The organism is uncultured Streptomyces sp. (genome assembly GCF_947488945.1).
Lineage (GTDB): Bacteria > Actinomycetota > Actinomycetes > Streptomycetales > Streptomycetaceae > Streptomyces.
In genome coordinates, this window is the sequence record NZ_CANLBS010000020.1 from 57,672 (window position 1) to 115,342 (window position 57,671).

Annotated in this window: 44 protein-coding genes, 1 pseudogene and 1 riboswitch (1 of these 46 only partly in view); of the genes and pseudogenes, 13 read left to right on the plus strand and 32 right to left on the minus strand. The window is 73.7% G+C overall.

The genetic code is table 11. From position 1 onward, the window contains the following. From Q0994_RS26650 to Q0994_RS26670, 5 genes and pseudogenes are all read right to left on the minus strand, one after another. Positions 1-670: the 5' portion of an NAD(P)-dependent alcohol dehydrogenase gene (locus tag Q0994_RS26650; RefSeq protein WP_299539208.1), read on the minus strand. It extends 371 nt beyond the left edge of the window; the window shows 670 of its 1,041 coding nt (coding positions 1-670); its start codon is at positions 668-670; the stop codon falls past the left edge of the window. Positions 671-738: 68 nt separating this feature from the next. Then, the gene (locus Q0994_RS26655) at positions 739-1,515 is read right to left on the minus strand and encodes an SDR family NAD(P)-dependent oxidoreductase (RefSeq protein WP_299539210.1); all 777 of its coding nucleotides are present in this window, start codon (positions 1,513-1,515) and stop codon (positions 739-741) included. A gap of 20 nt (positions 1,516-1,535) precedes the next feature. Continuing rightward, positions 1,536-2,189, minus strand: coding sequence for a TetR family transcriptional regulator (locus Q0994_RS26660; RefSeq protein ID WP_299539212.1), 654 nt, complete (start codon positions 2,187-2,189; stop codon positions 1,536-1,538). A gap of 103 nt (positions 2,190-2,292) precedes the next feature. Beyond that, a pseudogene (locus Q0994_RS26665) lies at positions 2,293-3,524 on the minus strand (PP2C family protein-serine/threonine phosphatase); the annotation flags it as partial. Positions 3,525-3,884: 360 nt separating this feature from the next. After that, positions 3,885-4,631: a GNAT family N-acetyltransferase gene (locus tag Q0994_RS26670; protein ID WP_299539214.1), complete on the minus strand. Its 747-nt coding sequence runs from the start codon at positions 4,629-4,631 to the stop codon at positions 3,885-3,887. 443 nt (positions 4,632-5,074) lie between these two features. On the opposite strand from Q0994_RS26670, the gene Q0994_RS26675 reads away from it, so the two are divergent. The 5 genes from Q0994_RS26675 to Q0994_RS26690 all read left to right on the plus strand — a co-directional run bounded on the left by Q0994_RS26675 (position 5,075) and on the right by Q0994_RS26690 (position 11,619). Next, a complete protein-coding gene (locus tag Q0994_RS26675) occupies positions 5,075-5,947 on the plus strand; it encodes an RNA polymerase sigma factor SigF (RefSeq protein WP_299539216.1) in 873 nt (290 codons plus the stop codon). A gap of 436 nt (positions 5,948-6,383) precedes the next feature. Further along, positions 6,384-8,576 (plus strand): MMPL family transporter, encoded by a 2,193-nt coding sequence (locus Q0994_RS26680; RefSeq protein ID WP_299539218.1) that lies wholly within the window; start codon positions 6,384-6,386, stop codon positions 8,574-8,576. Between the two features lie 367 nt (positions 8,577-8,943). Continuing rightward, positions 8,944-9,033, plus strand: a complete 90-nt coding sequence (locus Q0994_RS34195; protein ID WP_363325581.1) for a putative leader peptide — start codon at positions 8,944-8,946, stop codon at positions 9,031-9,033. Between the two features lie 239 nt (positions 9,034-9,272). Next, a complete protein-coding gene (locus Q0994_RS26685; protein WP_299539220.1) occupies positions 9,273-10,217 on the plus strand; it encodes a TauD/TfdA family dioxygenase in 945 nt (314 codons plus the stop codon). Positions 10,218-10,350: 133 nt separating this feature from the next. Then, positions 10,351-11,619, plus strand: coding sequence for a sulfite oxidase (locus Q0994_RS26690; protein WP_299539222.1), 1,269 nt, complete (start codon positions 10,351-10,353; stop codon positions 11,617-11,619). A 44-nt stretch (positions 11,620-11,663) separates the two neighbouring features. Here the strand turns inward: Q0994_RS26690 and Q0994_RS26695 are convergent, their stop codons facing one another. From Q0994_RS26695 to Q0994_RS26710, 4 genes are all read right to left on the minus strand, one after another. Beyond that, the gene (locus tag Q0994_RS26695; RefSeq protein ID WP_299539224.1) at positions 11,664-12,974 is read right to left on the minus strand and encodes an alpha/beta fold hydrolase; all 1,311 of its coding nucleotides are present in this window, start codon (positions 12,972-12,974) and stop codon (positions 11,664-11,666) included. A gap of 97 nt (positions 12,975-13,071) precedes the next feature. Then, positions 13,072-14,130, minus strand: a complete 1,059-nt coding sequence (locus tag Q0994_RS26700; protein ID WP_299539377.1) for a hypothetical protein — start codon at positions 14,128-14,130, stop codon at positions 13,072-13,074. Positions 14,131-14,194: 64 nt separating this feature from the next. Further along, on the minus strand, positions 14,195-15,778 hold the full coding sequence (locus tag Q0994_RS26705; RefSeq protein ID WP_299539379.1) for an OPT/YSL family transporter: 1,584 nt from the start codon (positions 15,776-15,778) through the stop codon (positions 14,195-14,197). A 228-nt stretch (positions 15,779-16,006) separates the two neighbouring features. Then, positions 16,007-16,789 carry an IclR family transcriptional regulator gene (locus Q0994_RS26710; protein WP_299539227.1) on the minus strand — a complete coding sequence of 261 codons (783 nt, stop codon included), beginning with the start codon at positions 16,787-16,789 and terminating at the stop codon, positions 16,007-16,009. Positions 16,790-17,281: 492 nt separating this feature from the next. On the opposite strand from Q0994_RS26710, the gene Q0994_RS26715 reads away from it, so the two are divergent. Continuing rightward, positions 17,282-18,274: a PRC and DUF2382 domain-containing protein gene (locus Q0994_RS26715; protein WP_299539229.1), complete on the plus strand. Its 993-nt coding sequence runs from the start codon at positions 17,282-17,284 to the stop codon at positions 18,272-18,274. Positions 18,275-18,416: 142 nt separating this feature from the next. On the opposite strand, the gene Q0994_RS26720 is transcribed toward Q0994_RS26715, so the two are convergent. The 7 genes from Q0994_RS26720 to Q0994_RS26750 all read right to left on the minus strand — a co-directional run bounded on the left by Q0994_RS26720 (position 18,417) and on the right by Q0994_RS26750 (position 26,622). Further along, a complete protein-coding gene (locus tag Q0994_RS26720) occupies positions 18,417-19,247 on the minus strand; it encodes an ABC transporter ATP-binding protein (protein ID WP_299539231.1) in 831 nt (276 codons plus the stop codon). After that, positions 19,244-20,254, minus strand: coding sequence for an iron ABC transporter permease (locus tag Q0994_RS26725; protein WP_299539382.1), 1,011 nt, complete (start codon positions 20,252-20,254; stop codon positions 19,244-19,246). The genes Q0994_RS26720 and Q0994_RS26725 overlap by 4 nt, the downstream gene beginning before the upstream one ends. 83 nt (positions 20,255-20,337) lie before the next feature. After that, positions 20,338-21,384: an ABC transporter substrate-binding protein gene (locus tag Q0994_RS26730; RefSeq protein ID WP_299539384.1), complete on the minus strand. Its 1,047-nt coding sequence runs from the start codon at positions 21,382-21,384 to the stop codon at positions 20,338-20,340. Positions 21,385-21,455: 71 nt separating this feature from the next. Continuing rightward, positions 21,456-21,638: riboswitch (cobalamin riboswitch) on the minus strand. A 91-nt stretch (positions 21,639-21,729) separates the two neighbouring features. Next, positions 21,730-22,953, minus strand: a complete 1,224-nt coding sequence (locus tag Q0994_RS26735; protein WP_299539232.1) for a beta-ketoacyl synthase — start codon at positions 22,951-22,953, stop codon at positions 21,730-21,732. Further along, the gene (locus Q0994_RS26740) at positions 22,950-23,207 is read right to left on the minus strand and encodes an acyl carrier protein (RefSeq protein WP_299539234.1); all 258 of its coding nucleotides are present in this window, start codon (positions 23,205-23,207) and stop codon (positions 22,950-22,952) included. The genes Q0994_RS26735 and Q0994_RS26740 overlap by 4 nt, the downstream gene beginning before the upstream one ends. A gap of 249 nt (positions 23,208-23,456) precedes the next feature. Then, positions 23,457-25,313, minus strand: a complete 1,857-nt coding sequence (locus Q0994_RS26745; protein ID WP_299539236.1) for an acyl-CoA dehydrogenase — start codon at positions 25,311-25,313, stop codon at positions 23,457-23,459. A 58-nt stretch (positions 25,314-25,371) separates the two neighbouring features. Further along, positions 25,372-26,622 carry a beta-ketoacyl synthase gene (locus Q0994_RS26750; protein ID WP_299539239.1) on the minus strand — a complete coding sequence of 417 codons (1,251 nt, stop codon included), beginning with the start codon at positions 26,620-26,622 and terminating at the stop codon, positions 25,372-25,374. Positions 26,623-26,822: 200 nt separating this feature from the next. On the opposite strand from Q0994_RS26750, the gene Q0994_RS26755 reads away from it, so the two are divergent. Next, a complete protein-coding gene (locus Q0994_RS26755; RefSeq protein ID WP_299539242.1) occupies positions 26,823-27,473 on the plus strand; it encodes an MOSC domain-containing protein in 651 nt (216 codons plus the stop codon). A gap of 185 nt (positions 27,474-27,658) precedes the next feature. Here the strand turns inward: Q0994_RS26755 and Q0994_RS26760 are convergent, their stop codons facing one another. Continuing rightward, positions 27,659-27,922, minus strand: coding sequence for a type B 50S ribosomal protein L31 (locus Q0994_RS26760; RefSeq protein ID WP_299539244.1), 264 nt, complete (start codon positions 27,920-27,922; stop codon positions 27,659-27,661). Between the two features lie 292 nt (positions 27,923-28,214). Beyond that, positions 28,215-29,105, minus strand: coding sequence for an ABC transporter substrate-binding protein (locus tag Q0994_RS26765; protein ID WP_299539246.1), 891 nt, complete (start codon positions 29,103-29,105; stop codon positions 28,215-28,217). 566 nt (positions 29,106-29,671) lie between these two features. On the opposite strand from Q0994_RS26765, the gene Q0994_RS26770 reads away from it, so the two are divergent. Then, the gene (locus tag Q0994_RS26770; RefSeq protein ID WP_299539249.1) at positions 29,672-30,544 is read left to right on the plus strand and encodes a M12 family metallo-peptidase; all 873 of its coding nucleotides are present in this window, start codon (positions 29,672-29,674) and stop codon (positions 30,542-30,544) included. A 4-nt stretch (positions 30,545-30,548) separates the two neighbouring features. Here Q0994_RS26770 and Q0994_RS26775 read toward each other — a convergent pair whose 3' ends face one another. Both Q0994_RS26775 and Q0994_RS26780 read right to left on the minus strand, forming a co-directional pair. After that, on the minus strand, positions 30,549-31,178 hold the full coding sequence (locus Q0994_RS26775) for a GNAT family N-acetyltransferase (RefSeq protein WP_299539251.1): 630 nt from the start codon (positions 31,176-31,178) through the stop codon (positions 30,549-30,551). Positions 31,179-31,273: 95 nt separating this feature from the next. Continuing rightward, entirely contained in the window at positions 31,274-32,221 is a 948-nt protein-coding gene (locus tag Q0994_RS26780; RefSeq protein WP_299539386.1) for a YihY/virulence factor BrkB family protein, read from the minus strand. 346 nt (positions 32,222-32,567) lie between these two features. Between Q0994_RS26780 and Q0994_RS26785 the strand changes: the two genes are divergently transcribed. Then, the gene (locus Q0994_RS26785; RefSeq protein WP_299539253.1) at positions 32,568-33,551 is read left to right on the plus strand and encodes an aldo/keto reductase; all 984 of its coding nucleotides are present in this window, start codon (positions 32,568-32,570) and stop codon (positions 33,549-33,551) included. 34 nt (positions 33,552-33,585) lie between these two features. Here Q0994_RS26785 and Q0994_RS26790 read toward each other — a convergent pair whose 3' ends face one another. Beyond that, the gene (locus tag Q0994_RS26790) at positions 33,586-35,013 is read right to left on the minus strand and encodes a PLP-dependent aminotransferase family protein (RefSeq protein WP_299539256.1); all 1,428 of its coding nucleotides are present in this window, start codon (positions 35,011-35,013) and stop codon (positions 33,586-33,588) included. A 61-nt stretch (positions 35,014-35,074) separates the two neighbouring features. Beyond that, positions 35,075-35,392: a cupin gene (locus Q0994_RS26795; RefSeq protein ID WP_299539259.1), complete on the minus strand. Its 318-nt coding sequence runs from the start codon at positions 35,390-35,392 to the stop codon at positions 35,075-35,077. A gap of 195 nt (positions 35,393-35,587) precedes the next feature. On the opposite strand from Q0994_RS26795, the gene Q0994_RS26800 reads away from it, so the two are divergent. Beyond that, the gene (locus tag Q0994_RS26800; protein WP_299539262.1) at positions 35,588-36,208 is read left to right on the plus strand and encodes an L-threonylcarbamoyladenylate synthase; all 621 of its coding nucleotides are present in this window, start codon (positions 35,588-35,590) and stop codon (positions 36,206-36,208) included. Between the two features lie 69 nt (positions 36,209-36,277). Here Q0994_RS26800 and Q0994_RS26805 read toward each other — a convergent pair whose 3' ends face one another. Both Q0994_RS26805 and Q0994_RS26810 read right to left on the minus strand, forming a co-directional pair. Further along, positions 36,278-37,393: a type III polyketide synthase gene (locus Q0994_RS26805; RefSeq protein ID WP_299539265.1), complete on the minus strand. Its 1,116-nt coding sequence runs from the start codon at positions 37,391-37,393 to the stop codon at positions 36,278-36,280. 34 nt (positions 37,394-37,427) lie between these two features. Next, positions 37,428-38,633, minus strand: coding sequence for a cytochrome P450 (locus tag Q0994_RS26810; RefSeq protein ID WP_299539268.1), 1,206 nt, complete (start codon positions 38,631-38,633; stop codon positions 37,428-37,430). A 421-nt stretch (positions 38,634-39,054) separates the two neighbouring features. Between Q0994_RS26810 and Q0994_RS26815 the strand changes: the two genes are divergently transcribed. Continuing rightward, positions 39,055-42,081 carry a carbohydrate binding domain-containing protein gene (locus Q0994_RS26815; RefSeq protein WP_299539271.1) on the plus strand — a complete coding sequence of 1,009 codons (3,027 nt, stop codon included), beginning with the start codon at positions 39,055-39,057 and terminating at the stop codon, positions 42,079-42,081. A gap of 152 nt (positions 42,082-42,233) precedes the next feature. On the opposite strand, the gene Q0994_RS26820 is transcribed toward Q0994_RS26815, so the two are convergent. From Q0994_RS26820 to Q0994_RS26855, 8 genes are all read right to left on the minus strand, one after another. Next, entirely contained in the window at positions 42,234-43,319 is a 1,086-nt protein-coding gene (locus tag Q0994_RS26820) for an aldose epimerase family protein (RefSeq protein ID WP_299539273.1), read from the minus strand. Further along, positions 43,319-44,350: a LacI family DNA-binding transcriptional regulator gene (locus tag Q0994_RS26825; protein WP_299539275.1), complete on the minus strand. Its 1,032-nt coding sequence runs from the start codon at positions 44,348-44,350 to the stop codon at positions 43,319-43,321. The genes Q0994_RS26820 and Q0994_RS26825 overlap by 1 nt, the downstream gene beginning before the upstream one ends. Before the next feature lie 51 nt (positions 44,351-44,401). Continuing rightward, positions 44,402-45,445, minus strand: a complete 1,044-nt coding sequence (locus tag Q0994_RS26830; protein WP_299539277.1) for an ABC transporter permease — start codon at positions 45,443-45,445, stop codon at positions 44,402-44,404. Beyond that, on the minus strand, positions 45,442-46,458 hold the full coding sequence (locus Q0994_RS26835; RefSeq protein ID WP_299539279.1) for an ABC transporter permease: 1,017 nt from the start codon (positions 46,456-46,458) through the stop codon (positions 45,442-45,444). Before Q0994_RS26835 ends, Q0994_RS26830 begins: the two co-directional genes overlap by 4 nt. Then, complete coding sequence (locus tag Q0994_RS26840) at positions 46,455-48,062, minus strand: sugar ABC transporter ATP-binding protein (RefSeq protein WP_299539282.1); 1,608 nt, start codon at positions 48,060-48,062, stop codon at positions 46,455-46,457. Before Q0994_RS26840 ends, Q0994_RS26835 begins: the two co-directional genes overlap by 4 nt. Positions 48,063-48,213: 151 nt before the next feature. Further along, on the minus strand, positions 48,214-49,299 hold the full coding sequence (locus Q0994_RS26845) for an ABC transporter substrate-binding protein (RefSeq protein WP_299539284.1): 1,086 nt from the start codon (positions 49,297-49,299) through the stop codon (positions 48,214-48,216). A 457-nt stretch (positions 49,300-49,756) separates the two neighbouring features. Next, a complete protein-coding gene (locus Q0994_RS26850) occupies positions 49,757-53,044 on the minus strand; it encodes a LamG-like jellyroll fold domain-containing protein (RefSeq protein WP_299539287.1) in 3,288 nt (1,095 codons plus the stop codon). 327 nt (positions 53,045-53,371) lie between these two features. After that, complete coding sequence (locus tag Q0994_RS26855) at positions 53,372-55,843, minus strand: GH92 family glycosyl hydrolase (RefSeq protein ID WP_299539289.1); 2,472 nt, start codon at positions 55,841-55,843, stop codon at positions 53,372-53,374. A gap of 383 nt (positions 55,844-56,226) precedes the next feature. Here Q0994_RS26855 and Q0994_RS26860 point away from each other — a divergent pair, with 383 nt between their 5' ends. Together Q0994_RS26860 and Q0994_RS26865 are read left to right on the plus strand one after the other, a co-directional pair. After that, entirely contained in the window at positions 56,227-56,664 is a 438-nt protein-coding gene (locus Q0994_RS26860; RefSeq protein WP_299539291.1) for a DUF6221 family protein, read from the plus strand. Positions 56,665-56,750: 86 nt separating this feature from the next. Next, positions 56,751-57,518 (plus strand): VOC family protein, encoded by a 768-nt coding sequence (locus tag Q0994_RS26865; protein WP_299539293.1) that lies wholly within the window; start codon positions 56,751-56,753, stop codon positions 57,516-57,518. Positions 57,519-57,671 lie beyond the last annotated feature (153 nt).

Below are 57,671 nucleotides of genomic sequence, written 5' to 3' on the forward strand. Positions count from 1 at the left end.
CGGAGATCACCGTCTCGTGGGCGCCGACGGCGCGGGCGAGGGCGAGCTTGTCTTCGCTGACGTCGAGGGCGATGACGCGGACGGCGGTCATGGCGCGCAGCAGCTGGATGGCGACGTGGCCGAGGCCGCCGGTGCCGATGACGACGGCCGTGGCGCCGGGCAGCAGCTTGGGCAGCGAGCGCTTGATCGCGTGGTACGGGGTCAGGCCCGCGTCGGTCAGCGACACCGTCTTGACCGGGTCGAGGTCACCGATCGGCACCAGGTGGCGGGTGTTGTCGACGATCATGTACTCGGCCATGGCGCCGGGGTTGCCGAGGCCGGGCGGGTTGATGCCCAGGTCGGCGGCGCGCAGGCAGTAGTTCTCGCGGCCTTCGGCGCAGTTGACGCAGGTGCCGCAGCCCCAGGGGCCGTAGACGGCGACGGCGTCACCGATCTCGAAGCCCTCGGCGCCGTCGCCGAGCTCGGCGACGATGCCGACGCCCTCGTGGCCGAGGGTGAGCGGCAGGTCGTAGGTGAGCTCGTCGGCGGACCAGCTCATCACGGCGATGTCCGAGTGGCAGACGCCGGCGGCGGTCACCTTGAGCAGGACCTGTCCCGGTCCGGGTACGGGCTTGGGTATGTCGACGACCTCGGGTGCGGCGCCGACGGCGCGGTACTGGACGGCCTTCATGGGTGTCTCCTCTTTTCTCCGGTCTCTACCTTTCTGGGCCCCGTGGCGGTGGTGCGCCACTCGGGGGCTCAGGAGGCGGAGTAGCCGCCGTCCACCAGGTGGTAGCTGCCGTGGACGAAGGAGGCGCGGTCGGAGAGCAGGAAGGCGACGAGTTCGGCGACCTCCTCGGACGTGCCGAGGCGGCCGGCCGGGTGCAGCGAGATCAGGTGGTCGCGGGCCGGTCCGTCGGTGTCGCGCAGCAGCGGGGTGTCGATGAAGCCGGGGCCGACGGCGTTGACGCGGATGTTCTTGTCCGCGTACTCGAGCGCGGCGGTCTTGGTGAGTCCGACGACGCCGTGCTTGGCCGCGACGTAGGCCGGGGACTGGGCGAAGCCGTTGGTGCCGAGGATCGACGAGACGTTGACGATGGAGCCGCCGCCGGCCGCCAGCATGGCCGGGATCTCGTGGCGCAGGGAGTGGAAGACGCCGCTCAGGTTGGTGGCGACGACGCGGTTCCAGACGTCGATGTCGTACTCGCCGGTGGGCGCGGCGGCTCCGCCGATGCCCGCGTTGTTCGCGGCGAGGTGCAGGGCCCCGAAGGTGTCCACGGCGAACCGCACGCCGGCCTCGACGGAGGCCGGGTCGGTGACGTCGAGGGCGACGGCCGCGGCGCGGGCGCCGGTGGACTCCAGCTCGGCGGCGGCCTTGCGGGCGCTCTCCTCGTTGTAGTCGGCGACGACGACGGTCGCGCCGCCGGCGGCGAGGCGCTTGGAGAGGGCCAGGCCGATGCCGGAGGCGCCGCCGGTGACGAGGGCGACCTTGCCGGCGAACTCCGACTCGTACGAGGTGGGGAGGTTGGTGCTCATGTGGTGCTTCCTTTGGTGTTTCAGGTGGTGCTGTGGGGCGCCGCCCCGTGTCGCCGGGGTTCCGGCAGTTCCGCGGAGAGGGCGTCGAAGGCGAGGACGACCAGTTCGGGCAAAGCGGCCGGGCGATCACCCCGCACCCACGCCGTCTGGGCGGCGAGGAGCGCGCCGGCTCCCGCGGCGACGACCACGGCCGGACGGAGGTCCTGGCGCGGGTCGACGCCGAGCCGGGCCGCCAGGACGGCGACCGACTCCTCCTGCGCGTCCACCCGGATGTGGTGGAACGCGGCGAAGAGAGTGGGCTCGTCCTCGGCCAGGCGCAGCAGGTCGAAGACGCGGGGCCGCAGATGCCAGGGCTCGGCCTCCGGGTCGCCGAGCCAGTCGAGGACGGCACGGCGGTAGGCGGTGAGCGGGGGCTCGGCGGCGGGCCGGGCGCGGAGTGCTTCGTTGATCCGGTCACCGTCGCCCCGGACCACGTCCAGGACTGCGGCTTCCTTGCTCGGGAAGTAACGGCTGAACGTGCGCCGGTCGACGTCGGCCGCTTGCGCGATCTCCTCGACCGTCACCTTGCGCAGCCCCCGGTCGAGCACCAGCTCGAGAGCGGCCTGCGCGAGGGTGTCCCGGGTCTTGCGCGCCTTGCGGCCGCGCCGTTCCGGGGCCTTGCTCGTCCGTTGCATAAGTGCACCGTACACCTGAAAATGTCCCAGTGGGACTTCTGTCGCGGCGGGACTTTTCCGGAGCTGGGAAGTCCCGGCTCCCGCGGGGGCCACGCCGGCTCCCTCATGGCCGGGGGAGCCCGGTGCGGGGGTGGACGAGAGGGGTGCCCAGCCGTACGGGCACGGGGTGCGCGGCCCCCGCCGGGCGCTGCCGCGACGGGAGGGGAATCCGTTCGGGGTGGGCCGGCGGACCGGAACCGGCGGCGGGCGTGAACGTGGGAGTGCGGTCGCCGTTCCGGTCGGCCGCCGGCGCAGGGCGCAGGGCGAGAGCGGCGACGTCGTCCCGGCGGACCCCGCCGGTGAAGGACCGCAGGTCCGCCCGGAGCGCCTCCAGGACCTCGTCCGGTTCGAGGCCGGCCCACCGCTCCAGCCTCGCGTCGAAGGGGTAGAAGGCGCCGTTTTCGTCGCGGGCCTCGGTCACCCCGTCCGTGCAGAGCAGCAGCGTGGCGCCGGGCGGCAGGTCGAACCGTTCGGCGGCGCGGGGCTCGGCGACCAGTTCGCCCAGGCCCAGCGGGACCGAGGCGTCACCGAGCGGCGCCCGCCGGGCGGTGCCGCCGTCCAGGATCCGCGGGTACAGGTGCCCGCAGTTCAGCACCTCGACGCGGTCGCCCCCGTCCAGGCTCAGCACCAGCGCGGTCACGAACCGCTCGGCGTCCCCCGTCTGCGCGGCGAAGCCGTTGTGGCGGACCACCGCGGCCTCCATCGCCTCCACCACCCCGGTGAGCGTCGGTTCCCGGTAGGCGGCCTCCCGGAACGCTCCGAGGGCCGCGAAACCGGTGCCGATGGCGGCGATGCCCTTGCCCTGCACGTCACCGATGACGACCCGGGTCCCGTACGGCGACTCCACCATCTCGTAGACGTCCCCGCCGACGAACCGGTCCTCCTCGATGGGCTCGTACAGGCCGTGGGCGAGCACGTGGTCGGTGAGGACGGGGAGCGGGCGCAGGATCTGGCACTGCAACGCCACCGCGGCGGACCTCAGACGGGCCATCTTCGCGGCGTGCCCGAGGCGCGCGGCGCAGGCGGCGACACCGAGCGAGCAGGCCAGCAGGGTGAATCCGACCCCCAGGACCATGGACGAGTACGAGCTGTCCGACGCGATCTTGGTGGCGCACACCACGGCGGCCGTCCAGGCCGCGACGCCGACCGTCTGCCCGATGCGGCAGAAGACGGACGCCAGCGCGGGCACCACCACGAGCAGGGGGTGAGCCGCAGGTCGTCTCCGGTGCGGTGGTCGAGGACCACGACGACGAGGGTGAGCGCCACGAGACCGATCCCCAGGGGCCAGTTCCCGACCACGGGCGCACCGGTCACGGTGGTCCCGCCGTCCTCCCCCTCCGGTAGCGTCGGCTGCCCCGTCCGCCCGGCGGACCGGTGGAACCAGGTGGTCACGGTCGGCGCCTCCCTCTGCTCGGCCGTCCCGCGGCCCGGTGTGAGCCGCTTCCTCCCAGTTGATCTCCTTCCGCTCCGCTCCGCGGCGGGGCCAACGGCCCCGGCACGGGGGCAAAGGTCCCTGCCCCGGGGGCCGGAGGCCTGAGGTCCTGGTGCGAGCGGGCCGGAGGTCCCGGAGGCGTGGACCGGCAGAGGGCACCCGCGGGTCAGGCAGCGGCGGACGGGAACGAGGCGGAGGGCTCGGGGCGGCGGGCACGGGGCCGGTCAGGGGGCGACGGCCTCGCGGAAGGAGACCCGGGCGCGGAGCCGGAAACCGAGGGCCTCGTAGAGGCGGACGGCGCCGGTGTTGGAGTCGACGGCGTGCAGGAAGGAGGTCTCGCCGCGCTGCTCGATGCCGTGGGCGACGGCCCGGATCAGCCGGCCCGCCAGCCCTTGTCCGCGCGCGGCGGGGTCGGTGCAGACCGCACTGATCTCCGTCCAGCCGGCCGGGTGCAGCCGCTCCCCCGCCATGGCGACGAGGGCGCCGCCCCGGCGGATGCCGAGGTAGGACCCCATGTCGACGGTGCGCGGCAGGAAGGGACCGGGCTCGGTACGGGCGACCAGGTCCAGCATCTCCGGCACGTCCGCGGGCCCCAGTCGCACCGCCTCCGGGTCCGGGGCCGCGTCGACCCGCTCACCGGCGAGCTGGACGCCCTCGGCGTGGAAGCCGGTCGTCCACGTCGCCGGCGGCTCGCCGCGGAAGTTCAGCAGCAGCACGCTTCCGCCCGGCCCGGCGAGAGCCGCGGCGTCGGCCCAGTCGTCCGCGTCCGGGGCGTCGGGCAGCGCGAACCACGGGGTGACGTCCCCGGGGTAGCGCAGGACGCGGCCGCGGCGCTCGGCGAAGCGGGCGTGCGGGCCGGTGAGGGCCGCGCGCACGGGGTTGTCGAGCGGATGGGAGGCCGAGGCCCCGGGACCGGAGCGGACCACCCGCGTCCGGTCGTCCTGCGCCTGCGCCGTACCGACTTCGGTCATGCGGTCCCTCGCTCCGTCCTGTGACTGGCCGCCCGTCGGCGGCTCCACCCGTCAGCACCGGACAGCGCGCGGGGAACCCCGGACTATTCCCGGCGCTGCCGCACCGCGTGAGGACGGACGCCCCCGCACGCGGCGACGACGGACCGTCCCGTGCGGGGCGCCGGCCCGGCGGAACGGTCCCGGGCGGTCGGGCCCCCATTCGGTGTCCACCTGTGGCACTCTGGATGCGGCCGCCCCACCGGGCTCCCCCGTACCGGTGGGGCGGTCTTGTGCCCCCATGCCCCGCCGGGCCGCTCCCGGGGCGGCTTGTTTCCCGCCCGCTGCGGCGGGTACGGGCCGTTCCCGGGCCTCCGTCGGAATCAACTCCCTTGTCCACGCATAGGACTGACGACCCGGGGAAGGTGCCAGTACCTGATGGCACACCACCAGGGGAGCGTGACCGGATGACGGCACAGACCGAGCGCACGACGCGGACGGGCCCGACCGGGGTCACCGAGGAACTGCCGTGGATCGAGGACGCCGGGAAGGTCGCGCCGAAGGACGCGCGGCGCATGTCCCGGCTCTTCTTCGACCGCCTCCAGGTACTGGAGGAGGGCACGCACGAGTACCAGTACGCCCGCAACACCCTGATCGAGATGAACCTGTCGCTGGTGCGCTTCGCGGCGGGCCGGTTCCGCAACCGCGGCAGCGGCGACATGGAGGACATCGTCCAGGTCGGCACGATCGGGCTGATCAAGGCGATCGACCGCTTCGACCTGTCCCGCGAGGTGGAGTTCACCTCCTTCGCCGTCCCGTACATCGTCGGGGAGATCAAGCGGTTCTTCCGCGACACCAGTTGGGCGGTGCACGTCCCGCGCCGGCTGCAGGAACTGCGCGTCGACCTGGCGAAGGCCAAGGAGGCGCTCGCCGGCGAGCTGGACCGGGACCCGACCGTGGGCGAACTGGCCGAGCGGCTGGGGCTCTCGGAGGAAGAGGTCGCGGAGGGCATCGTGGCCTCCAACGGATACACCGCCGGCTCCCTCGACATGCCGACCGAGACCTCGGAGACGGGCCGCCCGCACGTCTCCGGCCGTTCCTTCGGCGATGTGCTGGGCGAGCCGGACGCCGGGATGGAGACGGTGGAGAACCTCCAGTGCCTGGCGCCGCTCCTCGGTGAACTCGACGCCCGCGAGCGCCGGATCATCGACATGCGGTTCGGGCAGGAGATGACCCAGGCGCAGATCGGCGTCGAACTGGGCATCTCCCAGATGCACGTGTCCCGCCTGCTCAACCGCATGCTCGGCAAGCTGCGCGACGGGATGCTCACGGAGGACTGACCCCCGCGCCGGTCCGGCACCGGCCCGCACACAGGTCCTGCCGGGTGGCGCCCGCGGGAGAACGTGTACGCCGCGCCGCCTGACGGCGTGCCGGGTGTCGGGTCAACGGGTCCCGTACCGCCTGGAGTCGTGCCGCGCCTCCGGGGCGGGTCAAACGGTGCGCCGAGCGTGCCGGACTCGACCGCGCACGCCTTCCCGCCCGCCCGTTCCGCCCGGGGTGGGCCTTTCGGCGTGTCCCCTGCCCGGCCCGTGCCCGCCGGTCCCCCCTGCACCCGGAGGGGTGTACCCGGTGTACCCACCCGGTGTACCTACGCCCACCCGCGCCGTCGCCCTGGGTCGCGTCCGGCCGGGTGTTCCGGCGGCTGGGACGACGAGCGGGGAGTTCCTAGGTTCGTGGTGTCCGTCCAGACACCCACTCCGGGGAGCGAACCACTCCATGAGACCCAACCTCGCGGCACGTATCGGTGTGTGGAGCGCACACCATCGCAAGACGGCCGTCCTCGGCTGGCTGCTCTTCGTCGTCCTCGCCGCGGTCGTCGGCGGTTCGTCGGGGATGGTCGAGATGACCGACGCGGAGAACGGCGCGGGCGACTCGGCGCGCGCCGAGCAGATCCTCTCCGACGCGGGCCTCGGCCACCGCGCGGGCGAGCTGGTCATGGTGTCGTCACCGCGGCCCGACGGCTGGCGCACGGCCGCCGCGGAGCTCTCCGCCGCCCTCGGCCGGACCGGCGAAGTGACGGAACTCGCGGCTCCCGTCCCCTCCGAGGACGGCAGGGAGGCGCTGATCACCTTCGGGATGAAGGGGGACGCGGCCACCGCCGCCGACCGGGTGCAGCCGGTCCTGGACGCGGTGGACGGGGTGCGCGGGGACCGGGGGGACGTCACGATCCATCAGTTCGGCGACGCCAGCGCCGGGAAGTGGCTCGACGACCTGCTCTCCGACGACCTCAAGAGGGCCGAGTTCACCGCCGTCCCGCTGGCCCTCGGCATCCTGCTGGTCGCCTTCGGAGCCGTGGTCGCCGCCCTGTTGCCGGTGGGGCTCGCGCTGACCGCGTGCCTGGCCGCCTTCGGCCTGCTCTCGCTCGCCAGCCATCAACTGCACCTCGCCCAGACCACGTACTCCGTGATGTTCCTGATGGGCTTCGCCGTCGGCGTCGACTACTGCCTCTTCTACCTGCGGCGCGAACGCGACGAGCGGGCGGCGGGGCGCGACGCCGGGACGGCGCTGCGGATCGCCGCGGCGACCAGCGGCCGGTCCGTGCTGGTGTCCGGGCTGACCGTCATGGTCGCGATGGCCGGCATGTTCCTGTCCGGACTGCTGCTGTTCAAGGGCTTCGCCGTCGCCACGATCCTGGTGGTCTTCATCGCCATGATGGGCTCCGTGACGGTCCTGCCCGCGCTGCTCTCCTGGCTGGGCGACCGGATCGACGCCGGTCGGGTGCCGCTGCTGAACCGGCGCGGCGGGCGCGGCGGGAGGGAGAGCGGCAGGATCGCCGGCCGGCTGCTGCGGCCGGTGCTGGCCAGGCCGAAGCTCTTCGCGTCCGCCTCGGTCCTGGTCCTGCTGGTGCTCGCCGCACCGGCCGCCGGCATGAGGACCGAGTCGCTGGGCCTGGAGAAGCAGTTCGGCTCGGACTCCGCGCTCTCCGTCGCCCACCGGCACATCGAGGAGGCGTTCCCCGGCGGCCCCGCCCCGGCCCGGGTGGTCGTCGAGGCGGACGACATCGGCGCCCCGGCCGTGCGGACCGCGCTCGCCGGTTTCGACCGGGTGACCGTCCACCGCGCGCGGAACATCGCGGAGTTCGAGGTGCCGCTGCCGGACGGCGAGGCCGGGCTGGCCGACCTGCGGGAGAAGCGGCTGCCGGCCGCGTTCGACGGCACCGGCGCCCGCGCCCTGGTCACGGGTGAGGTGGCCGGGTCCGTGGACTTCAACGACCGGCTCACCCGCGGCATCGTGCCCGTCTTCCTGTTCATCACCGCGGTGACGTTCCTGCTCATGCTGTTCTGCTTCCGCAGTCACGTCGTCGCCGTCACCTCGATCCTGCTCAACCTGCTGTCGGTGGCCGCCGCCTACGGCGTGATGACGGCGGTGTTCCAACACGGCTGGGGCGCCTCGCTGATCGGTTCGGAGGGGGTCGGCGCGGTCGAGTCCTGGATGCCGCTGTTCGTCCTCGTCGTCCTGTTCGGACTCTCGATGGACTACCACGTCTTCGTGGTCTCCCGGATCCGTGAGGCCCGCGTGTCCGGGCTCTCCACCCCTGCCGCGATCGACGAGGGCATCCGCCGCACGGCGGGGGCCGTCACCGGCGCGGCCGTGATCATGGTGGCGGTGTTCTCGGTCTTCGCGACGCTGTCGATGCAGGACATGCAGCAGATGGGCGTCGGCCTGGCGGTGGCGGTGCTGCTGGACGCCACGGTCGTACGGATGGTCCTGCTGCCCTCCGTGATGGCGCTGCTGGGCGAGCGGAACTGGCGCACGCCACGCCTCCTGTCCCGCCTGCCCGACCTGCACCACGGCGAGCCGGCACCGGCGTCCGGGACGGGGTCCGCGCCGGTGTCGGGGACGGGGGCGCCGGGGGCGGAGTCCGCACCGGAATCGGCTCCCGCGGCGGGCCCGGCGACGCGCGGCTGACCCGGATTGCGGCGGGCGCCGCGAGGACCGCTCGCCGCGTCCGCCCGCCTCCCGGCCGGGGCCGAGGTGCCGTGGTGTCGGCGCACCGATCCGCACGGCGGCACCTTGCTCCGCCACCACGGAGTCCGCCCCTCCCCCGCCCCGACCGTCACGCCGGTATTGCGGTCCCGTGAACTCCGCGCCGGCCGGGAGCAGGCCGCACACCGTCCGCCGCCGCACACCACGCCCTCCCCGCCGGGCGGTGGAACCGCAGGTGGGGACGCGTGTCGTCGGGGCGGCACGGGGTCCGGTGCGCGGTGTCGTGGGCCGAGCCGGCGGGTCCTGCGCGGGTGTTGACGTCCCGGTCCCCCGCTGCGACGCTCCCGGCATGTCCGTCACGCCGCGTCTCCACTCCCGGCGCCACGTCGACCTGGGACGCCTCGCGTCCGCGGCGTGTCGCCCCTTCCGCCGCCGGTAGTCCCGCAGCCGCTCGCCGCGCCGTCGCCTCCCGCCCCGGCCCTCGTGCCGCGTACTGCGCGCGTGGCCGGGCCGGGACCGGGACCGGCCGCGGCCACCCGGTGGGCGCCGGGTCGGCCACCGCACCGGCCCCACAGGCCGCGCCGGCTCCGCGCGCCCTCGGCCCAGTCCGGCAGCCCCCACCCGGCAGCCCCGTCCGGGCCCCCGGAGAGCACCCACCCGTACGGAAAGGGCACCCCCATGACCTCCGCACCCGCCACCGCCCGCTCCGCCGTCGTCGTGGAGAAGACCGGCGGCCGGATCGGCGCCGTCGTGCACGGCGTCCGTCTCGGCGGCGATCTGGACGCCGCCACGGTGGCCGCCCTGCGCGCCGCGGTGCTGGAACACAAGGTGATCTTCTTCCGCGAGCAGGACCATCTGGACGAGGAGGGCCACGAGGCGTTCGGCTCCCTGCTCGGCACACCGGTCGCGCACCCCACCGTGCCGTCGTCGGACGGCCGTTACTCCCTCGGCATCGACTCCGACCACGGCGCCCGCGCCAACGAGTGGCACACGGACGTGACGTTCGTGCCGGCGTACCCGGCCTTCTCCGTCCTGCGCGCGGTGACGCTGCCGCCGTACGGCGGGAACACCCTCTGGGCGAACACCGCCGCCGCCTACGCCGGACTGCCCCAGCCGTTGCGGACCTTGGCCGACTCGCTGCGCGCCCTGCACTCGAACGACTACGACTACGCCGCCGTCCGTCCCGGTCCACTGCCCGAGGCGCTGGAGCGGTACCGGCAGGTGTTCACCTCCACCACGTTCCTCACCGAGCACCCGGTGGTGCGGGTCCACCCCGAGACGGGCGAACGAGCCTTGCTGCTGGGGCAGTTCGTTCAGCGGATCACGGGCCTGCGCTCATCGGACTCGCGGGCGCTGTTCGACCTGTTCCAGTCGCACGTCGAGCGTCCGGAGAACACCGTGCGCTGGCAGTGGCGGGCCGGTGACGTCGCCCTCTGGGACAACCGGGCGACCCAGCACTACGGGGTGGACGACTCCGACGACCACGAGCGCACGCTGCGCCGCGTGACGATCGACGGCGACGTGCCGGTCGGCCCCGACGGCCGGCCCTCGACGCCGATCACCCCGGAAGCCGTGCCGGAGCCGTTGTCCGGCGTGCCCGCGGGCGCCTCCACGGCGGCCTGACGACACCGGATCGCCCACGACACGGGGACGGGACCGGGGCTGCCGCCCCCGCGCCGCACCGGGCCGGCCGGGTTGCGCCGGGCCCCGTACGGCACGGGCCCGACCCCTTCACACCGACTCCCAGGGAGTGACCATGAGTTCCGTACCACCGGCCGAGACCGCCTACGACGCGATGCGCCTGAGACAGTGGGCGCGGGGCCGGGCGCGGTCCGCGGGGCTGGAGCGCCGCGACCTGCTGAGGCTGGTCGCGGCGGCGTCGGTCGCCGGGCCGCTGACCGCCGTCGCGGCGTCGCCCGCACGGGCGGCGGAGCCCGCCCAGTCGCTGCCGGGGGTGGTGAAGCCGCTGCCCGCCGAGTACTTCACACTGCGCGGCACCAACGCGGAGACGAAGTTCGCGGCACTGCGGTCGACGGGGATGCTGACGCCCGCCGACCGCTTCTTCGTGCGCAACCACACCGCGACGCCGGTCCTGGACGCGGCGGCCTGGAAACTGACGGTGTGGGGCGACGGGCTGACCGGCGGCCCGGTCGACTTCTCGTACGACGCGCTGCGCGCGCTGCCGTCGGTGAGCCGTACCGCGTTCGTCGAGTGCGCGGGCAACGGCCGCAGCTTCTACGCGTCGCAGCAGGGACAGGCGGTGACCGGCACGGCGTGGACGCTGGGCGCGATCGGCACGGCCCGCTGGCGCGGGGTGCGGCTCGGCGAGGTGCTGCGGCGGGCCGGGATCGGCCGGCACGCGGTGGACGTGCTGCCGCGGGGACTGGACGCGGAGGTGGTGACCGACGGGGTGAACCTGGGCCGGGTGCGCAGGCCGCTGCCGGTGGCGAAGGCGCTCGACGACGTGCTGCTGGCGTACGAGATGAACGGCGAGCCGCTGCCCCCGGACCACGGGTTCCCGGTGCGGCTGATCGTGCCGTCGTGGGTGGGGATAGCCAACATCAAGTGGGTGGGTGACATCGAGGTCGCCGCCGGGCCGCTGCTGACCCCCTGGAACACCGGGCTGTACCGGCTGTTCGGTCCGCAGTTCCCGGAAGGGGGCAGCGATCCGCTGACCCGGCAGACCCTGAAGAGCGCGTTCGAGCTGGCGCCGGGGGCGACGTTCGCGGTGAACGGCCCGGTGCGGCTGACCGGCCGGTCGTGGTCGGGCGGCGCGCCGGTGCGGTCGGTGGAGGTCAGCACCGACGGCGGGGCGCGCTGGCGGCGGGCCCGGCTGCACGACGTCCCTCGTGCGGGCGGCTGGGTGCGGTGGTCGGTGGACTGGGTGCCGGGGACGGCAGGTCCCGCTGTGCTGCTGGCGCGCGCCACGGACCGCTCGGGCCGCACCCAGCCGGACGTCGCGGTCCACAACACCCAGGGGTACCTCTTCGACGCGGTGGTGCGGCATCCGGTGACCGTCGTCTGAGCGGCGGCCGTGCGGGGGCGGCGGACCGCCCCCCGCGTCCGGCGTCAGGCTTCGCCGCGGGCCATGGCGAACAGCCGGTCCAGGACGGCGGCGTCGGCGCGGACCCCGTCGTGGGCGTACGCGTCGGTGACCCAGGTGCGCAGCCCCCGGACGGCGGCGGCCGTGGCGAGCGACTGTTCGCGGTCCACGTACATGTCGTCGTGGTAGACGGCGGCGACGACCGGCACCTCGTTGGCGGCCAGCCGGTCGAGGTCGTAGAGGGCGGGCCAGTCCTCCCGCGCCGCGAGGGCGTCCGCGGCGGCGCGCAGCGGGACGAGGGAGGGGTCCTCCTCGAACTGCCAGGGGTAGACCATCTCGCCGGTGAAGCGCAGCGGTCCGGGCCGGCCGGCGTCGAAGGCGGGGAACTCCTCGCGCACACGGTGCGCCGACCAGCCGGTGGCACGCCCGCCCTGCGCGTAGATCGGCTCGTGCAGGACGGCGTACAGCGGGCGTTCGGCGAACGACACGGCGGCTTCCACCCCCCGCAGGAAGGTGTCGCCGAGCTCCGGGCCTGCGGCGCCGTCGGTGAAGGCGGTCTCCAGCAGGTAGTGCAGCGCGTCGAATTTGGCCGAGGTGCCGAAGGTGATGCCGAGCGTCTGGAAGCGGCGCACCGTCAGGCGCTCCCCGGTCGGCAGCCGCACGTCGTGCGCGGCGAGGTGGGCGGCGACCGCGTCGGCCGTCGGCTGGTCCGCCGGATAGCGGTCGAAGAACCGTTCGTTCTGGGTGAGGGTGCGTGCGTAGGCGGCGCGGTACACGTCGTCGGCGTGGCCGGTGAGGGTGGGCAGACCGCCGGTGATGTAGGCCTGTTCCAGTCCCCCGGGGGCGAGGCTGAGGTAGGTGAGGGTGGCGAAGCCGCCGAAGCTCTGGCCCAGCACGCTCCAGGGGCGGTCGCCCTGGAGGCTGAGGCGGAGCAGTTCGGCGTCGCGCACGATCGAGTCGGCCCGGAAGTGGGCGAGGTAGCCGGCCGCCGCCGTCGCGTCGGAGCCGAACCGGGCGAGGGTGCGCCGGTCGGCGGGGGTGGAGCGGCCGGTGCCGCGCTGGTCCATGAGGACGACCCGGTGGTCCCGCAGGGCCCGGCGCAGCCAGGCGCCGGCGGCGTTGGGCCGCTCGGCCCGTCCGCCCGGTCCGCCCTGGAGCCACAGCAGGCGGGGGAGGTCGTCTCCCTCGCGTCCCTCGGCCACGACCTCGCGGGCGTAGAGGGAGAGTGAGGGGCCGTCGGGGCGGGCGTGGTCGAGGGGCACGTCGAGGGCGACGTCGGTGCAGAGCAGCCCGTCGTGCCGGTAGGTGACGGGCGCGGGCGCGGTGGGGGCGGACATGGGGCTCCTCGGTCAGGGCGGGTCGGGCGCGGGCAGCGGTGTGCGGTGCCGGGGCCGCCGCCGGAGTGTCCCGGCGGCGGCCCCGGCCGCGGTGCGGTCAGTAGCCGGCGACGCCGAGTTCGCGGCAGATCCCGACGAGTTCCGGGTGCACGTAGCGCCCGTTCTCCTCGATGGCGACGCCGTCCAGGTAGATGGACGGGCCGAGCACGCTGCCGTCGGTGTGCGCGGCGGCCACCCACGGCTCGCCGCCGATCCAGGCGCCCTTGGTGCCGATGCCCAGTTCGACGCAGCCGAAGACGCGCTCGTCCTCCACGATGCGCCCGGTCGGGGCGAGGACGCCGGGGTTGAACCCGAGCGACCAGTGGGCGACGCGGAACATGTGGGGGTCGTCGAACGACTCCATCCAGCGCCGGAAGACGTCGGCGTCGGCGCCGCCCTCGATCTTGGTGACCACGCCCTTCTCGACGGTGCAGCGGACCGGCGAGCGCAGGAGTCCGATCTCGTCCGGCGGCCAGAGGGCGCCGTCGAACACCAGGACGCCGTCCTGGGTCTCCTCCAGCGGGTTCCAGGAGATCTGGCCGGAGAGCATGACGGTCTCACCGGGGTTCTCGGCCGGCTTGCCGCGGAGGTTGATCGGCCGGTCGCCGTTGCGGCCGACCAGGTCGGTGCCGTTGGCGGAGGTGATGCGGACCTCGTCGGCGGCCTCCAGGAGCGCGACCAGGGCCTTGCCGAGCCGGATGACGCCCTGGAAGTCGGGGCGCCCGACGGTGGCGACCAGCATCTGGACGTCCATCGCCGTGAGGTTGGTGTACCGGCACCCGCGCGCCATCGCGGCCCGGAAGGCGTCGGAGTGCATGAGGTACGAGACGGCGAACTCGATCCACACGTCGGCGTCCGCGATGGCGCCGGCGACGGGGCGGGGCGGCTCCATGGACGCGCCCGGCAGCGTCTCGTACCAGACGATGACGGGGTGGGCGCCGGCCGCGGCGACCGCCTGGGCGGTCGCTTCGACGACCCGGCGGTCGCTGCTGGTGTCCCCGGTGAGGACGACGTCCTCGCCGGGCTTCACGAGCATGACCTCCTCGACCAGCTTGCGGGCGGCCAGGGCCAGCTCGAACGTCAGGTATTCGGGGCGCGGTTCGAGCCTGCTGTACATGTCCACGGGTGGAGCTCCTTGCCTTGCGGGTGGTACGGGTGACGGTGCGGGGTGCCCCGCCGCGTCACGTCTTGAGGATCTGGGCGGAGTCGCCGAGCGAGCTGCCCGCGATCAGTCCGGCGCCGACGAGGTTCAGTTCCTCGTCCGCGGCCGGGCCGCGGAACCTGCGGTAGCCGACGCGGACGACGAGCGCGCCGAGAACCAGCCAGCACGCCTGGGGGGTGAGGATCAGCAGGCCGGTGGCGAGCATGACGCCCATCTGCCGCCGGGTGCCGCCGAGCAGTTGGATCAGTGCTCCGGGCAGGGCCCACAGCAGCATGGTGCGCACCGCGTCGGCGTCGCCGAGTCCGTTGCGGATGGTGTCGGCGTAGACCTTGGCGACGGGCGGGATCAGTCCCTGCCCGAAGTACGAGCGCCAGGCGAGCGCGACGACGGCGAGGGCCACGGCGAAGCCGATGAGCGCGGCCAGGAACTGCTGGCGCCGCCCCTCGCGCTCGTACGGGTCCCAGGGCCGGTGCTCGCGGCGCAGCAGCCAGCCGGCCTTGAGGTCGTACCCCATGTCGGCGAAGGCCGGGCCGGTGGCCGAGACGTAGCCGATGAACAGGGCCAGCGGCACGGACGGGATGCCCATCGCGAGGCCGAGGACGAGGAAGATCAGGGTGACGGCGAAGGACGGGAACCAGCCGGACTGCATCGCGGCGAGCCCGACGATGAGTTCGTGGACGAGGGCGGCGAACGCGGCGAACAGCACCCAGCCGACGAGTCCGAGCGGGCTCATGTCCCCCACCAGGCCGCCGAGCACCGCCAGGAGGGCGGCGCCGGCGGTGAACAGCGCGTAGCCGCGGACCAGTGAGCGCCGCAGGGCGCTCTCGTCGACGGTGTACGCGGTGGTGGGGTCGGGGGCGGCGGGCTCCGGCGCGGGGGCGGCCTCGCGGCCGGCCCGCCGCGACCCGCGGCGTCCCAGCAGCATGTGCACGGCCTGGCCCAGGGCGACGATCCCGGCGCCCACCATGACGCCGTGCGGGATGTACCCGGCGCCGAGGTCGGTGGAGAAGAGGTCGGGGCTGTACTGGCGCAGCAGCAGTCCGACGCCGAACATCGCCAGGGCCCAGACGTTGCCGAGGAAGGCGACGCCGGCGGCCGACAGCGGCAGCGAGAACAGGGTTCCGGCGAGACCGACGGCGGTGCCGCCGGCCAGGATCAGGGCCCGGCGTCCTCCCCGGTCGCCGGCCTTGATGGTCTCGGCGGCGGCGGTGCCGGGCGGCCACGCGGCGTCCGCGGGCAGCAGCCGTGAGCCGAAGGAGCGGTAGAGCACCCAGGCGTCGATGAGGAGTCCGGCGAACGCCCCGGCGAGCATCGGCCACACCAGGTCCGTGCGGCCGAACACGTACGGTACGGCCACCGAGGTCAGCAGCGCGTTGGCGGAGGCGAAGGTGGCGGCGGAGATGGCGCTCTGGGCCAGGTTCTGCCGGTGGACCGAGCGCATCCTGCGCAGGAAGTTCAGCGGGATGCGGCCGATCAGCATGGCGACGAGCGCGCCGACCACCGAGGTGTTGGCGGAGATGCCGAGCTTGGAGACGAGGTCGATGCCGATGACCGCGCCGACTGCGGCGAGCACCACCAGGACGACCAGGGTGACCGGTTCCAGGACGCGCGGGTGGGCGGGGCCTTCGGACGTGTCCGGCCTGGGCGGTGGCGGTGGTGGTGGGGCGTGGTGCGGGGCGGTGTGGTGCGCCACGGTGCACCCCCTTCGATGGGTGGGACGGGGACGCGCGGCTCCTGGGGCCGGGTGCGCGCGGGCAGGACGGGGTGTGCCGACGGCGTCGGAGGGCGCGGTCGCACGGGTGGGGCGGGTGTCGCGGGTGCGGGCGCCGGTTCAGCCGCCGAGCGCGGAGGTGATCTCCGCCGCTCCGGCACGTACCAGCGTCACGAGGGTGTCGGTGGCCCGGCCCACGCGGTGGGACGGGCCGATGACGGTCAGGGAGGCGGCGACGCCGTCGCCCTGGAAGACGGGTGCGGAGACCGCGGTCACGGCCTCGTCGTACTCGCCGTGGCTGACGCAGTGGCCGTCGGCCCGGACGCGCGCGTAACAGGCGAGCAGCGTGTCGACGTCGGTCAGCGTGCGGTCGTTGAAGCGGGTCAGGGTGGCGGGGCCGAACATCTGCCGGATCTCGCGCTCGGGGCGGTGGGCGAAGAGGGTGTGTCCGGAGGCGCCCGCGTGTCCGGGCATCACCGCGCCGATGATGGCGGTGTACCGGACGGGTCCGGTGCCGTCCACGGCGGCTTTGCAGCGGTAGCTGCCGCCGTGCGGGACGTTGAGGACGACGCTCTCGCCGGTCTCCCGCAGGAGCCGGGCGAGCACGGGCCGTGCCAGCGAGGCGAGCACGCCGCTGTGCTCGCCGACCCGGGCCAGCCGGGACAGGGCCGGTCCCGGCCGGTAGCGGCGGGTGGTGTCGTCGCAGAGCAGGAAGCCGCGGGCGGCCAGGGTGTGCAGCAGTCGTTGGACGACGGCCTTGTCCCAGCCGTGGTGGCGGGCCAGTTCGCTGACTCCCCACTCGGGGCGCTGCTCGGTGAAGGTGAGCATGACCTGGAGGGCCCGGTCGACGGTCTGCAGCACGGCGGGGGCGCCCGTGCTCGCGGGGGTTTCCGTGGCCGCCATGGTTCGCCTCCTGGTCGTGCGGTTCCGGTGTGCGGGACGCGGGATCACGGCCTGCCGGCCGGAACCGGTCGGTGCGGAAATCGCAACGGCGTTGCGATTTCTGGCGAAAGAATGCGTGCAAGCGCCACGGGTGTCAAGGGTTTCCCGGTGATTCGGTCCGAGTGACATCCGCCCTGGTCGGACGGGGGGTGCCGGTTCCGCGCCGTCGGCGGGCCGTCCCGGCCGGCCGGCGCGCGCGTCGGGAGCGGGACGGTGCCGGGGCTCTCCGGACCGCCCGGCGGGACGGCCCGGCGGTCACCCGTCTGGGCTAATCACCGAGGGGCCCCGAGGCCCGCGCGGCGGGGCCGGAAGCCTCTTGCGCCCGTCCGCGCTCCGCCGGGGCCGCCGCTCCCCCGGTTGCGGAGTCCAACCGGGTGAGGCGCGATGGAAACCGGGCGCGCCTCCCCTGGTGGACCGATCCACAGGACGTGCCCGCGCGAGGAGGGATCGCACATGGGAGCCGCTGACGGTTTCACGGATTCCGGAGAGCTCGACGGTCTGACCGTCTACGACAACGGGGGCGAGAAGGTCGGCACGGTCGGCCGGGTGTACGTCGACGACGCCACCGGCAAGCCCGACTGGGTCACGGTCAAGACGGGCATGTTCGGTATGAAGGAGAGCTTCGTGCCGCTCGCCGGAGCGCGTCGAGTCGGCTCCGACCTGCATGTCTCGCATCCCAAGGAGAGCGTCAAGGACGCCCCGAGGGTGGATGCCGACGCGCATCTGTCCGTGGCGGAGGAGGAGGAGCTCTACCGCCACTACGGCCTGACCCGGAAGACGGGCGGCAACCTCGGTGACACCGGACGCGCGGGCGGCGACGCCCGTACGGCGGCCGGCACGGGCGCGATGGGCGCCGCCGGGGCCGCCGGAGCGGCCGGCACCGGCCGGGCGGCCGGGACGGCCAAGTCGGGCACCGCGCCGGGCGCGGTCGGCACGGGCGCGGCGGCGGGAGCCGGCGCGGGCACCTCGGCGACCTCCCGCCCGCTGGCGGGCGCGGGCGCGGGCGCCGAGCGGTCGGCCGGCGTCGCGGGACGCGAGGAGATGATCCGTTCCGAGGAGCAGCTGCACGTCGGGACGGAGGAGTACGAAGCGGGCAAGGCACGCCTGCACAAGTACGTCGTCACCGAGCACGTGACCCGTACGGTGCCGGTCTCGCACGAGGAGGTGCGGGTGGTCCGTGAGCCGCTGCAGCCGGGCGAGAAGGTGACCGGGCGCACCGATCTCGGTGAGCAGGACGTCGAGGTGACGCTGCACGCCGAGCGGGCGAGGGTCAGCAAGGAGTCGGTGCCGGTCGAGCGGGTGCGGCTGGAGACCAACCGGGTCACCGAGCAGAAGGAGGTCTCCGCCGACGTCCGCAAGGAGAAGATCGATTACGCGGACGGCCTCAAGGAGACCGGCGAGGGCCGGGACATGGGCGGCGAGCCCGGACGGGGACGCCGTCGCTGACGGTCCCTCCCCCACGCTCCCCACCCCGCGGGTGGTCCCCGCAGCACGACGGGAGGGGCGGGCCCCGGCCACCGGCCGCGGGTCCGCCCCTCCCGTCCGTCGTCCCCGAGGCGCGTCCGGGCCCCCGGTCCGCGGCGGCGCCTCAGCCCGGCCGGTGCGCGCCGCGCGGCAGGAACCGTACGGAGGGACGCCCCTGCGGGCCGTCCGGGGTGACCACCGCCCGCACGTGGTAGACGGCCTCGATCAGTTCCTCTGTGATCACCTCGCGCGGGGTGCCGGCCGCGACGACCCGGCCGCCGTCCATCACCGTGACGGTGTCGCAGAACATCGCGGCCAGGTTGAGGTCGTGCAGGGCGACGACGCTGGTGACGGGCAGCGTGCTGACGAGGTGCAGCAGTTCGAGCTGGTGCTGGATGTCGAGGTGGTTGGTGGGTTCGTCGAGCAGCAGTTCGCGCGGTTGCTGGGCGAGGGCGCGGGCGATCTGGACGCGCTGGCGTTCGCCGCCGGACAGGGTGTGCCAGGACTGCCCGGTCAGGCCGGTGAGTCCGGTCAGTTCCAGTGCCTCGCGCACGGCGTCGTCGTCGGCCGGTCCGGGTGCGGACCAGGCGCGGCGGTGCGGGATGCGGCCGAGCCGGACGACGTCCAGGACGCTGAGTTCGACCTGGGTGACGGCGTGCTGGTCGACGACGGCGACCCGTTGGGCGACGGCGCGGCGCCCGGTCGCGGCGAGGTCGCGTCCGTCGAGGGTGACAAAGCCGCCGCCGGGCGGCAGGACCCCGGCCAGCACCCGCAGCAGGGTGGACTTCCCGGAGCCGTTGGGGCCGAGGAGTCCGAGGGTGGAGCCGGGGGCGGGGGCGAGGGTGACCCCGTCGAGGATGAGCCGCCCGCCGGCCCGCCGGCTGACGCGGTCGGCCCGCAGGCCGTCGTCGCGCGTGGCCCCGGACCGTACGGGGGCGGTGGCGGGTCCGGTCACGGGTTCCTCCGGGTCCGGTGCAGGATGACGACGAAGGCCGGTACGCCGATCAGCGCGGTGACGACGCCGACCGGCACTTCCTGGGGGTCCAGCACGGTCCTGGCGAGGGTGTCGACCCAGACGAGGAACACCGCCCCGGTGAGCGCGGTGACCGGCAGCAGCCTGCGGTGCGGGGAACCGGTGAGGGCGCGGGCGGCGTGCGGCAGGACGAGGCCGACGAATCCGATGGCGCCCGCCGAACTGACCAGCGCGGCGGTCAGCAGGGCGGTGGTGCACAGGAGCACGATGCGGGTCCGCCCGACGTTCACGCCGAGGGCGGCCGCCGCGTCCTGGCCGAAGGCGAACGCGTCGAGGGTCCGGGCGTGGCCGAGGCAGACCGTCAGTGTCACGGCGAGGACGGCGGCACAGAGCCACACGTCGGTCCAGCCGACGCCGCCGAGCGAGCCGAGCAGCCAGAACAGCACGCCGCGGGTCTGTTCGGCGTCCGCGGCGGTCATCACGATGAACGAGGTCAGCGCGGAGAACAGTTGCATCGAGGCGACGCCGGCGAGGACGACGCGGTCGGTGGTGCCGCCGAGGGTGTGGCTGAGCAGCATGACGACGGCGAACGACACCAGGGCGCCGAGGAACGCGCCGGTGGAGATCGACAGCGCCCCGCCGCCGACGCCGAGGACGACGACCACGACGGCGCCGGTGGAGGCGCCGGAGGAGACGCCGAGGACGAAGGGGTCGGCGAGCGGGTTGCGCAGCAGCGACTGCATCACCGTGCCGCAGACCGCGAGGCCAGCGCCGCAGACGGCCGCCAGCAGGGTGCGGGGCATCCGGAGGTTCCAGATGATGCCGTCGCGGATGGGGGTCAGCCCGGAGTCGCCGAGGCCGAGGTGGGAGCCGACGGCCGCCCAGACGTCGCCGACCGATATCCGGGCCGGCCCGATCGTGACGGCGACGGCCACGGAGAGGGCGAGCAGCGCGAGTCCGGCGCCCCAGACGACCGGACCGCGCAGCAGCCGCGCCCCGAGCCGGTCGCGGCCGCCGGGCCGCCGGGGGGCCGGGGCGGCCGGCTGCTGGTGGGGGGCTCGCTGCTGGACCGTCACCCGGCGAGCCCGAACGCGCGCAGCCCGGCCGCGACGCGCTCGACGCCCTCCACGGTCCGGATGGACGGGTTCATGGCCTGGCCGCTGAGCAGGATGTAGCGGTGGTGGCGGACGGCGTCCATGTTCTTGGTCGCCGGGTTGGCCTCCAGGAACTCGATCTTCTTCTCGGCGCTCTCGGCGGTCTGGGACTCGCGGGTGAGGTCGCCGAGGACGAGCACGTCCGGGTCGCGGTCGGCGACGGTCTCCCAGTTGATCTGGGGCCATTCGTCGTGGGTGTCGTCGAAGACGTTCTCCGCGCCCACCTCGCGGGTGATGACTCCGGGGGCGCCGCAGCAGCCCGCCAGGTAGGGGGACTCGGAGTTGGCGAACCAGTACAGGAGGGTGGCGCCGGAGGCGGTTCGCCCTTCGGTCGCCTTCGTCACGCGGGCCCGCAGTCCGGCGACGAGCTTCTCGCCGCGCCCGGGTACGCCGAAGATCTCGGCCAGGTCGCGTATCTCGCCGTAGACGCTGTCCAGGGTGAGGGCCGTCGTGCGGGCGCCGTCGCCGTCGCCGCTGTTGTCCTTGCCCGCGCAGTCGGAGGGCGAGACGTAGGTGGGGACGCCCAGCTCCTCGAACTGCTCGCGGGGGGCGACGCCGCCCTTGCCGAGCGTCGAGGTGAAGGAGGCGCTGACGAAGTCGGGTTCGAGGTCGAGGACCTTCTCGGACGAGGGGGCGTTGTCGGAGATCCGCGGGACCTTCGCGTCGGCCTTCTCCAGGCCCTTCATGACCGGGTCGGTCCAGGTGGCGGAGCCGGCGATGCGGTCCTGGAGGCCGAGGGAGAGCAGGATCTCGGTGGAGCCCTGGTTGAGCGACACCGCCTGCCGGGGCGGCGCGTCGACGGTGACGGTGCGTCCGCAGTTCTCCAGCGTCACCGGGTAGCCGTCGGCGGCTTGGCCCCCCTTCGCCGCGGAATCGTTTCCTCCGCCGCAGCCGGCGGCGGTGAGGACGAGGAGCCCGACCACACCGAACACGGCGGCGCGGACGGATCGGGCGGGACGGAGCACGGGGGGCACGGGGGACCTCGGCGTCTCTGGGCCCATACGCGGAGCCCGTGGTACGGAAGACCGCGCTCCGGTGCGGAACGCGGGGCGCCAGCAGGTCTTCGGACTCGGGTTCGTACGGACGGAGCGCCTTCCCGGGACCGTGACGTCCCAGTGGCCGTGCCCCGGCCGTCCCCCTCACCGCTGCGCGTCAGTTCCGGAGTCGCACCGGATTCCCTGACTCCTGGTGGAGTACGACTGGCCCCGGCAAGTTATCACGCGGCTCCCCGGCCCCGGCCCGGCGGTCTCGGGGCCGGAGCCGGGGAGCCCGCGGCGTGCGGGACACGGTCGCCCGTCCCTGTGACGGCGTCAGGGGCGCTGGAAGGCGATGACCGCGTTGTGGCCGCCGAAACCGAAGGAGTGGCTGACGGCCCGTCGGGCGGACACCGGCCGGGGCACCTTGGTGACGCAGTCGATGCCGAGGCCCGCCGCCGGTTCGTCCAGGTTGGCGATCGGCGGGACCAGGCCGTGCTGGAGCGTCAGCACGGTCAGCCCCGCCTCGATCGCCCCGGCGGCGCCCATGCAGTGGCCGAGCACACCCTTGGGCGCGGTCACCGGGGGGCGATGGGGGTAGGCCCGTGCGATCAGCTTCGCCTCGGTCGCGTCGCCCAGCGGGGTGGAGGTGCCGTGCGCGTTGACGTGGTCGACGTCCTCCGCGCGCCAGCCGGCGTCCCGCAGCGCCGCGTCGGCCGCCGCCCGTGCGAGCGCGCCGGAGGGGTGCGGACTGGTCGGGTGGTAGGCGTCGGTGGTCGCTCCGGCGCCGGCCAGCAGGGCGCGGGGCTCCGCCCCTCTCCTCCGGGCGTCGTCGGCGCGCTCCAGCACCATGACGGCTGCGCCCTCGCCCACCACCAGCCCGTCCCGGTCCTCGGCGAAGGGCCGGCACCGCAGGGCAGGATCGCCGCCCGGCAGCGCCGCCGCGCCCGACCGGGCGAATCCGGTCATCGCCAGCGGGTAGAGCGTCGACTCCGTGGCGCCGGCCACCGCGATGTCGCACTGCCCGGCCCGCAGCATGTCGCGGGCGACGGACAGGGCGGTCACCCCGGACGAACAGGCGGTGCAGGGCGCCAGGCTGGGGCCGGTGGCCCGCAGCCGGACCGCGACCTCCGCGGCGGGCATGTTCGGGATGGTCAGCAGGACGCCGGTCGGCGAGGTGGCGCCGGCGCCGCGCCGGTCGAGCAGGACCGCCTGTTCGGCGATACCGCCCGAGCCGCCGCTGCTGGTGCCGATGACCACCGCGACGCGGGTCCCGTCCCAGCCGGCCGGGTCCAGGCCGGCGTCCTCGACCGCCTGGAGGGCGGCCAGCACGGCGAGCTTGGTGTACCGGCCCATCCGGTAACCGGTCCGCCCGCCCACCGCCGCGTCCAGATCGACGCCGGTCACCCGGCAGGCGAAGTCGATGGCGCACCCGGCCAGCTCGGGCACCGCGTGCGCCGTCGAGCGGCCGGCCAGCACGCCGTCCCACGTGGTGTCGGTGTCGTGACCGGCCGGGGTGATCATCCCCAGGCCGGTGACCACGACGGCGGCCCCGCTCATCGGTCGTGGCCCACCGGGGCAGCGGCGTCCGGCGCCCCGACGATCTCGGTGATCTCCGCGAGGGTGGCGTCGCGGCAGCGGGCCCCGGCCTCCAGGTCGAGGCCGAGCGCGTCCTTGACGATGAGCGCGAACTCGGCGACCGCGAGGGAGTCCATCTCCAGGCTCTCCATCGTGGAGTCGGGGCGGATCTCGGCGGCCGGCACCCTGAACGTTCCGGTCAGCACATCGACGATCTTGGGATGGATGGCGTTCATCCGCTTCCTCTTCTCCTTCTCTCGTGCACGGCTCGTACGACGGCGGGTGTCCGCGGCACGACGGACCCCACCGACCGGGCTTAACGGGTCGCACGGGGTCCGGTTACGCTTCCCGGCGAACCGATTCCTCTACGCTCACCTGCGGCCTTTCACACCAACGGGAGAGCAGAGAGGTGGTTCCCCAGTAGGCGAGGAGAACCGCGCGCACCCCGGCCGCTCCCACCGCCTCACGCATCCGGGCCGCCGCGGTCACCGCCCGCCCTCCTCTGCGCCCCCGGACGCGCGGTGCCACGGCCCGTCCGGGTCGTCGTACACGTCCATGTATCCGGGTCCCGCGATCGGCCGGTCGGCGAACACCTCCTCGGGGAACGCGAACGCGTCCACCAGCGTGCGGGCGTGCGCGGCGACGGCGGCGACGGCCGTCTCCAGCAGGTCGGGCAGCAGGTCGACCTGATCGGCGGTCATCCGGCCGGACGCCAGCAGGTCCCCGGCGTTGCGGCTCACCCACCGCAACAGGAAGAGCCGCTCCAGCTCGGCGAGGCGGTCCCGGGCCTCTCCGGGCGGCAGCGCGGCGACCGCGTCGGCGTACGCCTCGGCGGCCTGCCGGCAGGCGTGCGCCTCGACCCGGAGCAGCGCCGGTCCGGCCGCCGCGTTCCACCGGCGCAACGGGTCGCCGGGCGGCGCGGCGGTCATCCGGCGGCGGGCCCGGGCGTAGTGCACGGACTCGACGGCGGCCACCAGGGCCCGCAGGAACAGCGGGTCGGCGAGGTCCCCGGGGACCCGGTCGCGGAACGGCAGCGGGTCGGGGTCGGTGAACAGCAGCTCGGCGGCAGCCTTGGCGTGCACCGCGACGTTGTCGCCCTCGGCGGTGATGGCGCCCTCGACCCCGGTGAGGAGTTCGGCGATGCCGTTGTTCTCCAGCAGCCCCTGCGCCCCGCAGCGTTCGCGGCTCTCCACGATGACGCCGCGGGCCTGCCAGGTGATCCAGCCCTTGGCGACCGCGACCAGGCGCTCGGCGCCCTCCCGGTCCTCGTCGGAGCAGCCCGCCCACAGGTCGAGGGCCCGGCGGTGCAGCAGGCTGATCGCGTAAGTGGTGGCGAGCGCCTGGGCGAGGGGGCCGTGGTGGGTGCGGTGGGCGTGCACCGGCACCCGTTCGCCGTGGCGGCTGCCGGAGATCGTACGGTGCCCGGCGTAGCGGACGGCGACGGCGAGCGCGAGGCGGGCGGAGCCGACGGTGGCGCCGCTCATGCAGAGCTTGCCGGGGGTGACCCGGCCGATGGAGACGAGGAATCTGCGCCGGCGGCTGCCGAGCCCGCTGGTGAACTCCCCGCCCTCGCCGACCCGGCCCTGCTCCCCCGCGAGCAGCGCCGACCGCTCCACGAAGTACTGGTCGAAAGCCGTCAGGCAGTGGTCGACGGGGGAGCCCAGCCGGGCGGGCAGCCGGCGCACCCGGACCCCGGGCAGGGCGGCGGTGCCGTCGGTGAGCGGGGCGAGGAAGAGGAACACCCCGTGGTCGGTCCCGTCCACGAGGAGCCGGGCCGCCACCACTCCGCTCTTGGGCCCGCCGGCCACACCGGTGTTGGGCATGAACTTCTGTGCCCCGGCCCGCGGGGTGTGCAGCACGAACCCGTCGCGCTCGGGGTCGTAGGTGGCGGTGGTGCCGAGGGAGGTGGCGTCGTTGCCGTGCGCCAGTTCCGTACAGAGGAAGGTGCCGACGGTGTCCATGGCGAGGTAGTCGGACAGATCCCGTACGCCGTCGGGGTCGTGGTCCAGGAGGCTGCCGAGGAACAGGTTGTAGTGGATGCCGGCGACGGTGGCGAGCGACGGGTCGACAGGACTGATCCACTCGTGCAGCGCCGCGAGCGACCGCGGGTCGGCGGCGAGCCGGGCGGCGTTGTCGAGGCAGCCGTTGAGCAGCCGCAGCCGGTCGTAGGTGACGGAGAGCCGCTCGTCGGGTCCTGCCCCGTGCCGCCGGGTGCGGAACGGCTCGGTGGTGATCAGGCGGCGCCAGAAGGCGTGTTCGTCGGCGAAGCCGGGGCCGTAGAGGGCAGCGGTGAGTGTCTCCGCGACGGGGACCGGCGCGGACTCAATGAGCATGGTGGTCATGTCCCGTGAACGATCCCGGAACGGCGAGGACACTCCCGGAGGGATACGTTCCGACTGGTCAGGCCCGTTGGAAGGCGAGGGCGACGTTGTGGCCGCCGAATCCGAAGGAATGGCTGAGCCCGGTGGCCGCCCGCAGAAGGCGCGGACCGCCCGTCACGCAGTCCAGCGGCAGTCCTTCCGCTGGTGCTTCGAGGTTGGCGACCGGTGGCACCAGGGAGTGCTCCAGCGCGAGCACGGTGGCCACCGCCTCGATCGCGCCGGCCGCCGCCAGCGTGTGGCCGACGACCCCCTTGGGCGCGGTGACCGGCGGCCGGTGCGGGAACAGCCGGGCGATGAGGCCGGACTCCATCGCGTCGTTGAGGGGGGTCGAGGTGCCGTGCGCGTTGATGTGGCCGACGTCCGCCGGGACCCAGTCCGCCTGCCGCAGCGCGGCCTCCACCGCCCGCCGCGCGCCGCGGCCCTCCGGGTCGGGGGCGGTGGGGTGGTGCGCGTCGGTCGCGGAGCCCGCGCCCGCCAGCAGGGCGCGGACGCGCGCCCCCCGGGCCCGCGCGTCGCCGGGTCGCTCCAGCACCAGCAGGGCCGCGCCCTCGCCGATGACGAACCCGTCCCGGTCGGGGGCGAACGGCCTGGAGGCGAGGGCCGGTTCGGCGGTCCGCGTGGACAGCGCCCCCATCCGGGTGAAGGCCGTGACGACGAGCGGGGTGAGCACCGCCTCCGCGCCGCCGGCCACCACGACATCGCACTGGTCGCTCGTCAGCAGGTCGCGCCCGACCGCCAGGGCGGTGGCGCCGGAGGCGCAGGCCGTGGCGGGGGCGAGACTCGGGCCGCCGGCCCCGAGGGCGATGGCGACCTCCCCGGCCGCCGCGTTGGGGATCATCATCGACACCAGCAGGGGCGACACCGCCTCCGGACCCCCGGCGTCGAACCGCCGGGCGTTGTCGACCAGGGCCGACACCCCGCCCACCCCGACGCCGAGCACCACGCCGACCCGGGCGCCGTCCCAGCCGTTCGGGTCGAGACCGGCGTCCGCGACGGCCTGCCGCGCGGCGAGCACCGCCAGCTTCACGAACCGGGCCATCCGGTAGACCGACCGGCCGCCCACCGCTTCGTCCAGGTCGAAACCGTCGACGGGGCACCCGAAGTCGACCGGCAGCCCCGCCAGTGCGCCGAGGGTACGGGCCGTCGAACGGCCCTCCAACAGCGCCTTCCACAGGCCGTACTCGTCCGCCCCGGCCGGGCTCACCACCCCCATGCCGGTGACCGCCACCGGTCCGGTCCCGGCCGCTCGCCCGCCCGCGCGCCCCACCATCCGCCGTCTCCTCCCTCGTCACGGCCGCCCGGCGGGCGTCCGAACCGGCGAACGGCACGGCCCCGGCGGAGGGTGCGCCCCATTGGGCCGTACGGGTGACACGACGGGCATCGGGGCCGGGAGGGGCACGACTCCGAGGGTCGGGCCGGCCGGGCGAAATTCGGTCGCCCCGGCCGGGCGGCGGCTCGTAGCGTCGCGGTATGGACATCGTCTCCGTCAACATCGCGCGCCCGCGGCCCAATCCGTGGAAGGAGGCGCGCACCACCGGCATCGACAAGCGGCCCGTCGACGGCCCGGTCGCCGTGTCGGCACCCGACCCCGACACCCCCGGCGCGGCCGGCCTGGCGGGTGACCTGATCGGCGACGTGCGCAACCACGGCGGCCCCGACCAGGCGGTCTACGCCTACGCCCGCGAGGATCTCGACGCGCGGGCGGGCGAGTGGGGCATGCCACTGGCCCACGGAACCTTCGGCGAGAACCTGACCACCCGCGGCCTGGACGTCAACGGGGCACGGATCGGGGAGCGTTGGCGGATCGGCGCGGACGTGGTCCTGGAGGTGTCGTGCCCGCGGATCCCCTGCGGCACGTTCCAGGGCTGGCTGGAGCGGGACGGATGGATCAAGCGGTTCACCCGGGACTCGCGGCCCGGCGCGTACCTGCGGGTGGTGACGGCCGGCCAGGTCCGCGCCGGCGACCCGGTGCGGATCGAGCACCGGCCGCGGCACGACGTCACGGTGGCGCTCGTCTTCCGGGCCGTGACCCTGGAGCCGGAGCTGCTGCCGCGCCTGCTGGTCGCCGACGCGCTCCCCGAGGACATCAGGGAAGCGGCCCACCGCCGCGCGCGGGCGTAGTCGTCCCACGACGGCCGTCCGGCTCCCGCACGGCAGGGCGGCCGTCGCGTCCGGCGCGCGGGCGTAGTCGTCCCACGACGGCCGTCCGGCTCCGCGCACGGACGGGCGGAACCGGACGGTTCCGCGCACGGCACGGCCCCCGCGGGACGCGCAGGTACCGCGAGGGCCGGGCCGGCGGGCGGGGATCAGGTGATCTCGTCCGTCGCCTCTCCCCCGTAGCGGCGCTCGAACTTGGCGACCTGGCCCTCGGAGTCCACTACCCGCGCCTTGCCGGTGTAGAAGGGGTGGCTCTCGGCGGAGATCTCGACGTCCACCACCGGATAGGTGTTGCCGTCGTCCCAGTCGATGGTGCGGTCGCTGGCCGCGGTGGATCTGGTCAGGAACGCGTATCCGGCGGACCGGTCGCGGAAGACGACGGGACGGTAGTCGGGGTTCTTGTCCTGCGGCACGGGGCCTCCTGGGCGGGTGGTGCGGGTCGACGGCTCCGACCAGGGTCCCCATGACGGCGGCGCGCCGCGATCGCAGACGTCCGTCCGGGGGTGCCGACGCCCGCCTTCCGCACCCCTGCGGCGCCCCACGCCCCCGGCCCCGCGCGCACGACGACACCCCCGCGCGACGCGTCCGCGGTGCCCCGCGTCGCCGGGCAGCCTCCCGCAGGGCCGCTTCCCCGCACGCCGGCCAGGTCCCGTAGCCCGCCCGGTACCGCAGCCCTGCCTGGTCCCGCAGCTCGGCCCGGTCCGCTCAGGGCTCGCGTACCGCCTCCAGCGCGTCCGCGACCAGCCTCAGGAAGCCCGCGTGGGCGCGTGGACCGCACAGGGGCTCCGGGTTCCACGGGACCACCCGTGTCCCTCCGTCGATCAGCGCGGTCCAGGCCGGCTGGGCGGCCAACGCGGTGAGCGGAGCGGCGTGCGCCCGGATGTCGGTGAGCAGCAGGCGGGGCCCCAGCGCGGCGGCCTCCGCCCACGGCAGGGTGGCCCAGTTCACGCCCGCGCCCTCCGGCGGCTCGACGGTGTCCACGCCCAGTTCGGTGAGGACCCGCAGCTCGGGCCACATCCGGGGGCGCGCGACGTACGCCTGGTCGACGTCGGCCGGGGACAGCGCCACCACCCGGGCGGCGGCCTCGGGGAGGCTCCGCGCGATCTCGCGCAGTCGCTCCCGCGCGGCGACCAGTTCCTGTTCCGCGGCGGGGAGTTCACCCGCTCCGAGCGCGTGGGCCAGCTCGGCGAACCGCTCGGAGACCTCGGCGAGCGTCCGGCCCTGACCCACGTCGATGACGGCCACCGGCACCTGCTCCTCCAGGTGCTTCGCGGTCTCGGGGTCCAGCCCGTACACCTGGCCGGCGCCGTAACTCACCGCCACCACGAGGTCGGGACGACCGGCCAGCAGCGCCCCGGTGTCCAGCCCGACTCCGGGACCCAGGTACTCCACCTCGTCCAGGGGGAGCGTGCCGGTCTTGGCGCGGTCCGGCTCGGGGCCGTCGTGGCCGGACCCGAAGATCCCCCACGGGCGTACGCCGTAGTCCCACAGGGTGGCGCCCGCCTGTATGTACGCCAGCACCCGGGACGGCTGCCGGCCGGCCGTCACCAGGCGGCCCCGGTCGTCGGTGAACCGCCATCCGCTCTGTTCCGTCACGTCGACACTCGCCTCTCGGCCCGCTGCCGGGCATCGCCCACCATTCGCACGGGTGTACCTGCCCAACCCGCCGTCCGGACATCCCTGGGAAACCGAATCGGCCACGACGCCACGGCCCCGGCCGCTCCCGGCCGTTGCACGACCCCCACCGGCCGGCCCGCACGTGCCCACCGGCCCCACGGTCCGGCAGCGTCAGGGTCCGGTGGCGTCACGGTCCTGCCCACCCTCGCCTCCGCACGGACGCACCGGCCTCACCCCCGCGCACCCGCACAGCAGCGGGAAGCCGGTGATGTCCGGCCCTCTCCCGGTTTTCTCCACAAGGCCCACCCCGGCTGTCGCGCGACCACCCGCGCCCCTCTCCGATCCTCCTCAACATCCTCTTTTTCTGCGCCTGTTGGCGTAACGGCACCCTGCCGGCGCCGGCCCGCCCGGCGTGAAGGACCGGTGAATGACGGCCTCTTCCTCCAGGCGGACGTCCGTCGCGCCGTTTCGTCCGCCGCCGATCAAGACACACTCCCCACGACCCACCGGCGCCCCGGTGCCCTCCCGGACGGAGTGACTTCCCCATGCCCTCGACCCTGTTCAAGGCGGTACTCGCCGCGGCCGTCGTCGGGTCGCTCGGCGCCGCCGCGGCACCGGAGCGGCCGAGTGCCCCGGCGCGCGCCGGGAGCCCCGCCCCCGCGACGGCATCGGCATCGGCATCGGCATCGGCATCGGCAAACTGTCCCGTCGTCGACGTCATGGCCGTCTACACCCCGAAGGCCGCGGCGGCGGCCGGCGGGACGGGGCGGGTGTTCGCGTCCGCCCAGCAGATCGCCACCCGGATGAACCGGTCGCTGAAGGCCAGCGGGGTCTGCGGGCGGATCCGGATCGTCCACCCGTACACCGCCACCCGCTACCAGGGGTCCGAGGAGTTCTCCGAGGCGTACGCCAACCTGCGCGCGGGCACCGACCCCGCGCTCGGCCGGGAGGCCCGGGAGCGGCGCGAGCGGTACGGAGCGGACCTGGTGACCCTGATGGTGGACGTGTCCGGCCGGGGCGGCGGCACGGGCGACTACTCGCCCCGGCTCGGGCCGGACACCGACGCGTACGCCTACTCGGTGGTCGACGTCCAGGGCATCGCGCAGGACTCCGCCAGCCACGAGATCGGTCACAACCTCGGCCTGGCGCACGACCGCACCACGCTCGCCTCCACCCCGGACGGCGCGATGGAGGTCAACCCGGAGCACCCGTACAACACCGGGTGGGTCACCGAGGACCGGTCCCACTACACGATCATGGCCTACCGGTCCGCGTGCGGGGACTGCCGCCGGGTCAGCCGGTTCTCCGGCGCCGAGGGGACCTGGAAGGGCATGCGGATGGGCGACGCCGCCAACGACAGCGCCCGCGCACTGCGGCAGTTGATGCCGGTGGTGGCGGCCTACCGCTCCCCTCGCTGAGGGCTCACAGGCCGGTGGTGTCCGTGTCGCGGCCGAGGCGGGTGAGGGGGCCGGGGTCGGGGACGGTGATCTCGTAAAAGCCCAGCCGGTCGTAGAAGGCACGGGCGGGGGTGTTGGCGGTGAGCATCGACAGGTGCACGGCGTCCACCCCGCGCGCCCGCAGCGCGTCGAGGAAGACCCGCATCAGCTCGCGCCCGTGCCCGCGCCGCTGATGGTCCGGCAGCAGGTCGATGTGCAGATGGGCCGGGTGGTCGAAGAGCAGCGGGTGCACCATGTGCTCGGGCCGGTGCAGCAGCGCCGCCATCTCCTGCGCCGGAGTGAGGGCGGGGCCGGCCGGGGGCGGGAAGCGGCCGGCGACGAGCGGCAGCCACTTCTCCCGGAAGGCGGCGGCGAAGGCCACGGTGTCCGAAGTCCCGAGGACGTAACCGACCGCGTGCCCGGAGCCGTCGTCGAGGACGAAGGTCAACTCCGGTTCCAGGTGGGCGTAGGGGGCTGCGAAGAGGGCGGCCATCAGGTCCGGGTCCGGGTAGAGGTGCCGGGCGTCGCCGCCGTTGTCCGCGGTGCGGACGCAGATGTCCGCGAGGGCGGCGCGGTCGTCGGGGCGGTAGGCGCGAACGTACGGAGGCAGTCCCATGGCGGTCATCCTCCAAGAGATGGGAGCGCTCCCACAAGGGGTTCGGGCAGCCCGGCGCGCCGCCGCCGCGCCGAGCTGCCGGCCGACGACTCCCGTCAGCGCTCCCGGTCGGCGCGGCACCCGGACGGCTCCGCCGGAGCACTCCGGTCGGCCGGCACGTCCGCACCTCCGGAGGGCCCCTCCGCCACCGGCGCCTCGGCGAGGGCCTCCTCCGCCGAGGGCTTCCCGACGGCCGCCGCGGCCGGTGTCCGGGCGAGCTCGACGTTGAACTGGGCGCCGGCCAGCAGCGAGAGGTTGGTGAACCAGGTCCAGATCAGGAACACCACGAGCCCCGCCAGGGAGCCGTAGAGCCGGCTGTAGGTGCCGATGTGGGTGGCGTACAGCGCGAACAGGGCCGAGGCGACCAGCCAGAGCACCGCGGCGAGCACTCCTCCGGGCAGCAGACCGTGCCGTATCCCGCGCGGGGCCTTCGGGCCGGTGCGGAACAGGACGGTGATCAGGCAGGCGACCAGGACCAGCAGCGCGGGCCATTTGAGGACCGACCAGACGTCCTGCGCCGCCTCCGCGAGGCCGATGCGGCGGGCCGCCCACCGTGCCAGCGGGCCGGTGAGCACGAGGACGAAGGCGCTCGTCATCAGCAGGAGCAGCAGACCGAAAGCGGAGGCGGCGATGATGGGCGCCTGGCGCAGTGCCGGGCGGGTGTCGCTGACGTGGTGCATGGCATGCAGCGCCCGGCGGAAGACGGCCAGGTAGCTGGAGGCCGACCAGACCGCGCTGACGCTGCCGGTCACCACCAGCAGCCAGACCGCGGTGCGCTCCTCGGTGGCGGCCAGCAGTGGCTGGCGCAGCGCGGCCCCGGACTCGGCGGGCGCGAACGCGGTGATGTCGGAGATCAGCGCCGCGGTCGCGTCCGGGTTGGCCAGGCCGATGACGGAGACCGTGACGAGCAGGGCGGGGAGCAGGGCGAGGATCGCGTAGTACGTCAGCGCCGCCGCCCAGTCCGAGATGTCGTCGTTCCACAGCGACAGGGGTGTCCGGCGCAGCGCCGCCGACCAGCGGACGGACCGCCGGCGGAACGGGAGACCGCCGTCGGGGGCGGTGCGGGATGCGGGCTGGCTGGACACGCGGGCTCCGGGGAGTCGAGGGCGGGCGGCGAGTGCCGGGAGCGACCGCCTCGGCCCTTTCTCTCATGCCTCCGTTTCGCCCGCGTACACCGGTCCCCGTGCGCCGCCCGTCGAGCCCACTCGGGCGGCGGTCCGCCACGTCGGAACCGGTCCGGTTTTCCGGCGGCGGATCGGACCGGTCCACCGGACCGGTCCGCGCCTACGGTGATCAGTGCCCCGGCCGGAGCGGCCCGGGCACCACTCGTCCACGAGCAAGGAGAGTCGCATGAGAGAACGCCGTATCGGCGGGCCGTCCGGCCCGGTCGCGAGCGCGCTGTGCCTGGGGGCGATGCCGTTCGGCAGCACCGTCGACGAGAAGACCTCGTTCGCGATCCTGGACAGGTTCGTGGAGGCCGGCGGCACGCTGATCGACACCGCCGACAACTACGTTTTCTGGATCCCGGGCACCACCGGGGACGAGAGCGAGACCACCGTCGGCCGGTGGCTGGCGAGCCGCGGGCTGCGCGACGAGGTGCTGATCTCCACCAAGGCGGGCGGCCGGCCGACCGTCCCCGGCACAGGTCTGGAGACCGCCGAGGGCCTGTCGGCCCCCGCCGTGCGGGCGGCCGCCGAGGGGAGCCTGCGGCGCCTGGGTACGGACCGGGTCGATCTGTACTGGACGCACCTGGAGGACCGGTCGGTCCCGCTGGAGGAGACGGTGGAGGCCCTCGACGCGTTGGTCCGCGACGGGAAGGCCGCCGTGCTCGGCGCCTCGAACCACGCGACCTGGCGGATCGAACGGGCGCGTGCCGTCGCCCGGGAACACGGCCGGACCGGTTACTCCTGCGTCCAGCAGCGCTACTCCTACCTGCAGCCGCGTGCCGACGTGGAGCTGCCGGAAGGCGGCCACGTGCACGCGTCGCCCGAACTGCTCGACTACCTGCGCGAGGACCAGGACCTGACGCTGATGGCGTACTCCTCCTTGCTGTCGGGGGCGTACACCCGGCCGGAGAAGCGTCTGCCCGCGGCCTACGACCACCCGGGCACCGCGCCCCGGCTGGCCGCGCTGCGCGAGGTGGCAGCGGAACTGGGCCTCACCCCCAACCAGGTCGTGCTCGCCTGGCTGATGGGCGGGGATCCGCCGGCGATCCCGATCGTGGGCGTGAGCTCGGTGGACCAACTGGACGAGGTGCTGGGCGCGGTGGACGCCGACCTCCCAGCGGAGCTGCGGGCGCTCCTCGACCGGGCGGGCGCCCCGTCGCACCTGTGAGTCCGGTCTTCGGCCGGGCCCGTGCCCGGCGCCGTCAGGTTTCCCGGCGCGGGGCCGCGTCGATCGCCGCGGCGAGCCGCCGGACGGCGCCGGGCACGGCCGGGTCGGCGAGGTTGCCGTAACCGAGGACGAGCGCCGGGGGCCCGGTGTCCGTCTCTCGCCGCACGCGGTAGTCGTCGAGGTCCGCCACCCGCACACCGAGCCTCGCCGCTTCCCGCACGGCGGCGGCGGGGCTGCAGGCGGCGGGGCCGTCGCCGAGGGACAGCAGCAGGTGGAATCCGGCCGCCGCACCGGACACCGGCAGGCCCGGCAGCGTGGACGCCAGCTCGTCCAGCAGCCGGTCGCGGCGGTGCTTGTAGCGGATCCGTGCGGCCCGCAGGTGCCGGTCGTACGCCCCGGAGGCGAGGAAGCCGGCGAGCGCCCGCTGGTCGATGACGGGCGGCGGGGCCCCCGCGGCTGCGAGCGCGTCCGCCCAGCGGGCCGGGGCGGCCACCCAGCCGATCCGCAGCGCCGGGGAGAGGGTCTTGCTGACCGATCCCATCAGGGCGACGTGCTCCGGGGCCATGCCCTGGAGGACGCCGACGGGGTGCCGGTCGTAGCGGAACTCGGCGTCGTAGTCGTCCTCCAGCACGAGCCCGTCGCGCTCCCGCGCCCAGGCGACCAGTGCGGCGCGCCGTGCCGGGGCGAGGACGACGCCGGTGGGGAACTGGTGGGCCGGTGCCACGATCACCGCCCGCACCTGCGGCTCGTGGAACAGCAGGTCCACGCGCAGTCCGTCCCCGTCCACCGGGACGGGGACCGGGACCAGCCCCTCCGCGGCGACGACCGTGCGCAACCGGGTCCAGCCGGGGTCCTCCACCGCCACGCGGCGGTGCCCGGCGGCGCGCAGCAGGCGGCACATCTGGAGCACGGCGTCCAGGGTGCCGCCGCGGACGACGAGCTGCCCGGCGTCCAGCGCGGCCCCGCGTCCGCGCACCAGGTACGCGGCGAGCCGCTGACGCAGGAGCGGAAGGCCCTGCGCGTCGGGGTAGCCCAGTTCGGTCCTGGCCAGCGACCGGGTCGCGTCCCGCACGGCGTCGGCCCACGCCTTGCGGGGGAACGCCCGCAGATCGGGAACGCCGGGCAGCAGGTCGAACTCCGGGTCCGGCCGGTCGGCGGGGGCGGGAGGCGGGGGCGTCCCGGCCGGCGCCGCCTGTGCGCGCACCCGGGTGGCGGAGCCGCTGCGCGCCTCCAGGTATCCCTCGGCGGCCAGTTGGGCGTAGGCCTCGGTCACCACCCACCGGGAGCAGCCCAGCTCGGCGGCGAGCCTCCGGCTCGGCGGCAGGGTGCTGCCGGTCGCGATGCGTCCGCCGGTGACCGCGGTCCGCAGGGCGCGGGCCAGCCGGATGTGCAGCGGGCCGTCGGCCGGTGCGCCCAGTTCGAGGAAGGTCCCCCACGCCGGGTCCGTTCGGTCGTCCGTCACGGAGGCCGATGGTACGCACCGCCCGGCGGGGGCTTTCCGGGGGCCGGGGCAGGGGCGGGGCTCAGGTGTTGATGGTGGTGAGCAGCACCACCGCGTCCTCCAGCGCCACCATGCCGTGGCGCTCGCGCGGGACCGGGTGCAGGAAGCCCTCGCCGATGTCGACGTTGCCGGAGGCGGAGGTGACCCGGACAGCGCCGCGCAGGACCAGCAGCGAGGCGGCCAGCGGTGCGTTGTGCTCGTCGAGCTCGGTGCCGGCGGTCACGGCGATGACCGTCTGCCGCAGCGGGGCCTGGGTCAGCAGCAGGTGGGCGCTGCGGCCGCGCGGGGCGGCGCGGGCGGTGGCTAGGTGCTGTTCGGCGAGCGCGTTGAGGTCGTCCATGGGTTCACTGTGCCGCAGCCGGGGCCCGCTCGCCGCCCGGGCCGCCTGTCCGGACCGGGTGCCGGGGCGGGGGCGGCCGGACGGCTCGCGCGGCGGGCCCCGGGAGCGCGCGGGGGCGCTCCCGGGGGCCCGGTGCGCCCCCGGATCGGACGCGGGCCGGCCGGAGGGCTGCGGCGGGGGCCCTACACTCGGCGGATGGCGAAGTATTTCGACGTGCACCCCGACAATCCGCAGCCGCGCACCATCAGCACCGTGGCCGGTCTGATCCGGTCCGACGCGCTGATCGCGTATCCGACCGACTCCTGCTACGCGCTCGGATGCAAGCTGGGCAGCCGTGAGGGCATCGCCCGTATCCGGTCGATCCGGCATCTGGACGACCGCCACCACTTCACGCTGGTCTGCGAGAACTTCGCGCAGCTCGGCCAGTTCGTGCAGATCGACAACGACGTGTTCCGGGCCATCAAGGCCGCGACGCCGGGCAGTTACACCTTCATCCTGCCGGCGACGAAGGAGGTGCCGCGCCAGTTGCTGCACCCGAAGAAGAAGACGGTCGGCGTCCGCATCCCCGACCACACGGTCACCCAGGCGCTGCTCGCGGAGCTGGGCGAGCCGCTGCTGTCCAGCACCCTGCTGCTGCCGGACGAGGAGGAGCCGCTGACGCAGGGCTGGGAGATCAAGGAACGCCTGGATCACCTGGTGGACGCGGTGGTGGACTCCGGCGACTGCGGCACATCGCCGACCACCGTGGTCGACTTCTCCGGCGGCGAGCCGGAGATCGTACGCAAGGGAGCCGGCGACCCCGCGCGCTTCGAGTGAGCGGTCCCGCGCCGCGGCCCGGGCGCCCCGCACGTGCGGGGCGGCCGGGCCGCCGTGTGCCACCGTCCGTCAGGCGGTGAGCGCCGCGTCGGGGGCGAGCGTCAGGCCCGCGTGGGCGGTGGCGGGCACGGCGGGCGTGGCGGTGACCCATCGGCCGAGCGCGCTCTCGGCGGTGATGCCGGGGCCGAAACCGGCGATGAGGCCCTGGGAGGACTCCGGTGCGCCGCCGTCGTCGAAGAGCCGGGCGAGTGCGTCGAAGACCACCGAGCTGGCGATGTTGCCGCGCTCGGTCAGCGTGGCCCGGCTGTAGCGGAACATCTCCGGCGGCAGGTCCAGGTAGTGGCAGAGGTCGTCGAGGATGCGCGGGCCGCCGGCGTGCACGATGAAGAAGTCCATCGCCGGCACGGTCCAGCCGTGCTCGTCGACCAGGTCCAGCAGCACCGGGGCGAGCATCTCCATGGTGCCGGGCACCCGGCGGTCGAGCTGGAAGTGGAATCCGGTGTCGCGGACGGCGTAGGAGATCCAGTCCTCGGTGTCCGGCACCAGGTGGGAGCCGTTGCGCTCCAGCCGCATGCCGGTGCCGCCCTCGCCGCGCACCACCGCGGCGGAGACGGCGTCGCCGAACAGTCCGTTGGAGAGCAGCGAGCCGACGCCGATGTCCGCGGGCTGGTAGCAGAGCGAGCAGAACTCGCAGGAGACGATGAGGACGTTGGCGCCGGGGTAGGCACGGCAGAAGTCGTGCGCCCGGTTGACGGCGGCGCCGCCCGCCGCGCAGCCGAGCTGGGCGATGGGCAGTTGGCGGGTCTGCGGGCGGAAGCCCATGGTGTTGATCAGCCAGGCGGTCAGCGACGGCATCATGAAGCCGGTGCAGGACACGTAGACGATCAGGTCGATGTCGGCGGCCTCCACCTCGCCGTGGGCGAGTGCGCGGCGCACCACCTCGGGGACGCGGGCCTTGGCCTCGGCCTCGTAGACCTGGTTGCGGAGTTCGAATCCGGGGTGGCGCAGGGTCTCCTCGATGGGCTGCACGAGGTGGCGGGTCCGCACGCCGGTGTTCTCGATGAGGCGCAGCACCAGGTCGAGCTGGGGGTGTCCGGCGTGGGTCTCGCGGGCCAGTTCCAGGGTCTGCTGCATCGTGATGACGTTCTCGGGCACAGCGATGGCCGGTCGGCACAGGGTCGCCATGGGTACTCCTCGTTCTCTGAGGCGGAGGCTCTCGTCACCACGTGACGGGCAGGGCGAGCGGGTAACGCCAGATGGAGGTCGTGTTCCAGCGGATCTCGTCCGGTGGCACGGCCAGGCGCAGGCGCGGGAAGCGGTCGAGCAGCGTGGAGAACGCCACTTCCAGCTCCATCGTGGCCAGCGGGGCGCCGAGGCAGTGGTGGGCGCCCCAGCCGAAGGTCATGTGCGGGATGGACGGCCGGTCGGGGTCGATCTCGTCGGGGCGGTCGAACTTGCGGCCGTCGCGGTTGGCCGTCAGGTACGACACGTGGACGACGTCGCCCGCCTTGACGGTGACTCCGCCGAGCTCCACGTCCTCCAGGGCGATGCGGGGGATGCCGACGCCCTTGCGGAAGGGGATGTGCCGCAGCAGCTCCTCCAGGGTCCTGGGGAGCCGGTCGGGTGCGGCGCGCAGGGGGCCGAGCACGTCGGGCCGGGTGAGCAGCGTGTAGGCGATGTTGCCGAGCTGGTAGGTGGTGGTGTCCTGGCCGGTGATGAGCAGGACCATGGCCATGACGGCCAGCTCGTCGTCGTCGAGGAGTTCGGCGCCGTCGCGGGCGGTGGCGAGGGTGGAGAGCATGTCCTCGCCGGGGTCGCGGCGGCGTTCGGCGGTGATCTCGCCGAAGTAGGACCGCAGTTCGGCCTTGGCGCGGACCGCCGCCTCCTTGCCCGCGGCCCCGGTGTTCATCATGGTCAGGGCGTGGGCGCGGAGCCAGGGCCGGTCGGCCTCGGGGATGTCGAGGACCTCGCAGATGGTGATGAGCGGCAGGGGCGCGGCGACGGCGGCGGTGAAGTCGGCGGGGGAGCCGTCCTTCTCCATGTCCGTCAGCAGCTGGTCGACGATGATCTGCGTGCGCTGCCGCATGTGCGCGATCCGGCGTGCGGTGAAGCTCTTGGCGACGAGGCCGCGCAGCCGGGTGCCGGCCGGAGGGTCCATCAGGTTGATGGACTCGGCCTGCACGATGGGCTCGGGGGTCATCCGGGGGAAGTCGCGGCCGAGCACCGCGGCGCGGCTGAACCGGCGGTCGGTGGTGACGGTGCGGACGTCCTCGTAGCGGGTGACGAGCCAGGCGTCCTCCGCGCCGTACGCCATGCGGATGCGGGACACCGGCTCCTCGGTCAGCACCTCCCGGAGCTGGGGGTCGAACTCCAGCCGCTCAGCGAAGTCGAACGGGCAGCTGCGGACGGTTTCCGTGTTCTCCACCGGGGGTTCTCCCAAGGACCGGTCGGGGGGCGGGGATGCGTCCGGGCCTGGCCGGGCGCGGACCCCCACTCACTGCCCCTTCACTCTCCGGAACATGTCGGACACGTGGAGTAATCAGCCGATCAGCGCTGATCCCGTCCGGGGCGCCTCGCGGAATCCGTTGAGGCACCCGTGCCGGAACCCTTTACGCCTCTGTCATGTCCGGGTAACTTCCAGGGCGCAAGGAATTGCAGAAAGATTCCGGCTCGACTTTCGACGGGTCGTCATCTCCCGTTCTCCCGGCGCGCATCCGCGCCGGGAGGCACAGCTCGCCCGAACCCCGGGGCGCGTCCGGGTCCTCCGGCGGGGATCCACGTCCGCACCCGCACCGGGGCGGACGCTGTCGGCTGCCGCTTCACCGCGGCCCTCCCCTGGAGTTCGCATGAATCGCTCCCTCCACCGGTCGCTGCGGCGCCCGCTCGCGGCGGCCGTCGCGGCCGCCGGGCTGCTGGGGCTCCTCACCGCCGTCCCGCGCCCCGCGCCGGCCGAGGCCGTGCCCGTCGCGTCGGCGGACACCTCGGCGACCGTCTTCTACTGGACGAAGACCCGGAACTGGTCCTCCTACCGCCTGCACTACGCCCCCGACGGCGGCTCCTGGACCACCGTCCCCGGCACCGCGATGACCGCGGCCTGCACGGACTGGGTGAAGCTGACCGTGCCGCTCGGCGGCGCGGCCGGGCTGGCGGCCACCTTCAACGACGGCAACGGCGTCTGGGACAACAACAACGGCAAGAACTACGCCCTGGGCACCGGCGACATCACGGTCAGGGACGGCGTGGTGGCCCACAGCGACCCGTGCGCCACCACGCCCACCGGCCCCTCCCCCTCCCCCACGCCCGGCGCGTCCGGCAACACCGCCGAGGTCTTCTACTCGACCGCGAACGTCGGCTGGAACACCGTCAACATGCACCACAAGCCCACCGGGGGCGCCTGGACGACCGTGCCGGGAGTAGGCATGGCGGCGGCCTGCACCGGGTGGGTGAAGCGGACCGTGGACCTCGGTTCCGCCACCTCGCTGGTGGCCGCCTTCAACAACGGCAACGGCGTCTGGGACAACAACAACGGCTCCGACTACACCCTCGCCGCCGGCCGCAGCACGGTGAGGGACAACAAGGTGACCGGGTCGGCGGCCGACCCGTGCGCCTCCGCCGTGCCGGACACCGCGGCGCCGACCGTGCCGACGGGGGTGACCGCCACGGCGGACGGCACCTCCGTCGTGGTGTCCTGGCAGCCCTCCACCGACGCCGTCGGGGTGACGAAGTACCAGGTGACGAGGGTCGGCGGCACCAAGGGCGACCGGGTCGCCGACGTGGGTTCCACCGTGTACTCGGACACCGGGCTGGAGCCCAGGACGTCCTACCGCTACACCGTCCGGGCGGTCGACGCGGCCGGCAACGTCTCGGGCGCCTCGGCGGCGGCCTCCGCCACCACCGGCGCACAGCCGCCCGCCGCCGGCCAGGGCGCTCCGCTGGGCACCGACCCGCGCAGGGACCCGATCTACTTCGTGCTGACCGCCCGGTTCAACGACGGCGACACCTCCAACGACCGGGGCGGCAGCCAGCACGTGAAGTCGGGCAACGCCGCCAACCAGGACCCCATGTTCCGGGGCGACTTCAAGGGCCTGGTCGACAAGCTCGACTACATCAAGGGCCTCGGGTTCTCCGCCGTCTGGATCACCCCGGTCGTGCTCAACCGGTCCGACTACGACTACCACGGGTACCACGGCTACGACTTCTACCGGGTCGACCCCCGGCTGGAGTCGGCCGGCGCCTCCTACCAGGACCTCATCGACGCCGCCCACGCCAAGGGCATGAAGATCTACCAGGACGTCGTCTACAACCACTCCTCCCGGTGGGGCGCCAAGGGCCTGTTCACGCCGACGGTCTACGGCGTGCGGGACAGCCAGTGGAGCTGGTACTACGACGAGAAGAACGACGGCTTCGAGTACGACGGTCTGACGGTGGAGACCAAGTCCGGGAAGTCGTACTACAACGGCGACCTCTGGTCCACGGCGGAGCCGACCGGCAACACCTGTCTGAACTGGGGCAAGCCCACCGGCGGGAAGTCCGCGGAGGGCTACACGGTCTACAACTGCCAGTGGCCGAACCCGACGTCCGGCATGTTCCCTTCCGCGTACTACCACCGGTGCTGGATCGGCAACTGGGAGGGCGAGGACTCACGGAGCTGCTGGCTGCACGAGGACCTGGCCGACTTCGACACCGAGAGCCCCGCCGTCCAGAACTACCTGATCGGCGCCTACGACAAGTACATCGACATGGGCGTGGACGGCTTCCGGGTGGACACCGCCGTGCACATCCCGCGCACCACCTGGAACCGGCGCTTCCTGCCCGCCATCCAGGAGCGCGTCACCGCGCGCTTCGGCGCGGCGGCGGCGAAGAACTTCTTCGTCTTCGGCGAGGTGGCGGCGTTCGTCAACGACAAGTGGAACCGCGGCTCGGTCAACCACTCCGCGCAGTTCTACACCTGGAAGGAGCGCAAGGAGTACAGCGCGGACGACGCCGCGGCGGCGCTGGAGATGTACGACTACGAGCAGCAGCAGGGCACCGGCGCCCAGCCCACCTCCACCAACGCCTTCCTGAACGGCAACAGCTATCACGCCCCGGACCACAGCCGGTTCTCCGGGATGAACGTCATCGACATGCGGATGCACATGAACTTCGGTGACGCGAACAACGCCTACCACAACGGCAAGGACTCCGACGACAGCTACAACGACGCCACGTACAACGTGGTGTACGTGGACAGCCACGACTACGGGCCGAACAAGAGCAGCGAACGCTACGCGGGCGGCACCGACGCGTGGGCGGAGAACATGTCGCTGATGTGGACCTTCCGCGGCATCCCGACGCTGTACTACGGCTCGGAGGTGGAGTTCCAGGCCGGCAAGAAGATCGACTGCGGGCCGAGCTGCCCGCTGGCGACGACGGGGCGCGCCTACTTCGGCGACAGGATCGCCGGACAGGTCACCGCCCCGGACTTCAGCACGGTGGCGTCGGCGAGCGGCGCGGTGGCGGACACGCTGTCCCAGCCGCTGGTGAAGCACGTGCAGCGGCTCAACCAGATCCGCCGCGCGGTGCCGGCGCTCCAGATGGGCCAGTACTCCACGGAGGGCATCACCGGCTCGATGGCGTACAAGCGGCGCTACACCGACGCGGCGAGCGGGGTGGACAGCTTCGCGCTGGTGACGGTCACGGGTGCGGCCACGTACACCGGTGTGCCGAACGGGTCCTACACCGACGCCGTCACCGGCGACACGAGGACGGTGACGGACGGGAAGCTGTCGGTGGCCGCTCCGGGCAAGGGCAACCTGCGGGTCTACGTGCTGGACCTGGGCGGGGCGAACAAGGGGCCCGGCAAGGTCGGGACGGCGGGTCCGTACCTGAAGTGATCCGTGTCTGAAGTGATCCGTACCTGACGTGACCCGCCGTGCCGCGGGTCACCGTGCGGCGGGTCACCGTGCGGCGGGTCACCGTGCGGCGGGTCACCGTGCGGCGGGCGCCCGACGGCGTCCGCCGCACGGGCGCGCGAGGGGGTGCCCGGTCAGTTCCGCGGCTCCGGCGCGCGCAGGTGGGGGAAGCGGAGTTCGGTGCGGCTGCGCGCGGGGGCGCCGGGGCGCAGCACGGTGCTCGGGTGGGCGGGCCGGTTGGGTGAGTCGGGCAGGTGCTGGGTCTCCAGGCAGACGGCGCCGTGCCGTTCCATGGGACGGCCGGCCGCGTCCACGAGGGTGCCGTCCAGTTGGTTCGCCGTGTAGACCTGGATGCCCGGTTCCGTCGTCCACACCTCCAGGATCCGGGCGGCGTCCGGGGCGGTGAGCCGGGCGGCGCGGCGCAGGTCCGTCCGCGGGCCGTGTTGCCGGAGCACCCAGCAGTGGTCGTAGCCGCCGGCGTCGCGCAGTTGTCCGTCGTCGGCGGCGAGCCGCTCCTTCAGCAGGCGCGGCCGGGTGAGGTCGAACGGGGTGCCTGCGACCGGCAGCGGCGGGCCGAGCGGGATGCCGTCGGCGTCCACCGGCAGCCAGGCGTCGGCGTCGACCTCCAGCAGGTGGCCGAGGACGTCGCCGTGGCCGGCGAGGTCGAAGTAGGCGTGGTTGGTGAGGTTGACGACGGTCGGCCGGTCGGCGACCGCCTCGTACCCGAGGCGCAGGGTGCCGGACGGGCCGAGGGTGTAGGTGACGGAGGCGTCCAGCGCGCCGGGGAAGCCCATGTCGCCGTCGGGGCTGTGCAGGGTGAGCCGCACCGAGACGCTGTCCCCGGTCCGTTCGGCGGTGGCGTCCCACACCTTGCCGTGGAAGCCCCCGGGGCCTCCGTGCAGGGTGTGTCCGCGGTCGTTGACCGGGAGTTCGTGGTCGGTGCCGTCCAGGGTGAAGCGGCCGTGCGCGATGCGGTTGGCGTACCGGCCGACGACCGCGCCGACGTACGGGTGCTCGCCCGTGTAGTCGCCGAGTGCGGTCAGCCCCCGCAGGACGGGGCCCGGCACGCCGGCCGTGTCGGGCACGGTGAGGCGGTGCAGGGTGGCGCCGAGGGTGAGGATCTCGGCGCGCACCCCCGTCCCGCTGTCGAGGACGAAGCGGTGGACTTCCGTGCCGTGTACGAGGCCGAAGAAAGTCCGGTGCACGGTGGGGCGCGGCATCACCGGCTCCCGGGGCCGGCGGGGCGCTCGGCCGAGGTGGACTCGCGGACGACGAGGCGGTAGCCGGGGCGCCGGCGGCGCGGCTCGACGGCCTGGCCGGACAGCCGTTCGACGAGGCTGTCGACGGCGAGCCGGGCGATGGCCTCCTTGTCCGGGGCGATGGTGGTCAGGGTGGTGGCGCCGTAGCTGCTCTCCTCGATGTCGTCGAAGCCGACGAAGGCGATGTCGCCGGGGATGCCGAGCCCCCGCTCGGTGGCGGTGCGCATCGCGCCGACGGCGATCAGGTCGTTGTACGCGAACACGGCGGTGGGCCGGACGCCCCGGTCGAGGAGGGCCGCCATCGCGGCGGCCCCGTCCTCGCGCCCGTATCCGTCGGTGACGACGACCAGGGACTCGTCGGGTTCGATGCCGGAGGCCGCGAGCTCCTCCCGCCAGCCGCGCAGCCGCAGGTGGGCGGGCTGGCGTTCGCGGCCGGTGCGGGAGCCGACGAACGCGATCCGGCGGTGGCCCTGTTCCACCAGGTGCCGCACGGCGGTCCGGGCGGCGGCCACGTTGTCGATGGCGATGTGGTCGTAGGGTGCCTCGTACTCCCGCTCCCCCAGCAGCACCAGCGGGGCGGTCTCGGTGCGCGCCATCAGGTCCTCGGTCTCCAGGTGGATGGGGCTGAGGATGAGGCCGTCGATCACATGGGACCTGAATCCCTGGCTGACCAGCAGTTCCTTCTCCCGCAGCCCCGCGGTGTGGTCGACCAGCACGGTGTAGTCGTGGCGTGCGGCGGCGTCGACGACCGCGCCGGCGAGTTCGGCGAAGTACGGGTTGCCGAACTCGGGCACGGCGAGGGCGATGATCCCGGTGCGGCCCTTGCGCAGATGGCGGGCGGTGAGGTTCGGGCGGTAGCCGAGCTCGTCGATGGCCTGCTGGACCTTGGCCCGCATCTTCGGTGTGACGTGCTGGTAGTTGTTGACGACGTTCGACACGGTCTTGATGGATACGCCCGCCCGCTGCGCAACGTCCTTCAGGCTGACGCCCACGGCACTCCTCGACTCGATACGGCTCTGACCCCGGCTGGACCCCCGTGCAGCTCAGGTGGATCTGCGGCTGCGCGCCAGATAGCGCTGAGCGACCACCACCACGATAAGGAAACCGCCGCTGACCACGGACTGGTAGGAGGAGTTGAGCGAGCCGATCTGGTTGATCAGGTTCTGGATGACGGCGAGCAGCAGGACGCCCCAGAGGGTGCCGCTGACCGAGCCGGCGCCGCCGATCAGCAGGGTGCCGCCGATGACGACGGCGGAGATCGCGTCGAGTTCCATGCCGACCCCGACGATGGTGACCCCGGAGGTGAGCCGGGCGGCGTTGAGGGCCCCGGCGAGTCCGGCGAGCAGCCCGCTGAGGGTGTAGACGAGGAGCTTGGTGCGGGCGACGGGCAGACCCATCAAGGTGGCGGCGTCGGCGCTGCCGCCGACCGCGAAGAGCGTCTGGCCGAACGAGGTCCGCTGGAGCACGGTCCCGCCGATCCCGAAGAGGGCCAGGGCGATCAGGATCGGGTACCCGAAGCCCCAGACGCTGCCCTGGCCCAGCTCGGCGAAGGCGGAGTCCTTGGGCACGAGGTAGGTGGTGGCGCCCTCGTCGGTGATCGACAGCAGCAGGCCCCGGGCGCCGAGCAGGGTGGCCAGGGTGACGATGAAGGGGGCCAGGTTGCCCCGGGCGATCAGGAAGCCGTTGAGCAGGCCGATCGCTCCGCACACCAGCAGCGGGGCGAGCAGCGCGGCGAGGAAGCCCCACTGCGAGGCCCAGGCGGCGAGCACCCCGCCGAGGGCGAAGACGGAGCCGACGGACAGGTCGATGCCGCCGGTGATGATCACCAGGGTCATGCCGAGCGCGACGACGGCGAGGAAGGACGCCTGGACGGTGACGCCGCGGGCGTTGTCCAGGGTGGCGAAGGTCGGGTAGACGAAGGAGGCGATGATCACGACGGTCAGCAGGACCGCCAGGACGCCCTGGCGCTGGAGGAGTTCGGCGGCGCGCCGCCGGCCGCCGGGCGCGGGTTCGCCGGCCGGCCGGGAGGCGGACGCCTCGGGCGGCGGGGACGCGGGGGCGGCGGGGGCTGTGGTGGTTTCGTTCATCGGGACCGACGCTCCCGGGCGACGTAGACGGCGGCGACGATGATCGCCGCCTGGGCGATCTGGGCGGTGGAGTCGGGCAGGTCGTGCTTGACGAGGGTGGCGCGGAGCAGCTGCATCAGCAGGGCGCCGGCCACGGTGCCGAGCACCCGGACGGATCCGCCGTTGAGGGGGGTGCCGCCGACGACGACGGCCGTGATGGCGGAGAGTTCCATCAGGGTGCCGAGCGAGGACGGGTCGCTGGCGGTGAGCCGGGCGGTGGCGAGTACCCCGGCGAGGGCCGCGAGGACGCCGCAGAGCACGTACACGCCGATCAGGACGCGCTTGACGGGGAGCCCGGCGAGGGCGGCGGCGGACCGGTTGCCGCCGACGGCGACGATCTGGCGGCCGAAGGTGGTGCGCCGCACCAGGAAGGCGACGGCGGCGGCGAGCACCGCGGCGATCCAGACCACCAGCGGGACGCCGAGGAGGGAGCCGGTGCCGAGCGACAGGAGATCGGGGTTGACGATCTGCTTGAGCTGTCCGTCCGCCACCACCAGGGCGATGCCCCGGCCGCCGACGAAGAGCGCGAGGGTGGCCACGATCGGCTGGAGGCCGACGAGGGAGACCAGGGCGCCGTTGACCGCGCCGACGACCGCTCCGGCCAGCAGGGCGACGACGAGGGCGGGCACCAGGCCGTAGCCGAGGTAGAGCGGGAGGAAGGCGGCGGCCAGCGCCATGGTGGAGCCGACCGACAGGTCCACGCCCTCGGTGCCGATGACCAGGGCCATGCCCAGGGCGACGATCACGATGGGGGCGACCTGGACCAGCTGGGTGCGGAAGTTGTCCGCGGTCATGAAGTGGTCGGTGAACAGGGCGTTGAAGAGCAGCACCACGGCGACGGCGACGTACACGCCGTACTCCTGGTACCAGGACGGTTCGCGGAGCCGCGCGAGAGCGGGGGCGACCCGGCCGGACGGGCCGGGCTTGCCGGGCCGTGCGGGGGGTGCGGGCGGGGAGGCGGTGGCCTGGGTCATCGGGGCTCCTCCTGGGCCGGGGTCTTCTCCCCCGGCGCCGGTGCGTGGTCGGCGAGCACGTCGAGCAGCCGGTCCTCGGCCACGTCGTCGCCCGCCAGTTCGCCGGCGACGGCTCCGCCGCGCAGGACGACGATGCGGTCGGCACCCTCGACGAGTTCTTCGATGTCGGACGAGATGAGCAGCACGGCGAGTCCCTCGCCGGCGAGTTCGTCGATGAGGCTCTGCACCTCGGCCTTGGCCCCGACGTCGATGCCGCGTGTCGGCTCGTCCAGCAGCAGCACCTTGGGTTCCAGGCAGAGCCAGCGCGCCAGCAGCACCTTCTGCTGGTTGCCGCCGGAGAGTTCGCCGACCTTCTGCTCGGGGCTGGACGCCTTGATCCGCAGACGCTTCATGAAGATGTCGACGATCCGGTCCTGCTTGGCGCGCGAGACGACACCGGCGCGCGACAGCCGGGGCATGGCGGCGAGCACGATGTTCTCGCGGACGGAGAGGCCGGGCACGATGCCCTCGGCCTTGCGGTCCTCGGGCAGCAGGCTGATGCCGGCCCGGATGGCGGCGGCCGGGGTGAGCCGGCGCAACGGGACGCCGTCCACGACGAGTTCCCCGGCGTCCAGCGGCAGCGCGCCGGACAGTGCCTTGGCCGTCTCGCTGCGGCCGGAGCCGAGCAGGCCGCCGAGGCCCAGCACCTCTCCCCCGTACAGGGACAGCGAGATGTCGTGCAGCCGGTGGCGGCTGGAGACGCCGGTCGCGGTGAGCACGGGGGCGCGGGCCGCCTCGTGGCCCTCGGCTCCGAAGCTGGTGACGCCGGAGCGGCGGACCTCGGCGAGGTCGCGGCCGAGCATCATCGACACCAGTCGCATCCGGTCGAGGCCGGCGAGGTCGCCGGTGTGGATGTGCCGGCCGTCGCGCAGGACGGTGACGCGGTCGCAGATCCGGTACAGCTCGTCCATGCGGTGGCTGACGTAGAGGACGGCGATGCCCCGCCCGCGCAGGTCGCCGATGACCCGGAAGAGGGTCTCGACCTCGCGCGGCTCCAGCGAGGAGGTGGGCTCGTCCATGATGACGACGCGGGCGTCGACGGAGACGGCCCGCGCCAGCGCGACCATCTGCTGGGTGCCGATGCCGAGGGTGTGCAGCGGTCTGCGGGGATCGACGCGTACGCCGAACCCGTCGAGGAGTTCCGCGGCCTCCCGGTGCATCCGGCCGAAGTCGATCAGGCCGAAGCGGTTCTTCGGTTCGCGGCCGAGGAAGATGTTCCGCGCCACGCTCATCAGCGGGACGAGGTTGACCTCCTGGTAGATGGTGGAGATGCCGGCCTGCTGGGCGTCGAACGGCCGCGCGAAGGCGACGTGTTCGCCGGCCAGCAGCAGCTCGCCCTCGTCGGGGGCGTGGACGCCGGTCAGCACCTTGATCAGGGTGGACTTCCCGGCGCCGTTCTCGCCGACCAGGGCGTGGGTCTCCCCCGCGCGCAGGGCGAAGGAGACGCGGTCCAGGGCGATGACGCCCGGGAACCGCTTGCTCACCGCCCGCGCCTCCAGGACGGGGCCGGGACCGTCGGCCGCGGCGGGCGCCTGCGGCTGCGGTACTGCTTCGGGTGGTGCCATGGATCCTGGCCTTTCCGGTTTCCTTCGGACGGCGGCGGGCCGCGCCCGGGAGGGCGGGCGGCGGACCGGTGGGGCGCGCGGGGCCGGGGGCCGGGCGCGCGGGCCGGCGCGGCGCGGGGAGGAGTCGCGCCGGCCCGGTGGGAGCGGCGGATCAGTAGGCGCCGCCGAGCGAGGAGGCGGCGTTGGCCTCGTCGTACTGCCGGTCCTCGATGATCACGTTCTCCGGGATCTCCTCGCCGGAGTAGAACTTCTGCGCGGTGGCGAAGGCGAGCGGCCCGAACCGCGGGTTGGACTCGATGACGGCGTTGTACTCGCCGTCCACCACGGCCTGCACCGCGTTGCGGGTGCCGTCGACCGACACGATCTTGACGTCCTTGCCGGGCTTCCTGCCCGCCGCCTTGAGCGCGGTGACCGCGCCGAGGCCCATTTCGTCGTTCTCGGCGTAGACGGCGGTGATGTCGGGCTTCGACTGGATGAGCTGCTCCATGACCTGCTGGCCCTTGTCGCGGGCGAACTCACCGGTCTGCTGGGCGACGATCTCGATGCCGGGCGCCTCGGCCTCGATCCGGTCCACGAACCCCTTGGTGCGGTCGGTGGTGACGTTGTTGCCGGAGGCGCCGAGGAGGATGGCGACCTTGCCCTTGCCGCCGGTGGCCTTGATCATCGCGTCGGCGGCTCGCTTGCCCTGCTCGACGAAGTCCGAGCCGAGGAAGGCCACGTAGTCCTGGCAGGCGGTGGAGTTGAGCTTGCGGTCGATGGTGAGGACGGGGACCTTCTTGGCGGCGGCGGCCTTCAGGGCGGGCTCCAGGCCGTCGGAGTTGAGCGGGGCGACGATGAGGAACTGTGCGCCCTGGGAGAGCATGTCCTGGATGTCGCTGATCTGCTTGGACAGCTGCGACTGGGCGTTGGTGGTGAGCAGCTTCTTGACGCCCAGCTTCTTCGCCTCGTCCTTGATGGACTGCGTCTCGGCGATCCGGAAGGGGTTGGCCTCCTTCTCGGACTGTGAGAAGCCCACCACGGCGTTCTTCAGGTCGAGTTCGGGTGCTCCGTAGGTCTTCAGGGAGCAGCCGGGGCCGGAGCTGCTGCCGGGCTCCTTGGCCTCCTGGGCGCCCTGGCTGCTGTCGCCGCCCGCCGCCGCGGGGGTCTCGGACTTGGCGCAGCCCGCGACGGTGAGCATGGCGGTCGCGGCGATGAGGCAGGCCGCGGTGGCGGTACGGGATCGACGCTGGATCATCATGCGCGGGTGCTCCTTGGCGGGTCGACGGCACGCGGCGGTGCGTGCGGTCAGGGTGAGTGAGGTGGGGGAAGCGTCAACCCGACTGCGGATGACGCGGGTACGCGTTCCCGGGCCTCGCCGGCACGAGGCGGCGGCGGAGGCGGAAAGGGGCGGCGCAAGGGTGCTGCGGCTCGATTTACAACGTTATATATCCGGCTTCGGCGCGACGGCAAGAGTCCGGTCGCCCGTTTGTGGAACCGTGTTCAAAGGAGGCGCCGGAGCCGTGCGGAGAGGACCCCGGCGGCCGCGCGGAGGAGGGTCGCCGGGGGCCGCGCGGAGGATCGTTTTCCCCGCGCGGCCCCGGCGCGGCCCGGCGTAAGGGCCGCGGGCCGGTCCCTCGGCGTACGGGGCCAGGGGTCCCCGGCCCGGGGCGTACGGGGCCGGGGCTTCCCGACCCCGTACGTCCGGCCTTCCGCGATCAGGGCTTCCCGGCTCCGTACAGGACGCCGACCTCGGTGGCGGTGAGGGCGTGGTCGAAGACCGCGACCTGGTCGACCGAGCCGTTCCAGAAGTCGGTGGACGAGCCGTTCCACTTGGCGCGGCCGACCGACAGCGGTCCGGTGCTGACGTCGGGCGCCCCCGCCTCGGCGGTGCCGCCCTGCCGCCCGTCCACGTACACCGTCAGGGTGTTGCCCTGCCGGACGCCGACGAGGTGGTACCAGCGGCCCGTCTCGGGGGTGATCTCCTGGCGCGCCCGGTGGCCGCCGGGCGCACTGAAGGCGAACGCGCCCTGCCCGTACTGGAGATAGAACGGGTTCTCGGTGCGCCGGCCGTCCTGGCTGACGGCCGAGGCGTAGTTGCCGGGCAGCGCGTCGAGCGTCACCCAGGCGGAGACGGTGTAGTCCTTCGTGGTGTCGAGGACCGGTCCGGCCGTCTGGGCGTACTGGCCGTCACCGTCGAACTTCAGCGCGGAGCCGTGCACACCCGGCGTCCAGGAGGCGCCTCCTTCGAGAGTGAGCGTGGCCTTGTTGGGCCCGCTGTCGGCCGCCGTGGCACCCACGTTCTCGTCGAGCGACCAGGAACCGCCGCCCGCCAGCTCGTCCCGCTCACCGGCGGCGGCGCCGGCGGCGATGACCTCCCGGTTGATCTTCCGCACCGCGGCCGGATCGACCTTGATCTCCCGACGGTCGTACGTCCAGAGGCCGTTGAGCTCGGTCTCCAGGTCGGTGACCTGGGTGTAGACCGAGCCGGACAGCTCGGCGCGGGCCGCGTCCAGGTAGAACGTGCGGGTGTTGTCGACGTACTTGGCGGTCAGCGCCGCCTTGTCGGAGACCCCGCTGTAGATGACGGCGGGCGCGCCCGGCCACATGTGCCCCGGCGTGCGCAGCGTGAACCCGCCGTGCTCGCCGTCCATCGCGGCGCGGTCGTCCGGGAACGGCGCGTCGTTGTTCACGTAGTCATGGTGGTCGACGATGTCGCCCTTGCCGGAGTCACCCTTCGAGTTGCAGCAGTTGACGCCGCTGTGGGCGTTGACCACGCGGGACGGGTCGGCCGCCTTCACCGACTCGGCGATCTTGCCGGTCTCCGTGCGGTCCCACTCGCCCCAGCCCTCGTTGAAGACGATCCAGCCGCCGATGGCGGGCGAGTTGTGGAGCTGCCTCATCATCTCGGCGCCCTGGGAGAGGAACGCCTGCTTGCCCGTGTCGTTCGAGATGTCGCTGGAGACGAAGTCCTGCCAGACGAGGAGCCCGAGCTGGTCCGCGTGGTAGTACCAGCGTGCCGACTCGACCTTGATGTGCTTGCGCACCGCGTTGAAGCCGAGGTCCTTCTGCGCCTTCAGGTCGAAGGCGAGCGCGGCGTCGCTGGGCTGGGTGTAGAGGCCGTCGGGCCAGAAACCCTGGTCCAGCATGGCGAGGGAGAAGAACGGCTTCCCGTTGAGGGTGAGCTTCTGGTAGCCGCCGACCTTCTCGACCTTCAGCGACCGCATGCCGAAGTAGCTGTCCACGGTGTCCGTGGAGCGTCCGTCGGTCAGGGTGACGTCCAGGTCGTACAGGTACGGGTCGTCGGGCGACCACAGGTGCCGGCCCGCGACCGGCAGGCTGAGCGCGCGGTTGGCGGGGCCGGTGACGGTCCCGACGACGTGGCCCTTCTTGTCGCGGGCGACCGCCTCGACACGGGCGGCGGCGCTCGCGTCGTCGGAGTTGACGGTGACCGAGAGCCGGCCGGCGTCGATGTCCGGGGTGGTGGTGAGGGAGTCGACGGAGGCGCGGGCGACCGGCTCCATCCAGACGGTCTGCCAGATGCCGGAGGACTCGGTGTAGACGATGCCGCCCGGCTTGGTGGACTGCTTGCCCTTGGGCTGGTTCGGGCCGGTCACGTCGGTGACGGCGACGACGATCTCCTGCGGACCGGAGCCCTTGACCGCGTCGGTGATGTCGGCGCTGAAGGCGGTGTACCCGCCGGTGTGCTCGGTGACCTTCCGGCCGTTGACGTAGACGGTGGCCCGGTAGTCCACGGCTCCGAAGTTCAGCAGCAGCCGCCGGTCGTCGCGGTCCTTGCCCACGGACCAGTTCCGCGGCACCGTGACGAGCTTGCGGTAGAACATGTGGTCCTCGTGGCGCTCCAGTCCGGAGAGCTGCGACTCGACCGGGAAGGGCACGGTGATGCGCTCGTCGAGCTTCTTGCCGAAGACGGGCTGCTCGCCCTCGTCGGCGCCGGCGAACTCCCAGGGTCCGTTCAGATTGAGCCACCGGTCGCGGACCTGCTGGGGCCGGGGGTACTCGGGCAGCGGGTCGCGCCGGTCGAGCTTGTCGCCCCAACTGGTCGTCAGCCGGTGGGTGGAGGAGTTCTTCGCGGTGCGGCTGATGTCGGGGACGCTCTCGCCGCCGGCGGTCAGGCCGCCTTCGGCACCGTAGGTGACCCTGACCTGCTGGCCCTGTTGGACCGGTTCGGCGAGCTGCGCGACGAAGGTGTTGCGGTCGCCGGGCGCGCGGGTGACCCGGGTGACGGGCATCGGAGTGGTGTCGGCCTCGATCACCAGGTGGTCGCGCACGCCGTCGAGGCCGCCGACCCGGTCCTGGAAGGTGGCCCGGAGCTGCTTGCCGTCGGCGGTGACGCCGAGGGCGACGGGGTACACCTCGAAGTCGGCGGGCGGGGTGAACGCGGACTCGGGCACGAGCTGCTTGGCGAGCTGCGGGCTCGACCAGCGCAGGAACATGTTGGCGCCGCCGACGTCCTGGAACATCTCCAGCCGGAACGAGTGCTTCTCGCCCGCGACCAGGTGGACCGGCTGGGCCGCGGTCTGCTCGTTGTCCCAGTCCGGCACCCAGTGGTCGATGACGGCCTTGTCGTCGACGAAGAGGCGGAAGCCGTTGTCGCCGCTGGCGGAGAAGGTGTAGTCCCCGGTGGCGGGTGCCTGGATCTGACCGGTCCAACGAGCCGTGGTGTGCTCGGTCTTGCCGGTGGCGGACTCGAAGGCCCCGGTCAGACTGGGGAAGTTGATGTCCGGGTCGAGCGCCGTGGCGCCGAGCCGCGCGAAGTCGCGGGCTCCCGGAGCGGACATGGCGAAGTACTCGCCCTTGAGCCCGTGCACGTCGGTGACGGGATCGGCTGCGGCCGGAGCGGCCGTCGGCGCGGCGGCCGCGAGAGCCGCGGCGGGGGCGCTCCCGGCTGCGCCGGCCTGGGTCGCGCCGACCGGGATCAGCAAAACGGCCGCGCAGGCGAGTGTGGTCAACAGTGCACGTGGGCGCGGGTGTTGTCGTCTCATGGCATCGTCCTCACGAAGAAGCCGGCGTGCCTCCAACCGGTGGGGCACCGCACATGGTCGCTCATTCAGTCACAGCCCCCGGACCGACCACAACGGTCGTGCACCACAAATTTTCAACGATATAAATTCTGTCGTCCGAACCGGCCGACGCACGGCGCCCGAGGCACGCACGGGAGGCGGGCGGGGCGCGGAAGGCGTGCGGGGTCGCCGAAGGCGCCCGCGCCGCACCACCGGAGCGAGGCCACTCGAGCCTCCTCCGGCGGCGCGGCCGGGCGTGTGCCGCTCCCCCGAATCCCTGTCGGCGCAAGGCGAATTCGGGCCGTCCGCTCACTCGGGCAGCCCGGCCTCCCCGACCGCCCAGCCGGTGTTCGCGGACTCGCCCAGCCGGAAGTCCAGCCTGCCCCCGTGGCGCAGGAGTTCCCCGCCGACCCAGGACCTGTCCCGGTCGCGCCCGTCGACCTTCACGGAGGCGATGTACGGGTGCGCCGCGTCGGCCGCCGGGGCGTCGACGGTGATGTCCGCGCCACGGGGACGGTCGATGACCGCACGCGGGAAGAGCGGCGTCCCCAGCAGCAGGGACGCGCTTCCGGGCTTCTGCGGGTACAGCCCCAGCGCGGAGAAGACGTACCAGGCCGACATGGTGCCGAGGTCGTCGTTGCCGGGCAGACCCCGCGGACCGGTGCCGTAGACGGTGTCGACGATCTCGCGCACGGTCTCCTGCGTCTTCCACGGCTGCCCGAGGGCGTTGTACAGCCAGGGGGCGTGGATGCCCGGTTCGTTGGTGGGGTCGTACCGCAGGGCGTCGCCGCCCCTCACCGACCAGGAACCGTCCGCCGTGTGGAAGAAGGCGTCCAGCCGGCGCGCGGCGGTCTCCCGGCCGCCCATCGCCTCGGCCAGTCCGCCCACGTCCTGCGGCACCATCCAGGTGTACGTCGCGCTGGTGCCCTGCGCGAAGCCCCGGTCGCTGCCCGGCTGGAACGGCGTGACCCAGCTCCCGTCGAGGTTGCGCGCCTGGATGTAGCCCGTCGTCCCCGCGCCGTCGCCGGCCTCCGGGTTGAACACGTTGCGCCACCAGCGTCCGCGCTCCGCGAAGTACGCGGCGTCCTCGCCGTGGCCGAGGAGTTCGGCCCACTGCCCGAGCGCGGCGTCGGCGACCGCGTCCTCCAGCGTCTCGGCCGCGCCGCCCCAGCAGTGGCAGACGTCCTGAGCCGCGTATCCGGACGCCATGTACTGGGCCAGGTTGGGCCGTTGACCGGTGCACTGCCCGGGACAGCCCGCGTCGCTCAGCCCGTCGGCGACGGGCACGGTGGCCTGGCGCTTCAGCGAGGCGTAGGCCCCCTGGTAGTCGAAGTTCCGCACGCCCATGGCGTAGAAGGTCGCCAGGGTCGCGGCCGTCGGGTCGCCGGTCATCACGTGGGTGGCGCCGTTGACGTGCACCCAGCGGTCCCAGATCCCGCCGTTCTGCCGGGCGAAGTTGTACAGCGACTGGGCGAAGTCACCCGCGACGTCCGGCTTGAGCAGGGCCAGCAACTGGATCTGCGCCCGGTACTGGTCCCAGCCGGAGAAGTTGCTGTACTGGGCGCCCTGCCCCCGCCCGATCCGGTGCGCGGCCCCGTCCATACCGGGATAGCGGCCGTCGGTGTCGCTGACGAGGTTGGGCTGCAGCAGGGCGTGGTAGAGCGCGGTGTAGAAGGTGGTGCGCCGTGCCGCGGAGCCACCGCCCACCCGCACCGCGGACAGTTCCCGGTCCCAGGCCGCGCGGCCCGCCCGCGCCACGTCGGCCACGTCCGCCCGGGGGGCGACCTCCTGGCGGAGGTTGGCCTCCGCGCCGGCCAGGCTGACGTAGGAGATCCCGACGCGCATCCGCACGTCCCGGTCGGTCGAGGTGTCGAACCCGACCCAGCCGCCCGATCCGCGTCCGGCCCGGTCCGCGCCGGTGGCGTATCCCTCGCCGCCGGAGTTGTCGGTGGTGCCCGGCGCGAGCGTGCCGTCCTTCCAGGTGCCGGTCGAGGAGAAGTCCCGGTCGAAGGAGGCGGTGAAGTGCAGCCGGTAGTAGCTCTTGCGGTTGTTGGCACCGCCGTTGGCGCGCCGGCCGCAGAACGCCCCGGTGAGGACCGAGCCGGTGACCTTGCGGTGGGCGCGGTCGATGTGGATCTCCGCGTCCTCGCTCCCGTTGAGCGAATTGGACACCCTGAACAGCAGGTTGGCGGCCTCGCCGGCGGGGAAACCGAAGTCGGCGACGCCCGCGCGGCGGGTCACCGCGAGGTCGGCGGTGGCGCCGGAGTCGAGCCCGACGGTGTAACGCCCGGGAACGGCACGCTCGTCGTCGTGCGAGAAGCCCGAGGCGTAGACGGCGTCCTTGGTGTCGGCCGACGGCGAGGAGGTGACCTCGCCGACGAACGGCATGATCGGCACGTCACCGGCGGCACCCGGATTGCATCCTGCGCCGTTGACGTGGGTGAGGCTCAGCCCGCGCATCCGGGTGACCCCGTACTCGTAGCCATTCGCCGCGCCCGTGCTGGTCTGGTCGCCGGTCGTGCTCGTGGGCGACCAGGCGACCATGCCGTACGGAAGGGTGGCGCCGGGATAGGTGTTCCCGCCGTTGGACGTCCCGATCATGGGGTCGACCAGGTCGGCGGGGTGTGCCACGGGCACGGCGGCCGCCGCGGACCCGGCTGTGGCGGCGGACCCGGCCGTGGCGGTCGCCGCGGGCAGCGCCGCCGCGGCGAGCGCGACGGCGAGGACGGTGGAGGCCGCGCGGGCGCCGACGTGGCGGGCCACTGGAGCTCTGGGGGGCATGGGGCTGGAAACCTCCGTACGGATGACAACGTTGTCGAGATGCGATCCCACTGCTGTGGGCGAGCCGTGCGGGATCGCGCCGATCGTAGGGTCGGTGGCCGGGCGAAGGGAATGCCCCGAGCGGGTTCACCGGGTGAACGCGCGATGAAGGCCGGGCCCGAACCGTCCCATCGGGTGGCGTTGCGGACGGTGTCCTCTGCGGAGGAGCGCCGTCCGGGCGGGGCGCGGAGCGGGACGCTTCTGCGCGGCCGGGGGGCGCGGCCCGCGCCGGGCCCGTCCGGCGGCGGGCGGTCGCCGGGGTGGAAGGATGGGCGCATGGATACCGTCACACCCGGCCGCGCGGTTCACCGGCCGTGCGACCCCGCCCCCGCAGGAGGACCGTCGTGACCGTCGGCCTCGTCGCCTTCCTCCGCGCCCGTCTCGACGAGGACGAACGGACCGCACGCGCCGCGCTCGACAGCCCCGGCCGCGCCTCGTGGCAGGCGCTGGGGACCGGTGTGTACGCGGAGGCGGCGGTGCGCGAGCAGGACGACCCGCCGCCCCTCACCACCACCGGCCCGGAGGTGGGCGGCTCCGACGAGGACGCCGCGCGGGCCGCGCACATCGCCCTGCACGACCCGGCGCGGGTGCTGCGGGACGTGCAGGCCCGCAGCACGACGGTGGACGAGTACGACATCGCCCTGTGGGCCGCCGTGGACGACGACCGGGCCGCTTACTGGCAGGGGCGGCTCGACGCACTCCGCGAGTCGTGCTTGCGGATCGCCTGGGTCTACGCCGACCACGAGGGGTACCAGCAGGCGGTGGCCCCGGAACCGGTCTGACCCGCGCGCCGGAACCGCACCGCCACGGGAACCGGCCGCACCCGCGCCCACACCCCGTATCCCACCCGCATCCGCGAGGAGGCACCGTGATCCGCTGGACCTACGTCTTCGTCGACCGCCCGGCCCCACACGCCGACCCTGCCTCGGCCTTCTGGGCGACGGTCACCGGCACCCGGGTCGGTGCGCCCTGGGGCGACCGGGGCGAGTTCCGCTCCCTGGAGCCCGTGGGCGCCGACCCCTGCCTGGTGGTGCAGACCGTGGGCGTGGCAGGCCCCGCCGGTTCGGTGCATCCGGACTTCGCCGTGGACGACCCCGGGGCGTTCGCGGACCGGGCCGTCACGCTCGGCGCTACCGTGGTGTCCCGGACGCCCGGGCTCACCGTGCTCCGCTCCCCCGCCGGCCAGCCGTTCTGCGTGGTGGCCTGGCGCGGACAGCGCGTACGGCCGGACGTCGTCACCGATCCGCGGGGCGGGGTCAGCCGGGCGGATCAGGTGTGCCTGGACGTGGCACCGGACGCGTTCGCCGCCGAGGTCGTGTTCTGGGCGGAGCTGACCGGCTGGCGGTCGCGCGCGGACTCGCTCGCCGAGTTCCACACGGTGCGCCCGGCGGGAATCGACTCTCCTGTCCAACTCCTGCTGCAACGACTGGACGAACCGCGCCCCGCCTCCGCCCACCTCGACCTGGCCTGTACGGACATCGCCGCCACCCGCGACTGGCACGAGGAGTGCGGTGCGGGGTTCGTGGCGGAGTACCCGGAATGGAGCGTGATGCGGGACCCCTCGGGAGCCCCGTACTGCCTCACCGGACGCGACCCGTGGACGGGCGGGGGACGAGCGGCGGGCGACGGCGGGTGACCCGCGCGGCATGAGGGGCGGGGCGGTCCGGACGGGGCCCCGGCTCTCGTGGGCAGGCCCGCACCGGTCGAGCGGGTTCATCGGACGTCACGGAGGCGTCGCCCTCCGGTGGACCGTCCCCGGAGGGCGAGGCGCGGAGGCCCGGCGGTCCGT

Bases quoted from the DNA above. Each gene is read 5' to 3' on its own strand.
- Q0994_RS26655 (WP_299539210.1), bottom strand. From the start codon at position 1,515: ATGAGCACCAACCTCCCCACCTCGTACGAGTCGGAGTTCGCCGGCAAG.
- Q0994_RS26660 (WP_299539212.1), bottom strand. From the start codon at position 2,189: ATGCAACGGACGAGCAAGGCCCCGGAACGGCGCGGCCGCAAGGCGCGC.
- Q0994_RS26670 (WP_299539214.1), bottom strand. From the start codon at position 4,631: ATGACCGAAGTCGGTACGGCGCAGGCGCAGGACGACCGGACGCGGGTG.
- Q0994_RS26675 (WP_299539216.1), top strand. From the start codon at position 5,075: ATGACGGCACAGACCGAGCGCACGACGCGGACGGGCCCGACCGGGGTC.
- Q0994_RS26680 (WP_299539218.1), top strand. From the start codon at position 6,384: ATGAGACCCAACCTCGCGGCACGTATCGGTGTGTGGAGCGCACACCAT.
- Q0994_RS34195 (WP_363325581.1), top strand. From the start codon at position 8,944: ATGTCCGTCACGCCGCGTCTCCACTCCCGGCGCCACGTCGACCTGGGA.
- Q0994_RS26685 (WP_299539220.1), top strand. From the start codon at position 9,273: ATGACCTCCGCACCCGCCACCGCCCGCTCCGCCGTCGTCGTGGAGAAG.
- Q0994_RS26690 (WP_299539222.1), top strand. From the start codon at position 10,351: ATGAGTTCCGTACCACCGGCCGAGACCGCCTACGACGCGATGCGCCTG.
- Q0994_RS26695 (WP_299539224.1), bottom strand. From the start codon at position 12,974: ATGTCCGCCCCCACCGCGCCCGCGCCCGTCACCTACCGGCACGACGGG.
- Q0994_RS26700 (WP_299539377.1), bottom strand. From the start codon at position 14,130: ATGTACAGCAGGCTCGAACCGCGCCCCGAATACCTGACGTTCGAGCTG.
- Q0994_RS26710 (WP_299539227.1), bottom strand. From the start codon at position 16,789: ATGGCGGCCACGGAAACCCCCGCGAGCACGGGCGCCCCCGCCGTGCTG.
- Q0994_RS26715 (WP_299539229.1), top strand. From the start codon at position 17,282: ATGGGAGCCGCTGACGGTTTCACGGATTCCGGAGAGCTCGACGGTCTG.
- Q0994_RS26735 (WP_299539232.1), bottom strand. From the start codon at position 22,953: ATGAGCGGGGCCGCCGTCGTGGTCACCGGCCTGGGGATGATCACCCCG.
- Q0994_RS26740 (WP_299539234.1), bottom strand. From the start codon at position 23,207: ATGAACGCCATCCATCCCAAGATCGTCGATGTGCTGACCGGAACGTTC.
- Q0994_RS26745 (WP_299539236.1), bottom strand. From the start codon at position 25,313: ATGACCACCATGCTCATTGAGTCCGCGCCGGTCCCCGTCGCGGAGACA.
- Q0994_RS26750 (WP_299539239.1), bottom strand. From the start codon at position 26,622: ATGGTGGGGCGCGCGGGCGGGCGAGCGGCCGGGACCGGACCGGTGGCG.
- Q0994_RS26755 (WP_299539242.1), top strand. From the start codon at position 26,823: ATGGACATCGTCTCCGTCAACATCGCGCGCCCGCGGCCCAATCCGTGG.
- Q0994_RS26770 (WP_299539249.1), top strand. From the start codon at position 29,672: ATGCCCTCGACCCTGTTCAAGGCGGTACTCGCCGCGGCCGTCGTCGGG.
- Q0994_RS26775 (WP_299539251.1), bottom strand. From the start codon at position 31,178: ATGGGACTGCCTCCGTACGTTCGCGCCTACCGCCCCGACGACCGCGCC.
- Q0994_RS26785 (WP_299539253.1), top strand. From the start codon at position 32,568: ATGAGAGAACGCCGTATCGGCGGGCCGTCCGGCCCGGTCGCGAGCGCG.
- Q0994_RS26795 (WP_299539259.1), bottom strand. From the start codon at position 35,392: ATGGACGACCTCAACGCGCTCGCCGAACAGCACCTAGCCACCGCCCGC.
- Q0994_RS26800 (WP_299539262.1), top strand. From the start codon at position 35,588: ATGGCGAAGTATTTCGACGTGCACCCCGACAATCCGCAGCCGCGCACC.
- Q0994_RS26805 (WP_299539265.1), bottom strand. From the start codon at position 37,393: ATGGCGACCCTGTGCCGACCGGCCATCGCTGTGCCCGAGAACGTCATC.
- Q0994_RS26815 (WP_299539271.1), top strand. From the start codon at position 39,055: ATGAATCGCTCCCTCCACCGGTCGCTGCGGCGCCCGCTCGCGGCGGCC.
- Q0994_RS26820 (WP_299539273.1), bottom strand. From the start codon at position 43,319: ATGCCGCGCCCCACCGTGCACCGGACTTTCTTCGGCCTCGTACACGGC.
- Q0994_RS26830 (WP_299539277.1), bottom strand. From the start codon at position 45,445: ATGAACGAAACCACCACAGCCCCCGCCGCCCCCGCGTCCCCGCCGCCC.
- Q0994_RS26835 (WP_299539279.1), bottom strand. From the start codon at position 46,458: ATGACCCAGGCCACCGCCTCCCCGCCCGCACCCCCCGCACGGCCCGGC.
- Q0994_RS26840 (WP_299539282.1), bottom strand. From the start codon at position 48,062: ATGGCACCACCCGAAGCAGTACCGCAGCCGCAGGCGCCCGCCGCGGCC.
- Q0994_RS26845 (WP_299539284.1), bottom strand. From the start codon at position 49,299: ATGATGATCCAGCGTCGATCCCGTACCGCCACCGCGGCCTGCCTCATC.
- Q0994_RS26850 (WP_299539287.1), bottom strand. From the start codon at position 53,044: ATGAGACGACAACACCCGCGCCCACGTGCACTGTTGACCACACTCGCC.
- Q0994_RS26855 (WP_299539289.1), bottom strand. From the start codon at position 55,843: ATGCCCCCCAGAGCTCCAGTGGCCCGCCACGTCGGCGCCCGCGCGGCC.